Origin of the sequence: Mesorhizobium sp. B283B1A (assembly GCF_020165735.1) — a bacterium.
In the GTDB taxonomy this organism is placed as follows: domain Bacteria; phylum Pseudomonadota; class Alphaproteobacteria; order Rhizobiales; family Rhizobiaceae; genus Mesorhizobium; species Mesorhizobium opportunistum.
Genome location: NZ_JAIUIQ010000032.1, coordinates 1 through 56,300, shown reverse-complemented (window position 1 = coordinate 56,300; position 56,300 = coordinate 1). Strand labels below are relative to the sequence as shown.

General features: G+C 63.3%; 54 protein-coding genes and 1 other RNA gene (1 of these 55 running past the window's edge). 42 read left to right on the top strand and 13 right to left on the bottom strand.

Annotated features, from left to right (window positions below):
• The 3 genes from LB577_RS23875 to LB577_RS23865 form a co-directional block, all read right to left on the bottom strand.
• Positions 1-1,683, bottom strand: partial view of an extracellular solute-binding protein gene (locus tag LB577_RS23875; protein WP_224689092.1) — the 5' portion only. It extends 186 nt beyond the left edge of the window; 1,683 of the gene's 1,869 nt are visible here — the first part of the coding sequence; its start codon is at positions 1,681-1,683; its stop codon lies beyond the left edge, outside the window.
• Entirely contained in the window at positions 1,683-3,557 is a 1,875-nt protein-coding gene (locus LB577_RS23870; RefSeq protein ID WP_224689088.1) for an extracellular solute-binding protein, read from the bottom strand. Before LB577_RS23870 ends, LB577_RS23875 begins: the two co-directional genes overlap by 1 nt.
• A gap of 204 nt (positions 3,558-3,761) precedes the next feature.
• Positions 3,762-4,442, bottom strand: coding sequence for a c-type cytochrome (locus LB577_RS23865; RefSeq protein WP_224689087.1), 681 nt, complete (start codon positions 4,440-4,442; stop codon positions 3,762-3,764).
• Positions 4,443-4,635: 193 nt separating this feature from the next.
• On the opposite strand from LB577_RS23865, the gene LB577_RS23860 reads away from it, so the two are divergent.
• Both LB577_RS23860 and LB577_RS23855 read left to right on the top strand, forming a co-directional pair.
• Positions 4,636-5,364: a 3-deoxy-manno-octulosonate cytidylyltransferase gene (locus tag LB577_RS23860; protein WP_224689084.1), complete on the top strand. Its 729-nt coding sequence runs from the start codon at positions 4,636-4,638 to the stop codon at positions 5,362-5,364.
• A 63-nt stretch (positions 5,365-5,427) separates the two neighbouring features.
• Positions 5,428-6,291 carry a prephenate dehydratase gene (locus LB577_RS23855; RefSeq protein WP_224689083.1) on the top strand — a complete coding sequence of 288 codons (864 nt, stop codon included), beginning with the start codon at positions 5,428-5,430 and terminating at the stop codon, positions 6,289-6,291.
• A 1-nt stretch (position 6,292) separates the two neighbouring features.
• On the opposite strand, the gene LB577_RS23850 is transcribed toward LB577_RS23855, so the two are convergent.
• Genes LB577_RS23850 through LB577_RS23840 form a run of 3 tightly spaced genes read right to left on the bottom strand, consistent with a single transcriptional unit; the run spans position 6,293 to position 8,042 of the window.
• Positions 6,293-6,592: a Dabb family protein gene (locus tag LB577_RS23850; RefSeq protein WP_023779409.1), complete on the bottom strand. Its 300-nt coding sequence runs from the start codon at positions 6,590-6,592 to the stop codon at positions 6,293-6,295.
• 31 nt (positions 6,593-6,623) lie between these two features.
• Positions 6,624-7,568, bottom strand: coding sequence for an NAD(+) diphosphatase (gene nudC / locus LB577_RS23845; protein WP_224689080.1), 945 nt, complete (start codon positions 7,566-7,568; stop codon positions 6,624-6,626).
• Positions 7,569-7,622: 54 nt separating this feature from the next.
• Entirely contained in the window at positions 7,623-8,042 is a 420-nt protein-coding gene (locus LB577_RS23840; protein WP_013891307.1) for an HIT family protein, read from the bottom strand.
• Between the two features lie 143 nt (positions 8,043-8,185).
• Between LB577_RS23840 and ffs the strand changes: the two genes are divergently transcribed.
• From ffs to LB577_RS23775, 13 genes are all read left to right on the top strand, one after another.
• An RNA gene (ffs, locus tag LB577_RS23835) (signal recognition particle sRNA small type) lies at positions 8,186-8,282 on the top strand.
• Positions 8,283-8,387: 105 nt separating this feature from the next.
• Positions 8,388-10,181, top strand: a complete 1,794-nt coding sequence (locus tag LB577_RS23830; protein ID WP_224689077.1) for a DNA polymerase III subunit gamma/tau — start codon at positions 8,388-8,390, stop codon at positions 10,179-10,181.
• A gap of 23 nt (positions 10,182-10,204) precedes the next feature.
• Positions 10,205-10,528, top strand: coding sequence for a YbaB/EbfC family nucleoid-associated protein (locus tag LB577_RS23825; RefSeq protein WP_013891305.1), 324 nt, complete (start codon positions 10,205-10,207; stop codon positions 10,526-10,528).
• Between the two features lie 16 nt (positions 10,529-10,544).
• Positions 10,545-10,952 (top strand): hypothetical protein, encoded by a 408-nt coding sequence (locus tag LB577_RS23820; protein ID WP_224689076.1) that lies wholly within the window; start codon positions 10,545-10,547, stop codon positions 10,950-10,952.
• Positions 10,953-11,187: 235 nt separating this feature from the next.
• Positions 11,188-12,201 (top strand): cell wall hydrolase, encoded by a 1,014-nt coding sequence (locus LB577_RS23815; RefSeq protein WP_224689073.1) that lies wholly within the window; start codon positions 11,188-11,190, stop codon positions 12,199-12,201.
• Positions 12,202-12,291: 90 nt separating this feature from the next.
• The gene (gene recR / locus LB577_RS23810; RefSeq protein WP_023779414.1) at positions 12,292-12,897 is read left to right on the top strand and encodes a recombination mediator RecR; all 606 of its coding nucleotides are present in this window, start codon (positions 12,292-12,294) and stop codon (positions 12,895-12,897) included.
• A gap of 191 nt (positions 12,898-13,088) precedes the next feature.
• Positions 13,089-14,360, top strand: coding sequence for a lytic murein transglycosylase (locus tag LB577_RS23805; protein ID WP_224689069.1), 1,272 nt, complete (start codon positions 13,089-13,091; stop codon positions 14,358-14,360).
• 235 nt (positions 14,361-14,595) lie between these two features.
• Positions 14,596-16,239 (top strand): ABC transporter substrate-binding protein, encoded by a 1,644-nt coding sequence (locus tag LB577_RS23800; protein WP_224689058.1) that lies wholly within the window; start codon positions 14,596-14,598, stop codon positions 16,237-16,239.
• 18 nt (positions 16,240-16,257) lie between these two features.
• Complete coding sequence (locus tag LB577_RS23795; protein WP_224689056.1) at positions 16,258-17,325, top strand: ABC transporter permease; 1,068 nt, start codon at positions 16,258-16,260, stop codon at positions 17,323-17,325.
• Positions 17,322-18,242: a nickel transporter permease gene (nikC, locus tag LB577_RS23790; protein WP_023779418.1), complete on the top strand. Its 921-nt coding sequence runs from the start codon at positions 17,322-17,324 to the stop codon at positions 18,240-18,242. Before LB577_RS23795 ends, nikC begins: the two co-directional genes overlap by 4 nt.
• Positions 18,243-18,252: 10 nt before the next feature.
• Positions 18,253-19,098, top strand: a complete 846-nt coding sequence (locus tag LB577_RS23785; RefSeq protein WP_224689053.1) for an ABC transporter ATP-binding protein — start codon at positions 18,253-18,255, stop codon at positions 19,096-19,098.
• Positions 19,095-19,844: an ABC transporter ATP-binding protein gene (locus LB577_RS23780; RefSeq protein WP_224689052.1), complete on the top strand. Its 750-nt coding sequence runs from the start codon at positions 19,095-19,097 to the stop codon at positions 19,842-19,844. The genes LB577_RS23785 and LB577_RS23780 overlap by 4 nt, the downstream gene beginning before the upstream one ends.
• 30 nt (positions 19,845-19,874) lie before the next feature.
• A complete protein-coding gene (locus LB577_RS23775; RefSeq protein WP_224689051.1) occupies positions 19,875-20,213 on the top strand; it encodes a hypothetical protein in 339 nt (112 codons plus the stop codon).
• Between the two features lie 12 nt (positions 20,214-20,225).
• Here LB577_RS23775 and LB577_RS23770 read toward each other — a convergent pair whose 3' ends face one another.
• The 3 genes from LB577_RS23770 to LB577_RS23760 are packed head-to-tail and all read right to left on the bottom strand — an operon-like array spanning position 20,226 to position 25,536.
• Complete coding sequence (locus tag LB577_RS23770) at positions 20,226-23,324, bottom strand: efflux RND transporter permease subunit (protein ID WP_283257908.1); 3,099 nt, start codon at positions 23,322-23,324, stop codon at positions 20,226-20,228.
• Positions 23,324-24,400 (bottom strand): efflux RND transporter periplasmic adaptor subunit, encoded by a 1,077-nt coding sequence (locus LB577_RS23765; protein WP_224689047.1) that lies wholly within the window; start codon positions 24,398-24,400, stop codon positions 23,324-23,326. The genes LB577_RS23770 and LB577_RS23765 overlap by 1 nt, the downstream gene beginning before the upstream one ends.
• A complete protein-coding gene (locus LB577_RS23760) occupies positions 24,397-25,536 on the bottom strand; it encodes an efflux RND transporter periplasmic adaptor subunit (RefSeq protein ID WP_224689032.1) in 1,140 nt (379 codons plus the stop codon). The genes LB577_RS23765 and LB577_RS23760 overlap by 4 nt, the downstream gene beginning before the upstream one ends.
• A 238-nt stretch (positions 25,537-25,774) precedes the next feature.
• Here LB577_RS23760 and LB577_RS23755 point away from each other — a divergent pair, with 238 nt between their 5' ends.
• The gene (locus LB577_RS23755) at positions 25,775-27,052 is read left to right on the top strand and encodes a 4-aminobutyrate--2-oxoglutarate transaminase (protein WP_224689030.1); all 1,278 of its coding nucleotides are present in this window, start codon (positions 25,775-25,777) and stop codon (positions 27,050-27,052) included.
• 110 nt (positions 27,053-27,162) lie between these two features.
• Here LB577_RS23755 and LB577_RS23750 read toward each other — a convergent pair whose 3' ends face one another.
• From LB577_RS23750 to LB577_RS23740, 3 genes are read right to left on the bottom strand one after another with little or no spacing between them, the layout of a single operon-like run.
• Positions 27,163-27,453, bottom strand: a complete 291-nt coding sequence (locus LB577_RS23750; protein WP_263496212.1) for a type II toxin-antitoxin system RelE/ParE family toxin — start codon at positions 27,451-27,453, stop codon at positions 27,163-27,165.
• A 41-nt stretch (positions 27,454-27,494) separates the two neighbouring features.
• A complete protein-coding gene (locus LB577_RS23745; RefSeq protein WP_224689027.1) occupies positions 27,495-27,725 on the bottom strand; it encodes a type II toxin-antitoxin system ParD family antitoxin in 231 nt (76 codons plus the stop codon).
• A 37-nt stretch (positions 27,726-27,762) separates the two neighbouring features.
• The gene (locus LB577_RS23740; RefSeq protein WP_224689025.1) at positions 27,763-29,016 is read right to left on the bottom strand and encodes an NAD(P)/FAD-dependent oxidoreductase; all 1,254 of its coding nucleotides are present in this window, start codon (positions 29,014-29,016) and stop codon (positions 27,763-27,765) included.
• 447 nt (positions 29,017-29,463) lie between these two features.
• Between LB577_RS23740 and LB577_RS23735 the strand changes: the two genes are divergently transcribed.
• The 18 genes from LB577_RS23735 (at position 29,464) to trmB (ending at position 46,979) form a co-directional block, all read left to right on the top strand.
• Positions 29,464-30,753, top strand: coding sequence for an imelysin family protein (locus tag LB577_RS23735; protein WP_224689023.1), 1,290 nt, complete (start codon positions 29,464-29,466; stop codon positions 30,751-30,753).
• A gap of 110 nt (positions 30,754-30,863) precedes the next feature.
• A complete protein-coding gene (locus LB577_RS23730) occupies positions 30,864-31,175 on the top strand; it encodes a (2Fe-2S)-binding protein (protein ID WP_224689020.1) in 312 nt (103 codons plus the stop codon).
• A complete protein-coding gene (bfr, locus tag LB577_RS23725; protein ID WP_013891287.1) occupies positions 31,141-31,626 on the top strand; it encodes a bacterioferritin in 486 nt (161 codons plus the stop codon). The genes LB577_RS23730 and bfr overlap by 35 nt, the downstream gene beginning before the upstream one ends.
• Positions 31,627-31,638: 12 nt before the next feature.
• A complete protein-coding gene (locus LB577_RS23720) occupies positions 31,639-33,240 on the top strand; it encodes a di-heme oxidoredictase family protein (protein WP_224689018.1) in 1,602 nt (533 codons plus the stop codon).
• The gene (locus tag LB577_RS23715; protein ID WP_224689017.1) at positions 33,240-34,319 is read left to right on the top strand and encodes an imelysin family protein; all 1,080 of its coding nucleotides are present in this window, start codon (positions 33,240-33,242) and stop codon (positions 34,317-34,319) included. The genes LB577_RS23720 and LB577_RS23715 overlap by 1 nt, the downstream gene beginning before the upstream one ends.
• A gap of 352 nt (positions 34,320-34,671) precedes the next feature.
• Positions 34,672-35,778, top strand: coding sequence for a DUF1513 domain-containing protein (locus LB577_RS23710; RefSeq protein ID WP_224689014.1), 1,107 nt, complete (start codon positions 34,672-34,674; stop codon positions 35,776-35,778).
• Between the two features lie 93 nt (positions 35,779-35,871).
• Entirely contained in the window at positions 35,872-36,549 is a 678-nt protein-coding gene (tsaB, locus tag LB577_RS23705; RefSeq protein ID WP_224689010.1) for a tRNA (adenosine(37)-N6)-threonylcarbamoyltransferase complex dimerization subunit type 1 TsaB, read from the top strand.
• Positions 36,549-37,043: a ribosomal protein S18-alanine N-acetyltransferase gene (rimI, locus tag LB577_RS23700; RefSeq protein WP_023779435.1), complete on the top strand. Its 495-nt coding sequence runs from the start codon at positions 36,549-36,551 to the stop codon at positions 37,041-37,043. The genes tsaB and rimI overlap by 1 nt, the downstream gene beginning before the upstream one ends.
• A 21-nt stretch (positions 37,044-37,064) precedes the next feature.
• The gene (locus LB577_RS23695) at positions 37,065-37,865 is read left to right on the top strand and encodes a lysophospholipid acyltransferase family protein (RefSeq protein WP_224689008.1); all 801 of its coding nucleotides are present in this window, start codon (positions 37,065-37,067) and stop codon (positions 37,863-37,865) included.
• 75 nt (positions 37,866-37,940) lie between these two features.
• Entirely contained in the window at positions 37,941-39,362 is a 1,422-nt protein-coding gene (gene miaB / locus LB577_RS23690) for a tRNA (N6-isopentenyl adenosine(37)-C2)-methylthiotransferase MiaB (protein ID WP_224688999.1), read from the top strand.
• An 83-nt stretch (positions 39,363-39,445) separates the two neighbouring features.
• Positions 39,446-40,438 carry a PhoH family protein gene (locus tag LB577_RS23685; protein WP_023766987.1) on the top strand — a complete coding sequence of 331 codons (993 nt, stop codon included), beginning with the start codon at positions 39,446-39,448 and terminating at the stop codon, positions 40,436-40,438.
• A gap of 17 nt (positions 40,439-40,455) precedes the next feature.
• A complete protein-coding gene (ybeY, locus tag LB577_RS23680; protein ID WP_224688997.1) occupies positions 40,456-40,956 on the top strand; it encodes an rRNA maturation RNase YbeY in 501 nt (166 codons plus the stop codon).
• Between the two features lie 28 nt (positions 40,957-40,984).
• On the top strand, positions 40,985-42,079 hold the full coding sequence (locus LB577_RS23675; RefSeq protein WP_224688989.1) for a hemolysin family protein: 1,095 nt from the start codon (positions 40,985-40,987) through the stop codon (positions 42,077-42,079).
• 16 nt (positions 42,080-42,095) lie between these two features.
• Positions 42,096-42,566, top strand: coding sequence for a VOC family protein (locus tag LB577_RS23670; protein WP_224688976.1), 471 nt, complete (start codon positions 42,096-42,098; stop codon positions 42,564-42,566).
• Between the two features lie 99 nt (positions 42,567-42,665).
• Complete coding sequence (gene lnt / locus LB577_RS23665; RefSeq protein ID WP_224688967.1) at positions 42,666-44,258, top strand: apolipoprotein N-acyltransferase; 1,593 nt, start codon at positions 42,666-42,668, stop codon at positions 44,256-44,258.
• Between the two features lie 138 nt (positions 44,259-44,396).
• A complete protein-coding gene (locus tag LB577_RS23660; protein ID WP_013891274.1) occupies positions 44,397-44,816 on the top strand; it encodes a helix-turn-helix domain-containing protein in 420 nt (139 codons plus the stop codon).
• 169 nt (positions 44,817-44,985) lie between these two features.
• Entirely contained in the window at positions 44,986-46,251 is a 1,266-nt protein-coding gene (gene metK / locus LB577_RS23655) for a methionine adenosyltransferase (RefSeq protein ID WP_023766981.1), read from the top strand.
• Between the two features lie 26 nt (positions 46,252-46,277).
• Positions 46,278-46,979 carry a tRNA (guanine(46)-N(7))-methyltransferase TrmB gene (gene trmB / locus LB577_RS23650; RefSeq protein ID WP_224688964.1) on the top strand — a complete coding sequence of 234 codons (702 nt, stop codon included), beginning with the start codon at positions 46,278-46,280 and terminating at the stop codon, positions 46,977-46,979.
• A gap of 29 nt (positions 46,980-47,008) precedes the next feature.
• On the opposite strand, the gene LB577_RS23645 is transcribed toward trmB, so the two are convergent.
• Positions 47,009-47,173 (bottom strand): hypothetical protein, encoded by a 165-nt coding sequence (locus tag LB577_RS23645; RefSeq protein WP_224688962.1) that lies wholly within the window; start codon positions 47,171-47,173, stop codon positions 47,009-47,011.
• A 361-nt stretch (positions 47,174-47,534) separates the two neighbouring features.
• Here LB577_RS23645 and rimP point away from each other — a divergent pair, with 361 nt between their 5' ends.
• The 8 genes from rimP (at position 47,535) to rpsO (ending at position 56,272) form a co-directional block, all read left to right on the top strand.
• Positions 47,535-48,182 carry a ribosome maturation factor RimP gene (gene rimP, locus LB577_RS23640; RefSeq protein ID WP_224688959.1) on the top strand — a complete coding sequence of 216 codons (648 nt, stop codon included), beginning with the start codon at positions 47,535-47,537 and terminating at the stop codon, positions 48,180-48,182.
• A 48-nt stretch (positions 48,183-48,230) separates the two neighbouring features.
• Positions 48,231-49,826, top strand: coding sequence for a transcription termination factor NusA (nusA, locus tag LB577_RS23635; protein WP_013891269.1), 1,596 nt, complete (start codon positions 48,231-48,233; stop codon positions 49,824-49,826).
• A gap of 38 nt (positions 49,827-49,864) precedes the next feature.
• Positions 49,865-50,515 carry an RNA-binding protein gene (locus tag LB577_RS23630; RefSeq protein ID WP_013891268.1) on the top strand — a complete coding sequence of 217 codons (651 nt, stop codon included), beginning with the start codon at positions 49,865-49,867 and terminating at the stop codon, positions 50,513-50,515.
• Entirely contained in the window at positions 50,512-53,094 is a 2,583-nt protein-coding gene (gene infB, locus LB577_RS23625; RefSeq protein WP_224688957.1) for a translation initiation factor IF-2, read from the top strand. Before LB577_RS23630 ends, infB begins: the two co-directional genes overlap by 4 nt.
• 139 nt (positions 53,095-53,233) lie before the next feature.
• Positions 53,234-53,689, top strand: a complete 456-nt coding sequence (gene rbfA, locus LB577_RS23620; RefSeq protein ID WP_224688954.1) for a 30S ribosome-binding factor RbfA — start codon at positions 53,234-53,236, stop codon at positions 53,687-53,689.
• Complete coding sequence (gene truB, locus LB577_RS23615) at positions 53,689-54,681, top strand: tRNA pseudouridine(55) synthase TruB (protein ID WP_224688952.1); 993 nt, start codon at positions 53,689-53,691, stop codon at positions 54,679-54,681. The genes rbfA and truB overlap by 1 nt, the downstream gene beginning before the upstream one ends.
• Before the next feature lie 44 nt (positions 54,682-54,725).
• On the top strand, positions 54,726-55,820 hold the full coding sequence (gene corA / locus LB577_RS23610) for a magnesium/cobalt transporter CorA (RefSeq protein ID WP_023779450.1): 1,095 nt from the start codon (positions 54,726-54,728) through the stop codon (positions 55,818-55,820).
• Positions 55,821-55,897: 77 nt separating this feature from the next.
• A complete protein-coding gene (gene rpsO / locus LB577_RS23605; protein WP_283257907.1) occupies positions 55,898-56,272 on the top strand; it encodes a 30S ribosomal protein S15 in 375 nt (124 codons plus the stop codon).
• Positions 56,273-56,300 lie beyond the last annotated feature (28 nt).

Genomic DNA, 56,300 nt, shown 5'->3' with positions numbered 1-56,300 from the left:
CGCCACGTTCAGGTCTTCGCGGTTCTTCGCAGCCCCTACCATGTCGATCAATGCGTCGATCGCCGGGTTCGAGATGCCCGGCAGGTTACGCGATCCTGGGAGGTTGGCGGTGCGGGAATGGAAGAAGGCTTCGATGTCGTCTCGGGTCGGCGTTGCGCTGAACGAGAAGGCGGCCGACAGCAGATCGAAATCGAACGTTGCCTGTCTGGACTGGTATTGCGCCGAATCCACCAGCCGGATCGTGGCGTCGATGCCCACCGCCTTCATGTTGGCGACCCAGGGCGAATAGACCTGGACGAAGGTGTCGTCATCGACCATGAACTCGGCCGAAAGCCTGCCGCCCTTGTCGTTGACGACGAAATCGCCCGATCGTTTCCAGCCCGCCGCGTTGAGCAGCTTCACGGCCTGGCCAAGCAGCTTGCGGTCTCGGCCGGAACCGTCTGATGCAGGCTGGACTACGGCATCGCCAAAGACCTCGGCTGGAAGCTGGCCACGCAGCGGCTCCAGCAGGGCCAGTTCTTGCGGCGATGGCGGTCCTTCTGCGCGAAAGTCCGATTTCTCGAAGCAGGATTGCGAACGCTCGTACGAGCCGTAGAAGAAGTTACGCCGCGTCCACTCGAAGTCGAAGCAGAGCGCGATCGCCTGGCGCACGCGCGCATCGCGAAACTGGGCGCGTCGCTGGTTGACCGCGGTTCCCTGCATCGTCGGTCGCTTCTCGGCCGGGAATTCGTGTTTGACCACCTTGCCGGCGGTCAGTGCCGGAAAATCGTAGGCGGTCGCCCAGACGCGTGAGGTGAACTCCTCGCGATAGGTGATTTCGCCCTTCTTGAAAGCTTCGAAGCCGGCCGTCCGGTTCTGGTAGAACTCGATGCGGATGCGGTCGAAATTGTTCTGGCCGCGGTTGACGGGCAGGTCGCGGCCCCAATAGTCGGGCACGCGGTCATATTCGATCCATGCGCCGGCCGAAAAGCGCCCGACCGTGTAGGCGCCGGAGCCGAGCGGCGGATTCATCTGCGAAGAGTCGAATGGATTGGCCGTGTAGAAGGCTTTCGACAGGATCGGGAATTCCACGACGTTGAGGACGGTGCGGGCCGACTGCTTGCCGGAAAAGGTAAGTCGCAAGGCGTGGTCGTCGACGGCGGTGGCTTCGACCATGTGGGTCAGCGACAACGACAGGTCGGGGTGGCCTTTTTCCTTGTAGAGCTTGAAGGCGAAGGCCGCGTCCTGCGCAGTCAACGGCGATCCGTCATGGAAACGCGCTTCGGGGCGAAGCGAGAAGGTGAAACTGTTGCGGTCATCCGACAGCGTCACGCCGTCTGCGACCTGGCCATAAACAGCGTCGGGCTCGTCGAGGGCGCGCACCATCAGCCCGTCGAAACACATCTCCATGCGTGGTGGCGCATCGCCCTTGTCGGCGAAGGAGTTCAATGTGTTGAAAGTCTGCGTATCCTGGTTATAGCCCCAGTTGGGTGGCGAGAAATTGAAAATCCCGCCGGCCGGCGCGTCGACGTTGACATAGTCGAAATGGGTGAAATCCGCTTTGTATTTGAGGTCGCCGAAGGCGGAGAGCCCATGCAGTTTCACGCCGGTGGCAATGTCGGCGAAAGCCTTGCCCGGCAGCATCGCGGCGGCAGCGGCGGCAGTGCCAAGGGCGAGAAAATCACGGCGGGGCAGCACCGCCATCAATTCAGACCCTTGTATTTGGCAGCCAGCACAGCTTCCTTTTTGGGATCGATCCACCATGAATCGAGGTCCGGGCCCAAGTATGTCGGTTGTTTTTGCGGGATGCCGAACTTGTTCCAGTAGGCTAGCCAGGTTACGGATCGGGTGAATTGCGGGACGCAATAGAAATTCCACAACAGAACCCGGTCGAGCGCATGGGTAGCGGCGAGCAGGTCGTCGCGATCCGTCGCGAAGATAACGCGTTCAACCAGTGCGTCGACCACTGGGTCCTTGATCCCCGCGTAATTTCGCGAACCCGGCGTATCGGCTGCCTTCGAGCTCCAGTACTCGCGTTGTTCATTGCCCGGCGAGTCTGACTGCGGCAGCCGGGACGTTATGACGTCGTAGTCGAATTTGTTGGTGCGAGCGATGTACTGGCTGGTATCGACGATCCTGAATGAAGCCGTGACGCCGATCTTTCCCAGCATGTTCACAAACGGATTGACCGTTGTTTCGGCGCCCTGGTCGAAGCCCAGAATCTCGATAGTGAACGGTTCGCCGCTTTTCTCATTGGTCATCCGGCCATTCTGGATTTTCCAACCGGCCTGCGCGAAAAGATCGATTGCCTTGCGCAGGTTCTGCCGCTCCGCCTGCGGGCTATCGAAGACCGGGAGTTTGAATTCATGGGTAAACAGTTCTGCCGGCAATTTGTTTTTATATTGACTGAGAATCTCCAGTTCCTTGCCCTGCGGCAGCCCGCTTGAGGCAAGTTCACTCCCCATGAAATAGCTATTGGAGCGGGTGTTGAGGCCGAAGGATTGGGTGCGGTTCAAGGTTTCAAAATCGAAGGCGTACCCAAGCGCCTCGCGTACACGCCGATCCTGGAACTTCGCTCGTCGCGTGTTCAGCATGAAGCCTTGCATCGACGCGAGAGATGTCGCCTTGAACTCTTGCTTGATCACGTCGCCGGCTTTGAGAGACGGGAAATTGTAGCGCGTCATCCACAAACGCGCACTGTTTTCGGACTGGATGTCCTCATATCCGCCTTTGGTGAAGGCTTGCCACGCGGCATTGTCATCGAGAATGTAGGTGTAGCGCCGAGTGTCAAAATTATTGCGCCCGACATTGATGCCAAGATTGGCGGCCCAAAAGTCCGGAACCCGTCGCCAGACGACTTCCGAGCCAGGTTTGAAGCTCTCGATCTTATAGGGTCCGGAGCCGAGCGGGATTTCAAGGCTTGGCTGGGTAATATCGCGCTTCTTGCCGTTTGCATCGGTGCCTTCCCACCAATGCTTTGGCAGCACTACCACGTCCGCCATGATCAGCGGTAGTTCACGATTGCCCTTCTGGTCAAAACGAAATTCGACTTCCCGATCCGAGACGGCGACCGCCTCGGTGACATTGGCGAAATAGCGGTTGAACTGCGGGCTTTCCTTTTTCAGGAAGTTGAATGACCAGATCACATCATCGACGGTGATCGGCTGGCCATCGTGCCATCTGGCACGCGGATCGAGCCGATAGGTCGCGGACGAAAAATCAGTAGGGTACTTGTAGGCTTCTGCGATCTCTGGATGGTTGACGCTGCCCTCGTCAAGAGATTTCGCCATTAGCGATTGGTAGAGCAGCCCGCCCTGGTAGTTCAATCCTGCGGTAGGGGTGCCGCGTGCTATGAAAGGGTTGAAGCTGTCGAATGTGCCGAGGACCACGGAATTCAGAGTACCGCCCTTGGGCGCGTTCGGGTTGACGTAGTCGTAGTGCTGGAAATTGTCGCCATATTTGGATTGGCCGATCAGCGATGAGGTGGTGCGCCATTCGTCGGCCCGTGTCGTCTGCAATCCCGCCGCCAGCAGGGCTGCCGCCAGCAACGATTTGAGAAGCGTTCGGCCAACCGTCATGCACTGTCCTCTTCGCACTGCCTGCATCATCGCACTGCCCGTCTTCGTACTGCCCGTCTTCGGACGGCTTGTCCCGGACCAATCTAGATGATTTGGCGCTGGTGAAAACCGCCATGCGCGGCTTTGTCGCCGCACATGCCGTTTTCCTAACGAAAAAAGCCGGGCTGAACCCGGCTTTTTCAAGGTCGATGCGACGATATCTGGTTATTTGGCCGGAGCTGCGGGAGCCGGTGCCACGGGCGCCGCCGGCTTGGCCGGTGCGGCGCCGTCAGCGGGTTTTGCCGGAGCGGCTCCATCGGCGGGTTTGGCCGGTGCGCCGGCATCGGCGGCGGCACCAGGTGCCGGCAGCGGCTTGGGATTGTCCGACAGCGTGCGCAGATAGGCGATGACGTTGGCGCGGTCCTCGTCCTTGGGCAGGCCGGCGAAGCCCATGGCGGTGCCCTTCACGAATTTCTTCGGCGAGGTGATGAAGTGGTTGATGTTGTCGTAGGTCCACTTCTCGGTGCCGCCCTTGGAGAATTCCTTCATGCCGGCCGAATAGGCGAAGCCTTCATGTTCGGCAACCGGACGGTCGACGATGTCCCACAGATCGGGGCCGACCTTGTTGGGGCCGCCCTTTTCGCCGGAATGGCAAGCCTGGCATTTCTTGAATACGGCGGCACCTTGTTCGACATTGGCGGTCGCCAACAGGTCGGCGATCGGCTTGGCCGCGGCGGCCGGCGCTGCCGGGCCGCCTTCGGCGGGCTCGGCGGCCTCGATGGCGAAGCCGGGCTTTTCCGGCGCCGGCGAGGCAAACAGCGCATCGGACACAATGCCGACCGAGAAAACGACGAAAACGGTTCCGAGCAATCCGGCGAGCAGCTTGTTGACTTCGTTGGAATCCATACGCCCCTTGCTCCCTTTTCCGGCGGACTGATCCGTCCACTCCGTCCGTCGGTATCGAGACCCACCCTCCAGGGCCGGTCAAATCGGGCGGAAACTAGGTCTTTTGCTCGGGCGTTGCAACACCTATAAGGGCGCTTCCAGTGAGACCTTTTGCCACTTTTCCCCTCCTCTTTCCGAACGCCTTGCCATCGCGATGTCCACCTTGATCCTGATCCCGGCCCGCATGGCCTCGACCCGCCTGCCGGGCAAGCCGCTGGCCGACATCGCCGGCGCTCCGATGATCGTCCATGTCGCCCGCCGCGCCGCCGAAGCCGGCCTAGGCCGGGTGGTGGTGGCAACCGATACGCAAAGCGTGGCCGAGGCGGTGCGCGCGCACGGTTTCGAGGCGGTGATGACACGGATCGATCATGAATCGGGCTCCGATCGCATCCACGAGGCGCTGGTCGCGCTCGATCCCGGGCGCAAGGTCGAAACCATCGTCAATGTCCAGGGCGACCTGCCGACCATCGATCCCGGCATCATTGCAGCTTCGCTCAGGCCGTTCGAGGACAGGGCCGTGGATATCGCCACGCTCGGCGTCGAGATCGTTCGCGACGAGGAAAAGACCAATCCGAACGTCGTCAAGATCGTCGGCTCGCCGCTGTCGACCACCAGGCTCCGGGCACTGTATTTCACCCGCGCCACAGCACCTTGGGGCGAGGGCGCGCTCTATCACCATGTCGGCCTCTACGCCTATCGCCGTGCTGCACTCGAGCGCTTCGTCGCGCTGAAGCCATCGCCGCTCGAGCGCCGCGAACGGCTGGAGCAGTTGCGGGCGCTGGAAGCCGGCATGCGCATCGATGCCGAGATCGTCCAGTCGCTGCCGCTCGGCGTCGACACGCCGGAAGACCTCGAACGCGCCAGAACCATCCTTGTAAATTGAACTATCCTCGCAAATTCAACGACCCCCTTCGAACAGAGACATTTTTGAATCGAGACTTGGCCCATGCCTGAAAAGACCAACAGAATATCCTTCCAGGGCGAGCCGGGCGCCAATTCCGACACCGCCTGCCGCAATGTCTTCCCCTCCATGGAGCCGTTGCCGTGCCCGACCTTCGAGGATGCGTTCAACGCGGTCGAGACCGGCAAGGCCGATCTCGCCATGATCCCGATCGAGAACACCATCGCCGGGCGTGTCGCCGACATCCATCATCTGCTGCCGGAATCGAAGCTGCACATTGTCGGCGAATATTTCCTGCCCATCCATTTCCAACTGATGGTGTTGCCCGGCGTCAGGCGCGACGAGATCAAGACCGTGCACAGCCACATCCATGCGCTTGGCCAATGCCGCAAATACGTCCGCAAGAACGGCTGGAAGGCGATCGTCGCCGGTGACACCGCAGGTGCGGCCAAGATGGTCTCCGAGGTCAAGGACCGCACCATGGCCGCCTTGTCGCCGGCGCTTGCCGCGACGCTCTACGGGCTCGACATCATCGAGGAGAATGTCGAGGACACCGATTCCAACGTCACCCGCTTCGTCGTCCTGGCCAAGAACAAGCAATGGGCCGAGCGCCCGTCACCCGACGTCAAGATGATGACGACCTTCATCTTCCGCGTCCGCAACGTGCCGGCCGCGCTTTACAAGGCCATGGGCGGCTTTGCCACCAACGGCATCAACATGACCAAGCTGGAGAGCTACCAGCTCGGCGCCTTCACGGCGACGCTGTTCTACGCCGACATCGAGGGCCATCCCGACGATCCGCTGGTCAAGCTGGCGCTGGAAGAACTCCGCTTCTTCTCGCGGGAAGTGCGCATCCTGGGCGTCTACCCGGCCAGTGAGTCGCGTGAGCAGTGGAAGGTTGCGGACTGAACTACCAGCCCAGCGGCACGTAATCGATCTCGAGAAATTTCTCGACCTCCGGCACCCAGCGGTCGCGCACGAAGGCGACATGGTCGGGATGGTCGTTGTATCTCGTATAAGCGGCCTGATCGGCGAACTCCATCGAGAAGCCGAACTGATAGTCGTTCTTGAGGCTGACCTGCCGCAACTGCTCGAAATGCGTGACGCCCCGGATCGCCGTGAGGATTTTCCTGGCGTCGACGAGGAACCGCTTCTCCTCCAGCGAGTGCGGCGCATGCTTGAGCGTGAAGACCACTGTGTGACGGATCATTTGCCTCTCCTGCAATGACTTTGGGTATTCGTTATTCGCTGTCCACCCAGGCTCGGATCAGGTGGTGCGCAATGGCGCCTTTCGGTGGCGTGACCAGATTGCCGGGATGTTCCCGGGCCAGCATCAGGCGCACCTCGTCGCGGCCGAACCAGCGGCAGTCTTCCAGCTCGTTGAGGTCGGCCTGGATGTCCTCGTTGAGCGGCTCGCCGAAGCAGCCGATCATCAGCGAATAGGGAAACGGCCAGGGCTGGCTGGCATGATAGACGACGCGACCGAGCCGGATGCCGGCTTCCTCCAGCGTTTCGCGGCGCACCGCCGCTTCGATCGTCTCGCCCGGCTCGATGAAGCCGGCAAGTGCGGAATACATGCCCGGCGCGAAATGGGCGCCGCGCCCAAGCAGGCATTTCTCCCGGGTCGCCGTCAGCATGATCGCCACCGGGTCAGTGCGCGGAAAATGCTCTGTGCCGCAATTCGGGCAATGCCGCTTGTAGCCGCCGGCCCGCATTTCCGATTGCGTGCCGCATTTGCTGCAGAAGCGATGGCTGGCATGCCAGGCGAGCAGGGCGGCGCCCTGCGCCATCGCGCCGGCGGCCGCTTCGTCGATCAGCCCTTGCATGTAGACCGAGCGGTAATCGATCGCCTTGACGGTTTCGGGCAGCTGTTCGGGATCGACGCCGGCCAGCACGGCGACAACTGGCCCGTGTTCGGAAAAGCCGAGCAGCACGCCTTGGGCGAAGGCAGGCTTGAAAGGCTCGCTCTCGGCGAGCCCGAACCAGGGATCGAGGCTGCCGCCGTCCTGGAGCTTCAGATGAAGCCGGCCGCCATTCATCAGGAGCAGCCGCGTCGTCGGATCGGCAAGCGCCTTGTCGACCGAATCGTCGGCGCGGTTTTCGGATTGGCGGTCGATCGTGTTGCCGGCAAAGCCGACGAATTGGCTCGGCTCGCGCAAGGGCGCGTCAAACAGGCTGAAGCTCATAGGGACTCTGATGCTTTGGGGATGACATGTCTTGGGATGAATACAGGGGAACGCTTATAGCGCCGCCCTTATCGTTTCGGCAAACCGGCGCAGCTCGGAACGCTGGTAGGGCTCGCGCAGGCCATGGCCCCACACCGGGCCTGGCCAGCCGGCATCGCCTTCGGAACGGGCGACAATATGGATATGCAGCTGGCGCACGATGTTGCCGAGCGCGCCGGTGTTGATCTTGGTGCAGCCGGTCACCTTCTTCAGCGCTTGCGCCACCATGTTGGTCTCGAAGGTCAGCATCGCCTGGTCGAGCGGCGTCATGTCATGGATTTCCTCCGCGCCCGGCCGCTGTGGCACCAGGAGCAGCCATGGCCAGCGGCGGTCGTTCATCACCCGCAATTCGCACAGCCCAAGCCACATCAACTGTTCGCTGTCCGCCTCCAGCCGGGCATCCAGCGTGAATCCGGCCTTGAGGCCCGGCAACATCGGCGTTTCCCTTGCTTTTCTTGGTTTCCTCAAACTCATGAGGCTAGAGCGGCTGCATCGGGGCTGCAAGCGAATCTCTTGGGGATGGTCTCGATTCGCTTGCGCACTTGCATTTCGTCGCGCAATTGCCGATATGGACAGCGGGAGGTTGGTGGTGGACGATCCACTCGCCAACCGGGTCAGGTCCGGAAGGAAGCAGCCCTAACGAGCCCGGAACGGGTCATTGTTCCAGCCTCCCACCTCATCGGCCCTCCTCGCGACATTGACGACGCATTGCAGCGCGGGCGAGACTATGCGCAGGAATCGGCCGCCTTCGGGCGCAGCCTTTTGGAGCTTTACGGGCGAATGAGCGAAGCGGGAAATGAAAAGGCCGCTGCCTATCGCGTGCTGGCGCGCAAGTACCGTCCCTCGAATTTCTCCGAGCTCGTCGGCCAGGAGCCGATGGTGCGCACCCTCACCAACGCCTTTGCCACGGGCCGCATCGCCCAGGCGTGGATGCTGACAGGCGTGCGCGGTGTCGGCAAGACCACCACCGCGCGTATTCTGGCGCGGGCGCTCAATTACAAGACAGCCACGGTTGATCAGCCTTCGGTCGACCTTGCCGTGCTCGGCGAGCATTGCCAGGCGATCATGGAAGGCCGCCATGTCGACGTCATCGAGATGGATGCCGCCTCGCACACCGGCATCGACGACATCAGGGACATCATCGAACGCGTGCGTTACGCGCCGGTCTCGGCCCGCTACAAGGTCTACATCATCGACGAAGTGCACATGCTGTCGACGCAGGCCTTCAACGGCCTTTTGAAGACGCTGGAGGAACCACCTCCGCACGTGAAATTCATCTTCGCCACCACCGAAATCCGCAAGGTTCCGATCACCGTCCTGTCGCGCTGCCAGCGTTTTGACCTGAGGCGCATCGATGCCGGCGCGCTGGTTGCGCATCTCTCGTCGATTGCCGGCAAGGAAGGCATTTCGGTCGACGACGACGCGCTGGCGATGATCGCGCGCGCCGCCGAGGGGTCCGCCCGCGATTCGCTCTCCATCCTCGACCAGGCGATCGCCCATGGCGCTGGCTCCGTCAGCGCCGAGGCGGTACGGGCCATGCTGGGCCTCGCCGACCGCGCCCGCATCGTCGATCTGTTCGAACATGTGATGAAGGGCGATGTGGCGGCGGCCCTGGCCGAATTCCGCGCGCAATACGACACCGGCGCCGATCCGGCCGCGGTGCTGACCGATCTTGCCGAGTTCAACCATCTGGTCACCCGGCTGCGGTTCGTGCCGACCGCCATGGACGATGCTTCGCTGTCGCAGGACGAGCGGCAGCGCGGCGCCGACTTCGCCCGGACGCTGTCGATCAGGGTGCTGTCGCGAACCTGGCAGATGCTGCTCAAGGGCATTCCCGAGGTGCAATCCTCCAACCGGCCGGTCAGCGCCGCCGAAATGGTGCTGATCCGGCTGGCGCATGCCGCCGACCTGCCGACACTGGACGAGGCGCTGCGATCGCTCGAGGGCGCTTCATCGGTTCAAAATGGCGCATCGCGCCCGAATGGCGCGCCCGCGGGTCCGGGTAATGGTGGCGGCGCCAGCGCGGTCGCGCAGACCCGCATGCCATCCGGGCAGGGCGGCGCACAGACCATGCGGCTGGTCGAGGCCACCCCTGCGCCGGTCGCCTTCGTAGCACCTCCGCAGCCGGCACCGGAGGCTCAGCCGGTACCGCTGCAATCGCTGGCCGACATCGTTGCGCTTGCCGATGCGCAGCGCGACATCGCCTTCAAGGTGCTGGTCAAGCGCTGCATTCGCCTCGTGCGCATCGAGCCCGGCCGTATCGACGTCAGCCTGACCGACGATGCGCCCAAGATGCTGCTCAATGACCTGACGATGAAATTGCGCGCCTGGACCGGCCGCAACTGGCTCGTCTCGTTGTCGAAGGAAGAGGGCGGACAGACGCTCGCCGAAATGGAATCGACCAGGCGCGAGAACGCTTTCCTCGATGCCAAGAGCGATCCAGCCGTGGCCGCCATATTGGCGCGCTTTCCCGGTGCCAAGATCATCGACGTGCGCATTCCCGACGCGCCGGAAGCGGACGCGGACCAAGCCGAAGTGCCGGTCGAACCGCCAGCGGATGACGACGAGACCTGACAAACCAATACAAGGATCGGATCATGAAAGATCTTCTCGGCCTGATGGGCAAGGCAAAGGAAATGCAGGCCAAGTTCCAGGCCATGCAGGACGAGATTGCCACGGTCGAAGCCGCCGGCCAGTCCGGCGGCGGCTTGGTCAGCGTCACTCTGACCGGAAAATTCGAGATGAAGTCGCTGAAGATCGATCCGTCGCTGTTCAAGGAGGACGATGTCGAGGTCCTCGAGGACCTGCTGCTCGCCGCGCACAATGACGCCAGGGTCAAGGTCGAGCAGATCATGCAGGAAAAGACCAAGGCGCTGACCGCCGGCCTGCCGATTCCGCCGGGAATGAAACTGCCGTTCTAGGTCCGGCCGCAGCTCCATGACCGAAGAGCCGTCCGAAAGACTGATCGAGCAGCGTATCCGCAACAGGATCTACGAAATCCTGGAAATCCTCGCCGATTGCGATGCAGGCGTCGATCTCGTCGGCATCAAGGGTTATTTCTACTTGTTCGAGGACTTCGTCCACCGCCCGTCGATCGAGGCCGGTACGTCGGCGCTTTCCAGGGAGGAACGCGCGGTCGTGCTGGAGATCGCCGAATTCCTCGAGGCGGCCTCCGAAACAAATCCCGACTTCACCAAGGCCGAGTTCATCCACAGCGACTGGCCGGGTAGGATCGCGCCGGCGGCCAGGAACGCTCGCAGGCTCTTCCTCGCACGCGGCCTGTTTTCGGAGAAAGTCGAGGAACGCGAGCCCGGCCAGCCGGCCGCGGCGGCGGCAGGACGATAGAGCGGTTCAGGAACAGCGTGATTCGGGATTTCCCCTTCGAATTGCGGCGAAACAGAGGGATAGCGGTCATCGGTTTGTGAAATGAACGGCTCGATCTATCTGAAAAGCCAAGAAATTGTGCTAATTATGCAACAGTACCCTGCTAATAACGTTTTGGCCATCATTTTGCCCGAAAGTGTTTCATTCTTGCCGCAGCCTGGGGGCGGGCATCGAAGTGAAGTGAGAGGGTTACCTGTTGATTGTCACGCGATGGAAGGCGCCGCTGTTGCTCGGCGTCGTTACCTCTCCGCTGTTCTTGGCTGCATGCAGCCAGACCACGTCGCACGGCATGTCCGTTGCCAGCCTGACTGACGCCATCACGCCGAGTTTCCTCAGTTCGCGCGCCTACAGCCACACGCCGAAGGACAGGGAATGCCTGGAAAGGGCGATGTTCTTCGAGTCCAATCGCTCGAGTCGCGACGGCATGATCGCCGTCGGCACCGTGGTGATGAACCGGCTGCGCTCCGGCAACCACGGCAGCACCATTTGCCAGGTGGTGGGTGAGCCTGGACAGTTCGCGCCCGGCGTCATGACCAGGCCGATGAATTCGCGCGCAATGCCCGATGTCGAGGAAGCCGCCGACGCCGTGCTCAAGGGCGAGCGCAAGGCCAAGCTCAAGAACACCATGTACTTCCACACGGCGGGGCTGCGCTTCCCCTACAAGAACATGCACTACACCATGGTTGCCGGCGGCAATGCCTTCTACGAGAAGCGTGGCCGCAATTGGCAGCCGCTGCCCGATGAGCCGATGGTTGCCTCGGTGGAGACAGAAAAGCCGGCCGTTCCGGTCACGATGGTTGCCTCGGCGGAGCCGGTTCGCTCGGACAGGAAACTTGTTCGCAATGCTCAGACACAGCAGGCCCCAACGCAACAGGCCCCAATACAACAGGCCTATGCGACTGCGGCAGCCGAACCGGCGCGCCCGTTCAAGATGGCCACCGCCCCCGCCCAGCAGACCTACGTGACCGCGGCCGCCGCCCCCTCGGCGAAGTCCGCCCGCGTGGCGCCGAAGCCGGTGGAAGTTGCGATGCAGGAGCCGATGGAAGAACCGGATGCCGCCCGTTTTGGCGGGACCTTGAACAAAAAAATCATCAGTTCGGTTCAGGGCGAACCGCAAGAGGCGTCGATGGGATTCCAGTCGACACCTGAGAACACCGACGCCATAGGTGCGATGATCGTCAGCCAGGGCCGGCCGCTCGAAACCAACTGATCCGCGTCGAACGCTTCGCGTGGCAGCATGACGGACCATGCGCGGATGCGGCATGTTCCAAAACGCGCTGAAAAATCCTAGATCAAGGCGATGTCGAAACGAATCGCCGGTCCCGAGATCGAACGCCTGATCCAACTCCTGGCCAAGGTGCCGGGTCTTGGCCCCCGTTCGGCCAGGCGTGCGGCTCTCCATCTGATCAAGAAGAAGGAGCAACTCCTGTCGCCGCTCGCCGCCGCCATGGGCGAGGCCGCCGACAAGGTGCGCATCTGCTCGACCTGCGGCAATGTCGACACGTCGGACCCTTGCATGATCTGCACCGATCCGCGCCGCGACGCCACCACCTTGATCGTCGTCGAGGACGTCTCGGATCTCTGGGCGCTTGAGCGGGCGGCGGCGATGAACGTGCGTTATCACGTGCTCGGCGGCACGCTGTCGCCGCTCGACGGCATCGGCCCCGACCAGCTCAACATCCGCTCGCTGATCGACCGCGTCGCCGGCGGCGAGGTCAAGGAAATCATCCTTGCCGTCAACGCTACGGTCGAGGGCCAGACCACCGCGCATTATCTCACCGATCAATTGTCCGGTTTCGACATCAAGGTGACGCGCCTTGCGCATGGCGTGCCGGTCGGCGGTGAACTCGACTATCTCGATGAAGGCACGCTGGCGGCTGCGCTTAGGTCGCGGACGGCGTTTTGACGAAGTTACGGCAGAGGATGCGGATCATGAATGTTGCGCGTTCGAAGTTTGTTCCAAGCACCCCCCTCTGTCCTGCCGGACATCTCCCCCTCAAGGGGGGAGATTGGCCGTTTCATCGGCGGCGCTCTTCCTGCTACGTCGGCGATTGGCGAAGGCAAAGACAACAACCGATCTCCCCCCTTGAGGGGGAGATGGCCGGCAGGCCAGAGGGGGGCGCCACAGAACGCGGACTTCGCCGGTTTTGTCTGGCATTTTTCGTGGCTGCGCTTGCCTTCCTCGTCGCCCCCGCCTCGGCCGCCAAGATCGACGACCAGTTCCGCGCCTGGCTGCAGGACGACCTCTGGCCGCAAGCCAAGGCCCAAGGCATCTCGAAAAACACCTTCGACGCCGCCTTCGACGGCATCAAACCCAATCTGAAGCTGCCCGACCTTGTCATGCCAGGTGAGAAGCCGAAGACGCCGCAGAAGCAGCATCAGGCCGAATTCGGCTCGCCCGGTGCCTACTTCGCCGAGAAGACCATTGGCGCCGTCACGGCGGGCGGACGCGCGCGCGAAACCGCCAACGCCAAGACGATTGCCGCGATCGAAAAACGCTATGGCGTGCCCGGCGAAATCCTGCTGGCGATCTGGGGCCGCGAGACCGGCTTCGGCGCGGCGAAGATGCCTTACGACGCCTTTGAGGTGCTCGGCACCAAGGCGTTCATGTCGACCAAGAAGGATTTCTTCCGCACCGAGCTTTTGGCCGCGCTCGAAATCGTCGAGCGCGGGCTCGCCCCGGTCGGCGCCATGAAATCGTCCTGGGCCGGCGCACTCGGCCAGCCGCAATTCATGCCGACCTCGTTCCTGAAGCATGCTGTCGATTTTGACGGCGACGGACGCGTCGACATCTGGAACTCGACGCCGGACGTGCTGGCTTCGATCGCCAACTATCTCGTCCATTATGGCTGGGTGAAGGGCCGTGGCTGGGGTTTCGAGGTAACCGTGCCCGAGACGGTCTCCTGCTCGCTGGAAGGCCCCGACCAAGGCAAGAAGATCTCGCAATGGGCAGCGCTGGGCATCAAGCGTGTCGGCGGAAAGCCGTTTCCTGCGAGCGAGCTGAAGGCCGAGGGCTTCCTGCTCATGCCGGCCGGCCGCAGCGGGCCTGCCTTCATCGCCACGCCCAATTTCTACGTGCTGAAGGAATACAACACCAGCGACCTCTACGCGCTGTTCATCGGCCATGGCGCCGACCGCATCGCCCATGGCGACTCCAATTTTTCCGGCGGCTGGGGTCCGGTCGGCGATCTCCACCGCTCCGACATAGCCGCCCTGCAGCGGACCCTGGAAGCCAAGGGTTATGACGTCGGCAGCGCTGACGGCCTGCCCGGCTTCAAGACCCGCCGTTCGATCGGCAAATGGCAGGCCAAGAACGGACAGGCGGCGACCTGCTTTCCCGACGCCGGCCTGGTTACCGCGCTGAAATAGCGCCGAAATTGGCAGGCCTCGATTGGGCGACCAGTGCGTCGCCATGCCGCCTGCCATTCTGGTCCAATGAACCGTCGCATAAATGCGCGTTGCCCACCAACGGGCCGCCGAATATGGTGTTGACCAACTGGACAAAAACCACGACGGTAAGTGGGCAGAGGGCCATGGCCGGCCCCGAAAGAATACTGCAACCCTGAGCCGGGAACTCAGGTCAACAAAACAGGGAACAATCACCATGATGATGGAAAAGTTTGCTCTACGCTCCCGCATCTTGCTTGCGGGTGCCGCCATGTCCGCGCTGCTTCTGGCCGGCGCGCCGGCAGGTGCGGTCACGCCCGCAGATACGCTGGTCGAAGGTTTCGCGATCGACGACATCATCTCCATGGATCCGGGCGAGGCGTTCGAGCTGTCGACCGCCGAGGTCACCGGTAACACCTACGATCTGCTGGTCCGTCTCGACCTCAGCGACACCTCCAAGGTCAAGCCTGATCTCGCCGAGAGCTGGACCGTATCCGACGATGGTCTCACCTACACATTCAAGCTCAAGCCCGGCCTGAAGTTCGCCTCCGGCAACCCGATCACCGCGGCCGACGTCGCCTATTCGTTCGAGCGCGCCGTCAAGCTGGACAAGAGCCCGGCCTTCATCATCGGTCAGTTCGGCATCAGCGGCGACAACGTCACCGAAAAGGCCAAGGCGGTCGACGACACCACCTTCCAGTTCACCGTCGACAAGGCCTATGCGCCGAGCTTCGTGCTGAACTGCCTCTCGGCAACCGTCGCTTCGGTGGTCGATGCCAAGCTGGTCAAGGAACATGTCGCCGCGGCCACGCCGAGCGCCGACTACAAATGGGACAACGACTTTGGGAACGCCTGGCTGAAGACCGGCTATGCCGGTTCCGGTGCCTACAAGCTGCGTGAATGGCGCGCCAACGAAGCCGTCGTCATGGAGCGCAACGATAATTATTACGGCGAGAAGGCCAAGCTCGCCCGCGTCATCTATCGCAACATGAAGGAAAGCTCGGCCCAGCGCTTGGCGCTCGAAGCCGGCGACATCGACGTCGCCCGCAATCTCGAGCCGAACGACCTCGACGCGATCGCCAAGAACGCCGACCTCACCACCACCAGCGCGCCGAAGGGCACGGTCTATTACATCAGCCTCAACCAGAAGAACCCGAATCTGGCCAAACCAGAGGTTCGCCAGGCCTTCAAATATCTCGTCGACTACGATGCGCTGAGCTCGACCATCCTCAAGGGCATCGGCGAGATCCACCAGACCTTCCTGCCCAAGGGCGTGCTCGGCGAACTGGACGAGAACCCGTTCAAGCTCGACGTCGCCAAAGCCAAGGAGTTGCTGGCCAAGGCCGGCCTGCCCGACGGCTTCAGCGTCACCATGGACGTGCGCACCGGCCAGCCGACGACCGGCATGGCCGAATCGATCCAGCAGACTCTCGGCCAGGCCGGTATCAAGCTGGAGATCATTCCGGGCGACGGCAAGCAGACGTTGACCAAGTACCGCGCCCGCAATCATGACATCTATATCGGCAACTGGGGCCAGGACTATTTCGATCCGAACTCTAATGCCCAGACCTTCGCCTCGAATCCCGACAATTCTGATGCCGGCAAGTCACATACGCTTGCCTGGCGCAACTCTTGGGACATTCCGGACCTGACCAAGCAGACAGAGGCGGCTCTGCTGGAGAAGGATTCGGGCAAGCGCGCCGATATGTACAAGGATCTGGAGAAGAAGATCCTCGACACCAGCCCCTTCGTCATCATCCACCAGCAGCTGGAAGTGGCCGGCCTGCGCAAGAACCTCAAGGGCTTTGCCCTCGGCCCGAGCTTCGACACCAACTTCGTCGGGCCGGTTTCCAAGGAATAGCGGCCGCGGATACGCCGCATGAGTGCGGTTGAAAAGGAAGTGGCGGCGGGGCGCGGCAGCGTCCGGGCCGTCGCCATTGCATCGTCGCTCGGCCGTTTCCTGGTCATCGCGATCACGACCTATCTCGGTCTGCTCGCGGTGACCTTTTTCATCGGCCGCGTCATCCCGATCGACCCGGTGCTGGCGGTGCTCGGTGACCGGGCGCCGGCCAATGTCGTCGAACGCACGCGCCGCGAGATGGGTCTCGACCTGCCGTTGATCGAGCAGTTCTACATCTATGTGAAACACGCGTTGAGTGGCGATTTCGGCACTTCGGTACTGACCACCAATCCGGTCATGACCGACATCCGTCGCGCGCTTCCGGCAACGACTGAGCTGGCGACGCTCGGAACGTTGATCGGCGCGCTGCTTGGCGTACCGCTTGGCGTGCTGGCAGCGGTCAGGCGAGGCAGCCTCATCGACCAGATCGTACGCGTCATCGGCCTGATCGGTTATTCCGTGCCGATCTTCTGGCTCGGCTTGCTCGGGCTCGTCCTGTTCTACGCCAAGTTGCAATGGGTGGCTTTTCCGGCCCGGCTCGACGTCGTCTACGAATACACCTTCACACCGATCACCGGCTTTTATCTTCTCGATTCGGCGATGCAGGGACAGTGGGATGTCTTTTACGACGCTTTCCGGCACATCATCCTGCCGGCCTCGCTGCTCGGCTACTTTTCGCTCGCTTATATCAGTCGTATGACGCGCTCGTTCATGCTCAACGAACTCGCCCAGGAATACATCGTCGCCGCGCGTGCCAAGGGTCTGTCGGAAACCCGCATCATCTGGGGCCATGCGCTGCGCAATGCCGCCGTGCCGATGGTGACAGTGATCGCGCTCTCCTATGCCGGGCTGCTCGAAGGCTCGGTGCTGACCGAGACCGTCTTCTCCTGGCCGGGCATCGGCCTCTACATCACCAATTCACTCCAGAATGCCGACATGAACGCCGTGCTCGGCGGCACCATCGTCATCGGCTCGGTGTTCATCGCCATCAATCTCCTGTCCGACCTGCTCTACCGCGTCCTCGATCCGAGGACCAAATCCGCATGAGCGCCGACACGATCCAGAGCCGGCGCGACTGGCTGCTCAGCGAGCGGCCGGCATCGCGCATGCAGGCGAGGCTCGGCCGCGCCTATGTCGCCTGGCGGCGGTTCTCCGCCAATCGGCTGGCCTTTGTCGGCCTGCTCATCATCATCGCCTTGCTGGTTATTGCCGCCCTTGCCGGCGTGCTGGCGCCCTATTCGCCGACCTTCGGCGACCTCAAGAACGCGCGGCTGCTGGCACCGAGCGCCGAGCACTGGTTCGGAACCGACGATCTTGGCCGCGATATCCTTTCGCGCATTCTCTACGGCTCGCGCTGGACACTCTATGTGGTCATCCTGGTCGCCATCATCGCGGCGCCCATCGGTCTTCTGGTCGGCACCGTCGCCGGCTATGCCGGCGGCTGGACCGATGCCATCCTGATGCGCATCACCGACATCTTTCTCGCCTTTCCCAAGCTGGTCCTGGCACTGGCCTTCGTCGCCGCCCTTGGCCCAGGCATCGAGAACGCGGTGCTTGCCATCGCCATCACCTCCTGGCCGCCTTACGCGCGCATCGCCCGCGCTGAAACGCTCACCGTTCGCAATTCCGACTACATCAAGGCGGTGCAACTGATGGGCGCCTCGCCGTTTCGCATCGTGTTGCGCCACATCATGCCGCTCTGCATCTCCTCGCTGATCGTCAGGGTGACGCTCGACATGGCCGGCATCATCCTGACCGCCGCCGGCCTCGGCTTCCTCGGCCTCGGTGCGCAGCCGCCATTACCCGAATGGGGCACCATGATCGCGTCTGGCCGTCGCTTCATCCTTGACCAATGGTGGGTGGCCGGTGCGCCGGGCTTCGCCATTCTCATCGTCAGCCTTGGCTTCAACCTGCTCGGCGATGGCCTGCGCGACGCGCTCGATCCCCGGAGCGGCGACCAATGAGTGGTGACCAATGAGCAGGGAGACGAAGACGCTGCTTGAGGTCGACGATCTCCGCGTCACCTTTCCGACCCGCACCGGCCTGATCGAGGCGGTGCGCGGCGTCTCGTTCTCGCTTGGCCGCGAGCGCCTCGGCATCGTCGGCGAGTCGGGCTCGGGCAAGTCGCAGACCGGCCGTGCCATCATGGGACTGACACCACCCCAGGCCCGCATATCGGCCAACAAGCTGGCCTTCGACGGCATCGACCTGCTCGACATCTCGCCGCGCCAACGCCGCGCGTTGCGGGGCAACCGCATCGCCATGATCCTGCAGGATCCGAAATATTCGCTCGACCCGGTCATGAGCATCGGCCGCCAGATCGTCGAGACGCTGCGCACGCATGAGAAGGTCTCCAAGGCCGAGGCGCGCGAGCGCGCGCTGGCCATGCTGGAGGCGGTGCAGATCCGCGACCCCAAGCGGGTGTTCGACCTGCATCCGCACGAAGTGTCCGGCGGCATGGGCCAGCGCGCCATGATCGCCATGATGCTGATCGCCGGGCCGGAAATGATGATCGCCGACGAACCGACCTCGGCGCTCGACGTCACAGTGCAGCTCGATGTGCTCGGCATCCTCGACAGGTTGGTCAGCGAGCGTGGCATGGGCCTGATCTTCATCTCGCACGATCTGCGCCTAGTCTCGTCCTTCTGCGACCGCGTCATCGTCATGTATGCCGGCAAGGTGGTCGAGCAGCTCAAGGCCTCCGAACTCGGCCAGGCCCAGCATCCCTACACGCGCGGCCTGCTCAATTGCATGCCCAAGATCGGCGCCGACCGTCACCCGCTGCCGGTGCTCGACCGCAAGCCGGAGTGGGCGGCATGACATCAGCGATCGCCGTCGACGGGCTGGAAGTGATCTTCGACCGCTTTCGCGCGCTGAAGGGCGTCAGCCTCGACGTGCAGCCGGGCGAATCCTTCGGCCTTGTCGGCGAATCTGGCTCCGGTAAATCGACGCTGCTCAGGGCAATCGCCGGCCTTGCGCCGGTCGCTTCCGGCAGCCTCGCCGTCAACGGCAAGACGCTTGGCACGCGCCGCGACAAGGCTTTCTACCGCGAGGTGCAGATGGTCTTCCAGGATCCGTACGGCTCGCTGCATCCACGCCAGACCGTCGACCGCCTGCTGCAGGAGCCGCTGGCGATCCATGGCTTTTCCGACGGCGAAAAACGCATCCAGCGGGCGCTCGACGAGGTCGGTCTCGGCAACGGTTTCCGCTTCCGCTACTCGCATCAATTGTCCGGCGGCCAGCGCCAGCGCGTGGCGATCGCGCGTGCGCTGATCCTCGAACCCTCGATCCTGCTCTTAGACGAGCCGACCTCGGCGCTCGACGCCTCGGTGCAGGCTGAAGTGCTCAACCTCCTCGAAGAGGTCCGACGGCGGCGCAGGCTGACCTTCCTGATGGTCAGCCACGACCTCGCCATCATCACCCACATGTGCGAGCGGCTGATGGTGATGCAGAGCGGTGAGGCGGTGGAGAATCTGACCGCAAGCGACCTTGTCGAGCGCCATGTCACCAAGGATTATACGCGCAATCTGCTGAGGGCGAGCGAGGGGTTCGTGAGGACCGTTTGAATTCGTTCTTCGACGGTCTTGGGGGATTCCATGGAGCAATGGAGATTTGAAGACCCACCCAATGTCGCGGTGCTATCGGATCGAGGCATATTTAAAAGTGGCGATTGGATCGCATACGTTGTGCATGAAGCTGATGACGACGATAGCTACAACGATGAAGGTGGCAGCTGGCAATTCCACAACAGCGAAACTGGACCTGCTGACGAAGGCGACATTATGATCGTCAGCTTGCAAAATGTTTTGCGGAGGGATGAAAGCATCCTGGAATTGGCCGATTTGCCAAAAGGCTGGCATGCTTGGCGCAGTTCCAAATCGTCGCCGTGGCAGCGCGCCAAATCACTCCCTGTACCCTCCAACGACAACGAATGATCCGGTTACGTCCTAGGCCGGAGTCTGCACTGGTTCGCCGATATCCGGAACGGGTGGCTCATCCCGGTTTTTTGGCTCCTTGATCCGGAACCACGTCACATAGAGCGCTGGCAGGAAAAGCAACGTGATCGCCGTACCCGCGATGATGCCGCCCATCATCGCATAGGCCATCGGCCCCCAGAAGACTTCGCGCGCGATCGGGATCAGCGCCAGGCTGGCTGCCGCCGCCGTCAGCGCGATCGGCCGCATGCGGTGTTCGGTCGCCTCGATGACGGCCGCCCAGCGGTCCTTGCCCTCGCGCACAAGATCCTCGATCTGCACGATCAGGATGACCGAGTTCCGGATCAGGATGCCGATCAGCGCCAGCACGCCCAGGATGGCAACGAAGCCGAGCGGGGCGCCGCTCGGCACCAGGGCCGCCACCACGCCGATCAGCCCGAGCGGCGCCACCGCCACCACCAGGAACAGGCGCTGGAAGCTTTGCAATTGCACCATCAGGATGGTCGCCATCACGAACAGCATCAGCGGCACCACGGCGGCGATCGGACCTTGGCTTTTGGCGCTCTCCTCGACCGAACCGGCGGTTTCGACCGAATAGCCTGGCGGCAGCTTGGCGATGAAGGCATCGACGGATGGCTTGAGTTCGTTGACCACCGTGGCCGGCAGCACATCGCCGACGAGGCCGGCCCGCACGGTGATCGTCGGAATGCGATCGCGCCGCCACACGGTCGGCTGTTCGAGGTCGTAGCGGAAATTGGCCACCGCCGCGAGCGGGATGGCCTCGCCGCTGCTGGTCGGGAGCTGCATGTTCTGCAGCGTCCCGATCGAGCCGCGCTCGGCATCGCGTGAGCGCGCCACGACATTGATCAGGTAGGTGGCGTCGCGCACCTGCGTGATCGTGGCGCCGCCGACTGTGCTGTTCAGCGCGCTGGCAATGTCGGAGGAGGTGATGCCGAGCTGGCGTGCCTTGTCTTGCAGCACGTCGACCCTCAGCACGCGTTGTGGCTCGTTCCAGTCGAAGGTCGACGCGGCGAGCCTCGGATTGGCCGAGATCACGCCGGCGAATTGCTGCGCCAGCTCGCGCACCGTCTGGATGTCGGGTCCGCCGACGCGGTATTGCACCGGGCGGCCGACCGGCGGGCCGAGTTCGAGCAGCTTGACGAAGGCGTCGGTGCCGACGAACTCCTCGCGCAGCAGCTTTTCCAGCGCCGGCTTTACCCGGTTGCGCGCCTCGATGCTCTTGGTGACGATGACGGTCTGGCCGAAATAGGGGTTGGCCGGCTGCACGTCATAGGCCAGCACGAAGCGCACCGCGCCCTGGCCGATGTAGGACGAGAAATGGTCAATGTCGGGATTGCCGACCAGCGCCCGCTGCTCGAAGCGCTCCATCTGGTCGCGCGTGTCGGCAATCGACGAATTCTGTGGCAGGTTCCAGTCGACGATCAGCTCGGGCCGGTCCGACGGCGGGAAGAACTGCTGCTGCACCAGGCCGAAGCCGGCGATTGAGCCGGCAAACAACAGCACTGTGGCGACGATGGTCAGCCAGTGATGGCGCACCGAGCCGACAAGCACCCGCCGGAACAGCGAGGTGAAGCGGCCCGGCTGGTCGTGATGCTTGGTTTTCATCGTCGCCGGCAGGATGGTGACGCCAAGTAGTGGTGCAAACAGCACCGCCACGATCCATGACACCAGCAGCGAAACAGCGATGACCACGAACAGCGTGAAGGTGTATTCGCCGGCCGCGCTGTTGTTGAGGCCGATCGGGATGAAGCCGGCGACGGTCACCAGCGTGCCGGTCAGCATCGGGAAGGCGGTCGAGGTGTAGACATAGGTCGCCGCCTTGCGCAAATTGTCGCCGACCTCCAGCCGCGCCACCATCATCTCGACGGCGATCATGGCGTCGTCGACCAAGAGCCCGAGCGCGATGATCAGCGCGCCAAGCGAAATGCGCTGCAGCGAAATGCCGAGATAGGCCATGACGGTGAAGGTGATGGCCAGCACCAGCGGGATCGACAGCGCCACCACGAAGCCGGCGCGCATGCCGAGGCTGATGAACGACACCGCGAGTACTATGGCCACCGCCTCGAACAGCGCGCGGGTGAAACCGGAGACGGCCTCCTCGACGATGACCGGCTGGTCGGCGACCAGATGCACGCCGACGCCGACCGGCAAGTCGGCCAGCACCTTGTTCATCTCCTTGTGCAGCGCTTCGCCGAATTCGAGCAGATTGGCGTTGGGCTTCATGCCGATGGCGAGCCCGATGGCATCCTGGCCGTTGAAGCGGAACAGTGCTGTTGGCGGATCGGCATAGCCGCGCGTGATCGTCGCCACGTCGCTCAGCCGGAAAAAGCGGTCGTTGACGCGCAGATTGATGGCGCGAAGGCTGTCCTCGGAGGTGAACTGGCCGCCGACGCGCACGCTGATGCGCTCCGGTCCGGACTGGATGACGCCGGACGGCGTGATCGCGTTCTGCGCCTGCAGGCTCGCCACGATCGCCTGCTGGTTGAGGCCGAGTGCCGCGATCTGGCGGGTCGAGAATTCGAGATAGATCGCCTCGTCCTGCGCGCCGACCAGATCGACCTTGCCGGCATTGGGCACGGTGAGGATCTTGGTGCGGGCATCCTCGACATAGTCGCGCAGCTGGCGTGGCGTCAGCCCGTCCGACGTGAAGGCGTAAATGTTGCCGTAGACGTCGCCGAAGCGGTCATTGAAGAACGGTCCTTGCACACCTTGCGGAAACTGTGCCGCGATGTCGTTGACCATGTTGCGTACCTGAATCCAGTTCGGCACCACATCGCGCGCCTTGGTGGTGTCCTTCAGGTTGACGAAGATGACGGTCTGGCCGGCGGTGGTGACCGATCTGGTGAAGTCCAGGCTGTCGAGTTCCTCGAGTTTCTTCTCGATACGGTCGGTCACCTGCTGCACGGTTTCCTTGACCGAAGCGCCCGGCCAGTTGGCCTGGATGATCATCGTCTTGATAGTGAAGTTGGGGTCTTCTTCACGGCCGAGGTTGAGGTACGAGAACACGCCGGCCACGACGAAGACCAGCATGAAATACCAGACCATGGAGCGGTGGCTGAGCGCCCAGTCGGAGAGATTGAAGCCCTTCATCAGACGCCGCCCTCCGGAACTTTGACCTTCTGGCCCTCGCTCAGGCTGTGGACGCCGGCGGTGACCACGCGCATGCCGGCCTCAAGCCCCTCGGCGACGATGAAGGTGGCGGCACGCTTGGCGGCCACCTTGATCTCCTTCGCGCTCACGCTCGATGTTTGCGGGTCGACGATCCACACCTTGTCGGCACCGTCCTTTTCGAGCAGCGCCGACAACGGCAGTTCGATCGTCGGCGTCACCTTGGTCATGCGCGTCGCCGTCACCGTCGAGCCGAGCCGGAAGGCCTGCGGCGGATCGGTGAGCGTCAGCTTGACGCGCCGGGTGCGGGTCGAGCCCTCGGACTGCGGCGCGATCTCGCGCAGCCTGGCCTCGGTCTGGATCGTCGGCAGCGATTGCAGGATGACCTGGAACGGCGTGCCGGCCGCGAGATCGCCGGTCAATTGGTCGGGAATGTCGACCACTGCCTCGCGCAGGTCCGAGCGCGCCACGGTGACGACCGTCTGGCCCGGCGAGACCGTCTGGCCGACCTCGGCGCCGACGGCCGTGACGACGCCGTCGAAGTCCGAGAACAGCCTGGCATAGCCAAGTTGTTCCTGCGCCTTGGCAAGCGAAGCCTTGGCCCGCTCCACATTGGCCTCGGCCGCTTTCCTTGCCTGTTGGGCGGCATCGAAGACAGCCTGCGAGGCGTTGGCCGCGGCAAGCAGTTGGCGCTGGCGTTCCTCACTGGCGGCTGCATTGGCAAACTGCGCCTCGGCGTTGGAGAGTTCCGCCTTGGCCGCCTGGACAGCGAGTTCCAGCGCGGTCGGATCGAGCGTGGCGATCGTCGTGCCCTTGCTGACGATGTCGCCGACCTTGACGTCGCGCGAGACAACCCGGCCAAGCAGACGGAAAGCAAGGTCGGCGCTGACCTGCGGCTCGACCGAGCCGGCAAAGCCGAAAATCTGCGTGGTGCGCGGCTCGACCACCATCGACAGCACCGGCCGGATGATCTCCGGCGGCTTTTCATCGGATTTCGAGCAGGACGCGAGCGCGCCCAACATGAACAGGCCTAGCAGGACGGATGGCAGCCGGCTCATTGCCCCGCTCCGGATATTTCGACGGTCTGTCCAGGGCTAAGCAACTGTCCGCCCGCGGTGACGACGCTTTGGCCCTCGTTCAGTCCCTTGGCGATCGCCACCGTGCCGGAACCAAACGCCAGCACCTCGACAGGCGCCATCGTCACCGCCTTGGTCGAGGGGTCGACGATCCAGACCGCCGGCTTGCCGGCGCTGGACGTCAGCGCCTGCCAGGGCAGCAGGACAGCCTTCGCCTGTTTGGCGCTGACCGAACCGATGACGGCTGCCCCCAGCGGCATGCCGGCGGGCGTGTCGGGAATGCCGACCTTGACCCGGACTGAACCGGAGGCCGGATCCACCGCCGGCGAAATTTCGCGCACTTGGCCGGTCGCCCTGACCTGTGGATCGGACAACAATGTGATCGTCACCGCGGGCGAGGCGGGTGTCCTGGCGACTAGCGTCTCCTGCACGTTGAACACCGCGTCGCGGTCGCCGTCCTCGGCGACGGTGAAGACGGTCTGCGCCGCTTGCACCACCTGGCCGGTTTCGACCTGACGGGCGGTGATCACGCCGGCGGCTCCTGCCTTGAGCTCGGTGAAGGACAGGTTTTGCTGGGCATTGGCGAACGCGCTCCGCGCGGCATCGACGCTGCCTTGCGCCACCTTCAGCGCCTGGTCGGCCGCATCATAGTCGCGCCGGGTGGTGAAGCCCTGGGCCAGCAGTGTCTTCTGCCGCTCGAAAGCGGCGACGGACTGGGTCAGCTGCGCCTGCGCAGCATCGAGATCGGCCTGTGCCGAACGCAGGTCGGATTCCTGCTCCTGCGGGTCGATACGGGCAAGCACCGTGCCCTCGTCGACATGCTGGCCGACATCGACGAGCCGCTCGGCGACGCGGCCGCCGACCCGGAACGACAGATTATTCAGCGTGCGCGCGGCGATCACGCCGGTCAGCGAGGTTCTCGGGGCATAGTCGGCCATCGCCACCGTCTCGGTGCGCACCATGATGGGCAGTTTTTTGGCCGCCGCCTCCTGCTTTTGACAACCGGCCAGCAGCACCGCCGCAGTGCAGGCGAAGATCGTCGAAGCGGCTGGAAAAGACAAAAGGCGGGGAGCTTGGGCCGACGGCGGCGAGACGGACGATGTCGCGTTCCTGCTCATGGGCTCCCCCAGCCGCGGGGCGCTCGCTGAGCGCGGTACCTCGCGGATATCGGGAGGATAATCGATCCCCGGAAAAAGGAAACCGCTCTCGTACGCGTATCGTCCCGCTGGTTAAGGTTGGGGATCCGTCTGCCGCAGGCCCAATCGCCCGCCGGTGGTGCCGACTTGAGGAAAACATGAAATAAGGTCAGAAGACGGTATCAAACGAGAACGGGCGCCGGCCCGATGAGGGGACATCATGAAGAATTCAGCCATTTCCGAACGCAAGAACCAGTCGATCTCGCGCGGCGTCGGCATGACCACGCAAATCTATGCCGACCGTGCTGAAAACTCGGAGATCTGGGATGTCGAAGGCCGCCGCTACATCGATTTCTCCTCGGGCATCGCGGTCGTCAACACCGGCCACCGCCACCCAAGGGTGATCGAGGCGGTCAAGGCACAGCTCGACCGCTTCACCCACACCTGCCACCAGGTGGTGCCCTATGAGAGCTATGTGCGGCTGGCCGAACGGCTGAACGCAATGCTGCCCGGCAAGTTCGAGAAGAAGACCATTTTCGTCACCACGGGCGCCGAGGCGGTCGAGAACGCCATCAAGATCGCCCGCAACGCCACCGGCCGACCGGCGGTCATCGCCTTTTCCGGCGGCTTCCATGGCCGCACCTTCATGGGCATGGCGCTGACCGGCAAGGTGGTTCCCTACAAGGTCGGCTTCGGCGCCATGCCGGGCGACGTCTACCATGCGCCATTCCCGGTGCCGCTGCACGGCGTCTCCACAGCCGATTCGCTGGCCGCGCTCGACCGGCTGTTCAAGGCCGATGTCGATCCGGCCCGCGTTGCCGCCATCATCGTCGAGCCGGTGCAGGGCGAAGGCGGTTTCTACGAAGCGCCGCGCGAGTTCCTGACCGCGCTGCGCAAGCTGTGCGACCAGCACGGCATGCTGCTGATCGCCGACGAAGTGCAAACCGGCTTTGCCCGCACCGGCAAGATGTTCGCGATGGATCATCATGAGGTGGCGGCCGACATCACCACCATGGCCAAGAGCCTGGCCGGCGGCTTTCCGCTGTCGGCGGTCACCGGCCGCGCCGAGATCATGGATGCGCCCGGCCCTGGCGGCCTCGGCGGCACCTATGGCGGCAGCCCGATCGGCGTTGCCGCTGCACACGCCGTACTCGACGTGATCGAGGACGAAAAGCTGTGCGACCGCGCCAACACGCTGGGCGCGCGGCTGAAGCAGCGCCTGCAGTCGATCCGTGACGACGTTCCCGAGATCGTCGATATAAGGGGCCTCGGCTTCATGAACGCGGTCGAGTTCAACGACGTCAAGAAAGGCTTGCCGTCGGCCGAGATCGCCAACGCCATCCGATTGAAGGCGCTCGACAAGGGCTTGATCCTGCTGACCTGCGGCGTCTACGGCAACGTCATCCGCTTCCTGGCGCCGATCACCATCCAGGACGAAGTCATGAACGAAGCGCTCGACATCCTGGAAAGCTCGATCCGCGAAATCTGCGCCGCCTGAAAGCCTTTACCTCCCACTCATGGGGAGGTCGGACCGAAGGTCCGGGTGGGGGGCTTGGCGCCGCCCCCCGCTCCGCAGCGGCCCCCACAAGGTGAGGGTAAAACGTGCCATCAGGAGCTCGGATTCTGTAACCAGGCTGGAATGTCCATCTTGGCGTGCAGCACCCGCCACACATCGATATGGTCGGCCTGTTCAATGTAGAAAATCAGGTATGGGTGGCGCTTGAATTGCACGCTGCGTAGCCCAGGCAATCCAATTTCGTAGCCATACCTGAGAGAGCCCGATGCCGGATGGCTGGCCATCAATCGGTAGGCGTCTTGAAGGTCATCGACATAGCCCAACGCCACATGGGAACCAACTTCGCGCGCATAATAATCAACGGCGTCCTCGATATCCCGCAAAGCAAGGCTCCGAGGAACGATTGCCTTTGCGGCCACTTGATCTATTGGCCCTGCGCTCGTCTTCGCAGCGCTGCGAAATAGTCATCATCAATGGCAGTGCCCGGCGCGGATGACGCGCCTTCAAGGAGCAAACCGCGCAGAAGCTGACGATCCTGATCGTGGCGGATCAATTCACGCACATACTCGCTGCTTGTGCCATAGCCTCGATCGGTCACTTGCCGATCAACGAAATGCTTCAAGCTGTCAGGCAGTGAGATATTCATTGTGCTCATACCCACATTTTAAGGCGCATGGCAAAAATTGGCAAGCTTAGGCACTAGCCTTGGCCGGCTCCATGTTCTGGAAGGCTGCCAATGCCGCTTTGAGCCCCTCGGGCCCCGCGGCGATGGTGTCCGCCGTCGGCGAAAACCTGGCGCCGAGCATCTTGCGGCCAAGCATATGGTCGCCGGGGCGGTTGACCGATTCGATGCCGAGCAGCCGATCCCCGGCATAATGGTAGATCGAGAACTTGTTGTCGGGCAGGTCGCCGAGCACGACATGGCTGTCGCCGCCGGCGGTCAGCCCGACCATCTGCAGCTTCATGTCGCCAATGTCGGACCAGAACCACGGCACGGCGCAATAGGCATCGGCATGGCCGGTGATCGTGCGTGCGGCGAGCCGCGCCTGGTCGGTGGCGTTCTGCACGGATTCCAACCGCACGTCGCCGCCGGTGAACCAGTGCCGGTAGGAGGCGGCATCGCCGATGGCCAGGATTTCCGGTGCCGAACTGCGCATCTGGTGATCGACACGGATGCCGTTGGCGATGGTGAGGCCGGCGTCCTGCGCCAGTTCGACGTTCGGCACGGCGCCGATGCCGACGACGACCATGCGCGCCGGCAGCCTTTCGCCGGTCGAGGTGATCGCAGCCGCGACATGGCCGTTTTCACTTTCAAGCCTTGCAATCGACGTGCCGGTGAGGATGCGCACGCCCGTCGCTTCCAGCCTTTGGCGGACATGGCTCGCCACCACCGGTGCAACCGCTCGGCCGAGCAGCCGGTCGAGCGCTTCGACGACTGTCACGGTGCGGCCGGCCGCCCTCAACGTCGCGGCGATCTCCAGTCCGATGAACCCACCGCCGAGGATGACGACGTCGTCGCTCCTTGCACTCAATTCCCGGATCAGCCGCGCATCGGAAAGCGAGCGCAGCGACAAAACGCCGGACAAATCCGCGCCTGGCAGCGGCAGCAGGCGCGGGCGCGATCCGGTCGCCAGGACCAGACGGTCGAAGGCAATTACGCCGCCGCCGGCGATCTCCAGGCCGCGACGGCCGGCATCGATGCGCTCGATCCGGATGCCGGGCCGGTAGTCGATGGCGTTGCCGGTGTAGAAGGCTTCGCCACGCAAGGGTTGCGGCTTGGCTTCGGCGTCCTTGATGAAGGTCTTCGACAGCGGTGGCTTGTGGTAGGGCAGTTCGTTCTCGTCACCGATGAGGATCACCGGCCCGTCATAGCCGTCCTCGCGCAGGCTTGCCGCCGCTTGCACGCCTGCATGACCCGCACCGACAATGACCACGCCGTTCTTCATCGCATTCCAATCCCGGTTCGATTCTAGGATGCCTCGCCAAGTGGCAATTGTCTGACGCCGCCGCAAGAGCGTGTCTGCGGGTCGCACCCGGAATGGCGGCTGTCAATCGTGTAGCTACCGGGCGTGCTGTTCCCGGGCAAAGACGGTGAGCAAGGTCATAAAGTTGACCGTTGTAGTTTAGAATAGTTCTAAACTATTGTTTCAATTGACTTTTCCATTCGATTTTCGTTGACTTCCACCAGCGTCGAAGCTTTATGGAAACCTGCGCGCTGGCGCATCCCCTGATGTTTGGGCCTTGAACCCGTTCGATTGGAGGCATTTTTGGTGTCTTTCTTCCGCGAACCGCGCGATGACGCGGCAAGTCTTGTGCCTTATGGCATCGATGTGGCCTGGCGCGGGTTGCCGCGCGCGCCATTCATGAAATTCCCGAGAAACTGGAGAGCGATAATGACAGCACGATATGGCGGCAGGCTTGCGGCGATGGGCGCCACGGCCTTGCTGACGGCAGCGGTGTTCGTGCTGCCCGCCAAGGCGCAGACCGATGCTAAAGCGGTCATCACGACTTATTCCGACATAGCGCTCGCCAAATACGAGGATTCGCTGACCACCGCGCAAGCCCTCGACAAGGCGGTCGACGCGCTGCTCGCCAACCCGTCGGCGGATACGCTCAGGGCCGCCCGCGAGGCCTGGAAGGCGTCGCGCGTGCCTTACCAGCAGACCGAGGTCTACCGTTTCGGCAACAAGATCGTCGACGACTGGGAGGGCAAGGTGAGTTCCTGGCCGTTGGACGAAGGCCTGATCGACTATGTCGCCAAGAGCTACGGCACCGAGTCCGATGCGAATTCGCTCTATACGGCCAATGTGATCGCCAACAAGGAGATCGAGATCAACGGCAAGAAGGTCGACGCCTCGAAGCTTTCGCCGGAATTCCTCTCCGGCACGCTGCAGGAGGCTGGCGGCGTTGAAGCCAACGTCGCCACCGGCTATCACGCCATCGAGTTCCTGCTCTGGGGCCAGGACCTGCATGGCACCGGCCCGGGCGCCGGCGAGCGCCCCTATACCGACTATGATCTCAAGAACTGCACCGGCGGTAATTGCGACCGCCGTGCCGAATATCTGAAGTCCGCCAGCACCCTCCTGGTTTCGGACCTGCAGGAGATGGTCGGCAACTGGAAGGCGGATGGCGCGGCGCGCAAGGCCCTGGCCGACGGCGAGCCGAACACCGCCATCTCGACGATCTTCACCGGCATGGGCTCGCTGTCCTACGGCGAACTGGCCGGCGAGCGCATGAAGCTCGGCCTCTTGCTGCACGATCCCGAAGAGGAGCACGACTGCTTCTCCGACAACACCTACAACTCCCATCTCAACGACGCCATCGGCATCCGCGCCGCCTATCTCGCCAGCTATACCAGGCTCGATGGCACTGTCGTCTCGGGGCCTTCGGTGCACGAGATGGTGAAGGCTGCCGATCCGGCGATCGACAAGGAACTGTCTGACAAGCTCGACGTCACCGTCGCCAAGATGGAGGCGATCAAGGCTCGGGCCGAGGCTGGCGAGGCCTATGACCAGCAGATCGCCGAGGGCAACACCGAAGGCAATGCGACCGTGCAGGCTGCGATCGACGCCTTGATCGACCAGACCAAGTCGATCGAGCGCGCCGTCGGTTCCCTGAAGCTCAACGCCATCGCCTTCGAGGGCTCCGACAGCCTTGACGCACCCGACAAGGTGTTCAAGTAAGGGCCGAACTGGAGCTGGTCCGGAGCCCAATAATCGGCTTCGGAGTGGGCTCCAGAAGCGAAACAAGCCACACGGCGCGGAAGGCGCCGTCAGCCATCCGAGCACTGTAAATGCTAATCTGCCATTGCAACATCATCACCGAGAAAGAGATCGAGCAGACGATCATCGATCTGCTGGATCAGGATCCCTGGCAACTTATCGTGCCGGCAAAGGTCTACCACACGATGCAGAAGCGCGGTCGTTGTTGCGGCTGCTTCCCAAATGTGGTCGAAACGATCATTCGGGTCACCGAGAACTACCACGCCCGCTCGGAGGCGAGTGGCGTGGACATCGTTTCACACCTGGACCGCGTCAGGGGCCTGCGCGTCCAATACGGGAGCAGAATTCATGAAAGGCGAACCGCAGGTCATCGAGCGGCTTAACGAAGCTCTGTTCTTGGAACTCGGAGCGGTCAATCAGTATTGGGTGCATTTCCGCCTGCTCGAGGACTGGGGGTATGCCAAGCTGGCCAAGAAGGAGCGGGCGGAATCGATCGAGGAGATGCACCACGCCGACAAACTCGTCGCCCGCATCATCTTCCTCGAGGGCCATCCGAACCTGCAGTCCGTGGCGCCGTTGCGCATCGGGCAGAACGTCAAGGAAGTGCTCGAATCCGACCTTGCCGGCGAATATGACGCACGTACCGCCTACAAGCGCTCGCGTGAAATCTGCAACGAGGCCGGCGACTATGTGTCGATGAAGCTGTTCGAGCAATTGCTGGCCGACGAGGAGGGGCATATCGACTTCCTGGAGACGCAGCTCGATCTGCTTGCCTCGATCGGCGAGGAAAAATACGGCCAGCTCAACGCCGCATCGGCGGACGACGCGGAGTAAGGATATGCGGGAATGCGGCGCCCCTTAGAATTCTTGCGCCGCTCGCGGCGGGCCGAAAGCTCGCCGCACCTTCGGAAGACGCCAGCCGGCTCGACGGGTCGGCGCTGCGCCATTCTCGTGCTGGTGCTGACCTCGTCGGCGCTGGCCAGCGACCTTCAACCCCCCGGCCTCGCCACCACGCGCACCGACCTCGATGCGAAGGATCAGGCGCGTGTCACCGCCATCACTAGGCCGACCACGGATTTCTCCAGGCCCGAGCGGTTCGAGTTGATGCAGGGTGGCGCCGGAACCTCTGAGAAGGACGTCAACCGCGACGCCTTCTCGCAATCCTCGGCCAACATCACCTTCGAGGAAGAAGGCACCTTCAAGCTCGGCAATGCGCTGTTCCGCAAGAACTGGGTGTCGTCGCCATCCTCGACGCAGGCCTCGGACGGGCTTGGCCCGCTGTTCAACGAACGCGCTTGCCAGAATTGCCATCTGAAGGATGGCCGCGGCCGTCCGCCGCAAGGCGACCTTGGCAGCACCTCGATGTTCCTGCGCTTGGCCCGAGACGCCAGCAGCGCGGAAGAGAAGGCCGCCCTTGCCGATCACCAGGTGCTCAACTTCCCCGACCGGGTCTATGGCTCGCAATTGCAGGAGTTGGCGGTGCCCGGCCTGCGCGGCGAAGGCAGGATGCATGTCGACTATCAGGAACGTAAGGTAGAGTTGACGGATGGCACCGTGGTTTCCCTGCGCAAGCCCAGCTATTCAGTCACCGATCTCGTCTATGGGCCGCTTGATCCGCGTACGACATTGTCGCCGCGCCTGACGCCGCCGATGATCGGGCTAGGCCTGATCGAGCAGATCGCGCCGGCCGATATTCTGGCCCATGCCGATCCGCAAGACCGTGACGGCGACGGCATTTCCGGCAGGCCGAACATCGTGCGCGACGGCCAGGGCGGGGAACTAACGCTTGGCCGTTTCGGCTGGAAGGCGCAGACCGCGTCGATCCGCCAGCAGGCGGCCGATGCCTTTGCCGGCGACATCGGTATCTCGACGCCGGAAGAACCAAAACACTGGGGTGACTGCACCGCCGCGCAGGCAAAATGCCTTGCCATGCCAAACGGCGTACAGCAGCGTCTTGGTTCCGCCGAAGCGCCGCCACCGGTGATGGATCTCGTCACCTTCTATTCGCGGAACCTGGCTGTGCCGGCGCGCCGCGATCGCGACGCGCCCGATGTGCTCGCCGGCAAGAAGGTCTTCTACGACATCGGCTGCGTTTCCTGTCACACGCCGAAATTCGTCACCCGCCGTGATGCCCCTGACAAGGCGCAGGCCTTCCAGCTGATCTGGCCCTATTCCGACTTCCTGCTGCACGACATGGGGTCCGATCTTGCCGACGGACAGGCCGTGGGTGAGGCCACGGGCAACGAATGGCGCACCCCGCCGCTGTGGGGCATCGGCCTTACCTGGACCGTCAACGGCAATTCCTTCTTTCTGCATGAGGGACGCGCGCGCAGCCTGACCGAGGCGATCCTGTGGCATGGTGGCGAGGGCCAGAAGGCGCGCGACCGTTTTGCCACCGCCGACGCCGCTGAGCGCAGTGCGTTGCTCAAATTCCTGGAGTCACTTTGATGCTGAAGCGTTCCGCGCTGTTTCTCGTTCTTCCGCTGGCCTTGCTGGGCTCTTTGCCCGCATCGGCGGCGGTGAAGGCCTCCGATGTCATCCAGGGCGCGATCGACGGCTTTGTCCGCCCGGCCTATGCCGGCCTGCATGAGCACACACAAACCCTGGCGAAGGCGATGCACGAGCTGTGCGAAGCGCCTTCGCCAGGGGAACTCGACGCGGCGCGGACCGAATTTTCGGCCACGGCCTATGCCTGGTCGTCGGCCGAGATCATCGGCTTTGGGCCGATCAAGGAGAACAACCGGCTGGAGCGCATACTGTTCTGGCCGGACCGCAAGAGCATAGGCCTGAAGCAGGTGCAGGCGGCATTGTCGGCCAAGGACCCGACCGCAACGAACCCGGCACAACTGGCCGGCAAGAGCGTTGCCATGCAAGGGTTCGGCGCGCTGGAATTCGTGCTTTTCGGCGACGGCGCCGATGCGTTGGCGGGCAAGGACGATCCCTACCGCTGCGCCTACGGCGCGGCGGTAGCCGGCAATATCGAGACCATGACCAAAGACGTCAACGACGCCTGGAACAAGCCCGACGGCTTTGCCGCGCTTTGGGCCAATCCAGGGCCGCAAAACCCGCTTTACCGCGACGGCAACGAAGCCGTTACCGAATTGGTCGGCGTCTTCATCAACGAGCTGGAAATGGTTCGCGATGTCCGCCTGAAGGGGTTTCTGGGTGGCAAGCCCGAGGCCGACAAGCCGAAACAGGCGATCTACTGGCGCTCGCAAAACACCGGCAATTCGCTGGCCGGAAACCTGGACGGCATCGATCGGCTGTTCCAGGTCTCGAAGCTTGGCGACGCATTGCCTGAAGATGCGCGCTGGATGGCGGAATCGATCCACATCCAGCTCGTCAACGGCGTCGCCACCGCGAAGTCGGTCCAGGGTCCGATCGACAAGGCACTCGCCGATCCGGCGCTGCGCGGCAAACTCGAGCATTTCGCGCTGATCACCTCAAGCCTGTCGACCCTGATCGGCACAAGGCTGACCGCCGAATTCGGCCTGACCGCCGGCTTCTCGTCGCTGGATGGAGACTGAGCGTGATGTGGAAGGTGGCCGAAGCCCCCGGAACTTCGTCATCCTGGGGCGGAGCAAGGAGCGTAGCGACGCGGCGCAGACCCCAGGATCCATGCCGTGACCGCAAGGCGTTGCAATGGTTCAGAATTCTGCTCCGCTGCACCCTACGGTCAAGGTCACGGCATGGATCCTCGGGTCTCCGCGACGGAGCTTCGCTCCTGCTCCGCCCGTGGATGACGACGTTCCGGGGGCTTCAGCCAACGTCCAATGTCTGCGGTGTATCATTCCAAGAATCGGTAAACCCCGGGCGTCCGCTCCGATCCGCAAAAATTACCATGTCTTGGAACGAGCCGGTGCAGGGGCGGGCCATCTCATGAGAACCTCACTCATCGATCGCCGGGATTTTCTCCGGGCCGCGGGCATCGGCTTTGCCGCGGCGATGGCGCCGCCGGCGTGGGCCATGACGCTTGCGGCGGACGCTGTCTTCGCCACCGCCTTCGTCAAGCGTGACGGCAGTTTTGGCGCCGCCGTCCTGTCCGAGGCCGGCAAGGTTCTGCACGCGATCGACCTGCCTGATCGCGGCCATGACGTCACCTTCGACCCGATGTCGAAGCGTTCGGTTGTCTTCGCCCGCCAGCCCGGCACCTTCGCTGTCGTCTTCGATCACACCGGGCGCGACGCCCCGCTGACCATCGCCAGCATCCCTGGCCGGCATTTCTTCGGCCATGGCGTATTCTCGCCCGACGGCGCCTTGCTCTACGCCACCGAGAACGACTTCGACAACGCCGCCGGGGTCGTCGGCGTCTACGATGCGCGCGCGAAATTCAGCCGTGTCGGCGAATTCCCGACGTATGGGATGGGGCCGCATGAGCTTCTGCTGCTGGGCGACGGCAGGACGATCGCGGTTGGCAATGGCGGCATCGAGACCCATCCGGATTACGGCCGGGCGGAGCTCAACATCGCCACCATGAAGCCGTCCTATGTGCTGGTCGACCGCGTCACCGGCGATCTCATCGAAAAGCACGAACTGCCGGCGCCATTGCACCAACTGTCGATCCGCCACATGGACACCGACCAGGCCGGCACCGTCTGGTTCGGTTGCCAGTACAGGGGGCCGGGCACGGATCGTCCGCTGCTGGTCGGCCGCGCCGCGCGCGGCAAGGACTTGCAGTTGCTCGACATGCCGGGGGACGTGCTGGCCGGCTTCCGCAACTATATCGGCTCGGTCGCCACCAACCCTGGATCCGGCACCGTCGCCGTATCGTCGCCGGAAGGCAATTCGTTGGTCGTGATCGATGCTGCCAGCGGCCAAGTCCTCTCGAACAGCGCGCTGGTCGAGGTCTGCGGCGTGGCGCCGGATGGGACTGGCTTCATGGCCACCACGGGTGCGGGCGAGATCATCGAAGGCAGCGGTGCGATGCGGTCCGAGCCGGACTATGTCTGGGACAACCACATGCTGCGCATCGAACAGGTGGCATAGCTCGCCGGTCGAAGCGAAGCCGCTTAACAAATTATGCTTGCGGTGGCGCGCCTTGGCGGGCACAGGGAAATGTTTCTCGGAACCGGTTGTTTCATGAAAGTGCTTGCCATCGACTGTGCCGCCAGCCTCTGCGCCGCCTGCGTCTACGACGCGGCGGCTGGGCTGGAGCTTGGCCGCTCGGTGCTCGATCTCGGCAAAGGCCATGCCGAGCATCTGATGGCGGTCATCGCCGAGGCGCTGAAGGCGGGCGCCACCGACTATGCCGGTCTTGGCGCCATTGCCGTCTCCGTCGGTCCAGGTTCCTTCACCGGCCTGCGCGTCGGCGTCTCGACCGCGCGTGGTCTGGCGCTGGCGCTCAAGATTCCCGCGATCGGTGTGACGACGCTCGAGGCGCTGGCGGGTGAAGCAGCAGCGGCATTTCCCGGCCGCGCCGTGCTGGCGGCGCTCGATGCCGGGCGTGAAGAAATCCATGCCGCTCTCTATGATCAAATGTCAGTTTTGACTTACGGTCCGGCCGTCGCCACGCTGGCTGAGGCCACTGGAATGGCGATCGAAAGCTCTGCGGTGCTGGCCGGCACCGCGGCAGCACAGATCGCCGCATCGGCCGGTCGTGGTTTCGATATCGGGCCTCGGACGGCCACCGCCGACATCCTCACCTACGCCCGACTGGCCGCCGTCAAGGGCGCGGGCGATAGGCCGAAACCGCTTTATTTGCGCGGTGCGGACGCCAAGCCGCAGGCCGGATTCATCCTTTCGAGGCAAAAAAGTTAATGCGCATACCTTTCCTCCAGCCGCGCCGCCGGGACTATGCGCTCGAGCCGCTCAGGATCACCGACAGCCAGGCCGTCTCGCTGCTGCATCGCGAGGATTTCGTCCGCCCGTGGACCGATGGCGAGTTCGCCTCCCTGCTCGAACAGGACACCGTGTTCGGTTACGCCGCACGCGAAACCGGGCAGGGCGCCAAGCCGCCGGTTGGTTTCGTGCTGGCCCGGTTGGCCGCCGGCGAGGGCGAGATCCTGACTGTTGCGGTGGCGCGATCGCATCGTCGCCAGGGACTTGGCTGGCAGCTGATGGATGCGGTGCTGCGTGAACTGCACGCGCAACGCGCCGAAGCGCTGTTCCTCGAGGTCGACGAGACCAATGTCGCCGCGATCGCCCTCTATCGGCGGCTGGGCTTCCGCGAGGTCGGCAAGCGGCCGGACTACTACAGATCGCCCGATCGCGGACCGACCGGCGCGCTTGTCATGCGTCGCGATCTTCGCTAGCCAGAAGACCGGGGTAGGGCGATGATCAAGAAAATCAGAATTTTCCTGGCCCTGGGCCTCGTCGTCGCCGGTTCGCTGATCCTCGTGCCGTTGCAGATCCTGTCGATGAAGACCGGCTGGTGGCCGGAAACATTCATCCTCAAGATATGGCATCGGCTGATCCTCAGGGCGCTCGGCCTGCGCGTCCATGTCAACGGGACGCTGGCCGACAAACGGCCCTTGCTGGTTGCCTCGAACCACATTTCCTGGACCGACATCATGGTTCTGGGCTCTTTTGCCGATGTAAAATTCATCGCCAGGGCCGATATGGAAGGCTGGCCGCTGATCGGCATGCTGTCGAAGCTGCAGCGCACCGTCTTCATCGAGCGCGAGCGCAAGCGCTCCTCGGGCGACCAGGCGAGCGAGATCGCCAATCGCATGGCCAAGGGCGACGCCATGGTGCTGTTCGCCGAGGGCTCGACCGGTGACGGCAATGCCATCCTGCCCTTCAAGAGCACCCTGTTCGGCGCCGCCTCGATGGCGATTTCGGAGGGCTCGGCCGAGCAGGTCTTCATCCAGCCGGTGGCGATCGTCTATACCCGCCTGCACGGCGTGCCGCTCGGCCGCCGCCACCGGCCGATCTCGGCCTGGATCGGTGACGAGGATTTGATGCCGCATCTCAAGGTGCTGATGGCGGAAGGCGCACTCGATGTCGAAGTGCATTTCGGCGAGCCGATTGCGTTTTCCAAGGGTTCGAACCGCAAGGAAACGGCGAAGCTGATGGAAAGCCAGGTGCGCGATATGATGATGGCGGCACTCGCCGATCCGCGCCCGAGCCGCTAATTCCGGCCCCGTGTCTGCGGGCGCAGGGCGAGAATCGTCTGTTTTTTGTCACGGAAAGGCGTTAGAAGCCGCCAGATGGACTTGAACACGATTGAAAACGACGACATCGGCACGCTGGCTGGACAGCCGGCGGTGCACGCCGTGGCAGCGAAAAAGGTCTTCATCAAGACCTATGGCTGCCAGATGAACGTCTATGATTCACAGCGCATGACCGATGCGCTGGCCGCCGACGGCTATACCGCGACCGATGCCATCGGCGAGGCCGATCTGGTGCTGCTCAACACCTGCCATATCAGGGAAAAAGCCGCCGAAAAGGTCTATTCCGAACTCGGCCGCATCCGCGACATGAAGGCGGAGCGCGCCAGCGTCGGCCGCGAGATGTTGATCGGCGTTGCCGGCTGCGTGGCGCAGGCCGAAGGCGCCGAGATCATCCGCCGTTCGCCCGCCGTCGATCTGGTCATCGGGCCGCAGACCTATCATCGCCTGCCAGACGTGTTGGCGAGAGTGCGCGGTGGCGAGAAGATCGTCGACACCGACTATGCCATCGAGAACAAGTTCGAGCATCTGCCGCAGCCGAAGCGCGCCGAGGTCATCAAGCGCGGCGTGACCGCCTTCCTCACCGTGCAGGAAGGCTGTGACAAGTTCTGCACCTTCTGCGTCGTGCCCTACACCAGAGGCTCCGAAGTTTCGCGGCCGGTGGCGCAGATCGTGGCCGAGGCCGAGCGCCTGGCCGAGGCCGGCGTGCGCGAGGTGACGCTGCTAGGCCAGAACGTCAATGCCTGGCACGGCCAGGGCGATACCAATGGGGGCAGGACCGAGGAATGGGGCCTTGGCCGGCTGCTGCATCGGCTGGCCGAAATCCCCGGGTTGGCGCGGCTGCGTTACACCACCAGCCATCCGCGCGACATGGACGACGAACTGATCGCCGCCCACCGCGACCTGCCGTCGCTGATGCCCTATTTGCATCTACCCGTGCAGTCCGGATCGGACCGCATCCTCAAGGCGATGAACCGCAGGCACACGGCCAGGGATTATCTGACGCTGCTCGACCGCATCCGCGCTGCCCGGCCCGACATCGCGCTGTCAGGCGATTTCATCGTCGGCTTCCCTGGCGAGACGGAAGCCGATTTCGAGGCGACCATGGAACTGGTACGCCAGGTGAACTACGCCTCGGCCTTTTCGTTCAAATATTCGCCGCGTCCGGGCACGCCGGGCGCCGAGATGGCCGGTCACGTGCCGGAAACGGTCAAGGACGAGCGCCTGCAGCGTCTGCAGGCACTGCTTCTGAAGCAACAGCAGGATTTCGGCTTGAGCCTGGTTGGCTGTACTATCGACACGCTGATCGAGAAGCCCGGCCGGCAGGCCGGCCAGAAGGTTGGCCGCTCGCCCTGGCTGCAGCCGGTTATTGTTGATGAAAAGGCCGGCGAAATCGGTGACATTATCCAGGTGCGAATCACGAAGACGGGCTACAACAGCCTGTTCGCCGAATTGGCCTGAGGGTCTCGGCAGATGAGGAGAGACGGTTGAGCGCAGCAGAGCTGAAGAACCTGCCCCCGGTACCGGCATCTGGGGCTTCTGATATGGCGCACATCGTTCTGACTTTCGACAACAACAAGCTTGCCAGCGCCCTTTACGGCCAGTTCGATGAAAACCTCGCCCGGCTCGAGCAAAAGCTCGGCGTCGACATACGCTCGCGCGGCAACCAGTTGACCATCAAGGGATCCGCTTCGGCCGCCGAACAGGCACGCCGCGCCTTGGACAATCTCTACGGGATCCTCCAGAAGGGCGTCGATATCGGCCAGTCCGACGTCGATGGCGCCGTGCGCATGGCGGTCGCCGCCGACGATCAGCTCACGCTGCCGACGCTGGAGCGCAAGGGCAAGGTTTCCGCTGCCCAGATCGCCACCCGCAAGAAGACGATCTATGCCCGCTCGCTCAACCAGGACGCTTATATGCGGGCGCTGGAGCGGTCGGAACTGGTGTTCGGCATCGGTCCGGCCGGTACCGGCAAGACCTATCTGGCGGTGGCGCACGCAGCGATGCTGCTCGAACGCGGCATGGTCGAACGCATCATCTTGTCGCGGCCGGCCGTCGAGGCCGGCGAACGGCTGGGCTTCCTGCCGGGCGACATGAAGGAGAAGGTCGATCCCTATCTGCGGCCGCTCTATGACGCACTTTACGACATGATGCCGGCCGACAAGGTGGAGCGTGCGATTGCCGCCGAAGTCATTGAAATCGCGCCGCTCGCCTTCATGCGCGGCCGCACGCTGGCGCATGCCGCCGTCATCCTCGACGAGGCGCAGAACACCACGCCGATGCAGATGAAGATGTTTCTCACCCGTCTCGGCGAGAACTCGCGCATGATCGTCACCGGCGATCCCACCCAGATCGACCTGCCACCGAGCACCAAATCGGGCTTGGTCGAGGCCTTGCGTGTGCTCGACGGTGTGGCCGGAGCGGTAACCGTGCGCTTCAACGATATCGACGTCGTTCGCCATCCGCTGGTGGCGGAAATCGTCAGGGCATATGACCGCGACGCCAAGCTGGCGCGGGGCCTCGGTGCCGAGAATTGATCTGTCGATGTGGCCTCATGCCTGAGGACAGTACATCCATTGACGGGAGCCTTCCCGTCGAGATCGATATATCGATTGAAGCGGGCGACTGGCCCGCTGAGGCAAGCCTGGCGCGATTGGTCGATCGCGCTGTCGCGGCTGCTTTCGCCGAAACTGGTGCGGCAGGACATTCCGAACTCAGCATCGTTTTTTCCGACGACGCTCATATCCGCACCTTGAATGCGGACTGGCGCGGCAAGGACAAACCCACCAACGTCTTGTCTTTCCCGGCTTTTCCGCATGTGAAGGATGGTCCGCTGCCGCCGATGCTGGGCGACATCGTGCTCGCCGCCGAAACCGTGGCGCGCGAGGCGGCACTGGAAGACAAGCCCTTGGAGAACCATATCACCCATCTCGTGATCCACGGCCTGCTGCACCTCATGGGCTACGACCACGAGACCGACACCGAGGCCGAAGCGATGGAAGCCGTCGAACGCGCAGCGCTTGCAAGGCTTGCCATTCCCGATCCCTACGCGTAACTACAAAAGACCAATTGACCGGACGAAGATGAACGACAAACCAGAGACTGCCGCCCGCCCCGACGCCGGCAGTGCGCCCAAGGCTTCCGATACGTCGGAAGAGGGATCAAGTCCGAGTACCGTTACTCCTGGTGCTGCCAGCATCGGCAGCGTTGCCAGCGAAACTTCGCCTGCCGGCCCCTCCCTGTTCGAACGCGTGCTGGGTCTGTTCCGGCAACGCAACGGCACCAGCCTGCGCGAGGAAATCGCCGGCGCGCTGGCCGAGACGGCGAGTGATGTTGAGTCCTTCTCGCCTGGCGAACGCGCCATGCTCAACAACATCCTGCGCCTGCGCGAAGTGCGGGTCGAGGACGTCATGGTGCCGCGCGCCGACATCCAGGGGGTCGAGATCACGACGACGCTCGGCGACCTCCTGGGCACCTTCGAACAATCCGGCCATTCCCGCATGCCGGTCTATTCCGAGACGCTCGATGATCCGCGCGGCATGGTCCATATCCGTGATGTTCTGGCCCACATCACCAAGCTCGCGCGCGTCAAGAAGGGCCGCACCACCAGGAAGACGCCGGTCGTCACGCAGCTCGATCTTGCCCAGGTCGACCTTTCGAGCACCATCGGCGAGCTCAACCTGATCCGCCAGGTTCTGTTCGTGCCGCCATCGATGCTTGCCTCCGACCTGATGGGCCGCATGCAGACGACGCGCACGCAAATGGCGCTGGTCATTGACGAATATGGCGGCACGGACGGGCTTGTCTCGCTCGAGGACATCGTCGAAATGGTCGTCGGCGACATCGAGGACGAGCATGACGACGACGAGCCGATGATCACCCAGGCCGGTGACGGCGTGTTCGTCGTCGACGGCAAGGCCGAGATCGACGAAGTCGCCAAGATGATCGGCGAGGGTTTCGCCGCCGGCGAACATGGCGAATATGTCGACACCATCGGCGGCATGATCTTCAACACGCTCGGCCGCGTGCCGGCGCGCGGCGAGGTGGTGCAGGCCATTCCCGGTTTCGAGTTCCATGTGCTCGATGCCGATCCGCGCCGCGTCAAGCGCGTGCGCATCGTGCAGAGCCAGAAGGGCGAGCGCCGCCGGCGCGCCACGGCGCGCACCGAGCAGGCGTGAGCGTTTCGCGCGCTCGATGACGATCGACGACCCGTTCAAGCATGCGAGCCTGGGTTCCGGTGTCTTCTACAGGGATCCGCGTGCCGCGCTGGATTGGCTCGAAGCGGCTTTCGGCTTCGAGCGCAGCATGGTGGTCAGCGATGCCGAGGGCAAGCTCGTCCACGCCGAGATGCGGTTCGGCGATTGCACCATCATCGTCGATTCCGAATGGAGCGATTATGTCGCCAGCCCGGCTTCGGTCTCGGGCAAGAACACGCAGTCGGTTTATGTCAGGTTGAAGCACGGCCTGGATGGCCATTGCGAGCAGGCGCGGGTGGCCGGTGCTGTAATAGTCCAGGAGCCGGCGGACCGGTTCTACGGCGAACGCCAGTATCGGGCACGCGATCCCGAAGGCCACGTCTGGACTTTCTCGCAGACGATCCGCGTCGTGTCCCGCGAGGAGGCCGAACGGCTTGGTGGCGTGCGGATAGAAGGCTGGCACCGGTAGTCGCCTCGGTGGGAAACCGTGGCCGACCGGCCGGCGTTTGGAGCACGGACCGCGGCCTGTTAAATCTTTCTTCCTGATTCGCACGACTCGGAAGTATGCATGGTGCGCCTTGCCGGCCGGATAATTCTGCTTTGGGGTTGGCGGCGCGCGCTCGTGGCCTTTCTCGCAGGCGCCCTGGCGGTGCTTGGCCAGGCGCCATACGACTTCTTCGCCGCTTGCTTCATCTCGTTTCCGGTGCTGGTCTGGTTGCTCGACGGCGCGACCGGCGAAGCCTCCGGCAGCCTGTTCCGGCGCCTGCGGCCGGCTTTTGCCGTCGGCTGGTGGTTCGGCTTCGGCTATTTCCTTGCCGGTCTCTGGTGGATCGGTTCGGCGCTGCTGGTCGAGGCCGACAGCTTCGCCTGGGCGCTCCCCTTCGCGGTGGTCGGTATTCCTTTCGCGCTCGCCTTTTTCTATGGCTTTGCAACGGTGGTTGCCCGGCTCTTGTGGAGCAGCGACATCGGCCGCATCGCGGCACTCGCCTTCGGCTTCGCGTTGGCGGAGTGGCTGCGCGGTTTCCTGTTCACAGGTTTTCCCTGGAATGCGATCGGCTACGCGGCGATGCCCGTACCCCTTCTGATGCAGAGCGTCTCGGTGACCGGCATGATCGGCATGAACGCGCTCGCCGTGTTCCTCTTCGCGCTGCCGGCGCTGCTGGCGGCGCGCCGGCACCTGCGCCTTGGCGCGGCGCTGTTTGTCGCCCTCGCCGCCGCCCATGTCGGCTTCGGCTATGTCAGGCTCGCCGCTCCCGAAAAGCCTGCGGAGCGCAGCTTGAATGTCCGCATCGTTCAGCCGGCCGTGGACCTGTCGGAGAAGTGGGACGCCTCGGTGCGCGATCGCATCTTCGCCACCTTGCTGGGCCTGTCCGCCAAGGCGCCGGACCCCGGTCACGACAAGCCGCAGCTGATCCTGTGGCCGGAAACATCGGTGCCGTTCCTTTTCACCGAGCGCCCTGACGCGTTGACGGCGCTGGGCGACATGCTGGGCGACGGCCAGATGCTGATCGCCGGCGTCGTTCGCGAGGAAGGCGGCTCGGCCGCCGGCGCCGACAGCCGCTATTACAATTCGGTGGTGGCGATCGACGACAAGGGCGAAATCACCGATGCCGTCGACAAGGTCCATCTGGTGCCGTTTGGCGAGTACCTGCCTTTTGCCGACCTGCTCAGCCGTTTCGGCATCGAACAGCTCGTCGCCGGGCCGATGACGTTCACGGCCGGCAACGAGCGCCACGCCATCACGCTGCCGGGCGGCCTCCGTGCCCTGCCATTTATCTGTTACGAGGTGATCTTTCCCGACCTGGTGGCAGTTGACGCTACGTCAGCACAGCTTATTGTGAACGTTACCAATGATGCCTGGTTCGGCGACACGCCGGGGCCGTATCAGCATTTCAGGCAGGCTCAGATTCGCGCTGTGGAGAACGGGTTGCCCTTGTTGCGTGCCGCCAACAACGGCATCTCGGCCGTTGTCGACCAACGTGGGCGCATCGTCGATGCGCTGGCGATCGACGCGCGCGGGGCCATCGATGTGAAGGTGCCTATTGCCGAACAGGCAGTCGTTTCCGAGGGTCAGCGACGCATTAACGGAATGCTGATCATGTTGCTGTTTGCGCTGGGCGGGGCATTGTTGAACGTAAGGCAAAGGCTACGGGTGAATTGACAGTTGGCACATTAGAAACTCATACTGTACCGCCTGAAATTTCTCGAAGCCGGTGGATCATACTGTTGGGGCAGTCGCCTCCGGCTTTGTTTGGGCGAGAAAAAAATCACAAAGCCGAAAAAATTCGGCGAGGAAAAAATGACAGAAGAAAACAAGAAAAAGCCGAATCCCATAGACATCCACGTTGGAAGCCGCATCCGGCTTCGCCGCAATATGCTCGGAATGAGCCAGGAAAAGCTGGGCGAGAATCTCGGCATCACATTTCAACAAATCCAGAAGTATGAAAAGGGCACCAACCGCGTCGGCGCCAGCCGCCTGCAGGCGATTGCTTCCATACTCGGCGTGCCCGTCGCCTTCTTTTTCGAGGATGCGCCAGGCCAGGAATCCTCGGCCAACCGCGGCTTTGCCGAGGATGCGTCGATGGCTTTCGCCGTCGAATTCTGCGGCAGTCCAGAGGGACTCCAGCTCAACCGTGCCTTTGTCAAGATCGCCGACGTCAAGGTGCGCCGCAGGATCATCGACCTGGTGAAGTCGCTCGCCGCCGACGACCTCGACTGATCCGCAATGCGCTTCGAACCGGCGGCACCGCGCCGCCGGTGGCATAAAATATCGGCTCCGACATTCATGCCAGGACGGCGGCGACGCTTGACGAGCAGCGCTTTGCCCCGCTAACACGTGGCGCGCCAAAATCGGCAGCCTGCCGATCGTTTTTCAAGAGGGGACACCCGTGACGCGGCAGAACTACTTCTTTACCTCGGAATCCGTTGCCGAGGGCCATCCCGACAAAGTCTGTGACCGGATTTCCGACGAGATTGTCGATCTGGTCTACCGTGAGGCCAAGAAGACCGGCATGGACCCGTGGAAAGTCCGCGTCGCCTGCGAGACCTTGGCGACCACCAACCGCGTCGTCATCGCCGGCGAGGTGCGCGTTCCCGAGACGCTGCTGAAGAAGGACAAGGCCGGCAACGTCCTCATGGACGCGGCGGGCCACCCTGTCGTCAACCCGGCGAAGTTCAAATCCGTCGCCCGCAAGGCTATCCGCGAGATCGGCTACGAGCAGGCCGGTTTCCACTGGAAGACGGCGAAGATCGAAGTCCTGCTGCATGGCCAGTCGCCTGACATCGGCCAGGGCGTCGACAACGCCGCCGATCGCCAGGGCGAAGAGGGTGCCGGCGACCAGGGCATCATGTTCGGCTATGCCTGCCGCGAGACGCCCGACCTGATGCCGGCGCCGATCTACTACAGCCACAAGATCCTCGAACTTCTGGCCGCCGCCCGTCACCAGAACAATGGCGAGGCCGGCAAGCTCGGGCCGGACGCCAAGAGCCAGGTCACCGTCCGCTACGTCGACGGCAAGGCCGCAGAGGCAACGCAGATCGTGCTGTCGACCCAGCATCTGGATTCAAGCTGGGATTCCAAGAAGGTCCGCAAGGTCGTCGAACCCTATATCCGCGAGGCGCTTGGCGACCTCAAGATCGCCGACGACTGCATGTGGTATATCAATCCGACCGGCAAGTTCGTCATTGGCGGACCGGACGGCGATGCCGGGCTGACCGGCCGCAAGATCATTGTCGATACCTATGGCGGTGCGGCACCGCACGGCGGTGGCGCCTTCTCCGGCAAGGACACCACCAAGGTCGATCGTTCGGCGGCCTACGCGGCGCGCTATCTGGCCAAGAATGTCGTGGCGGCCAAGCTTGCCGACCGCTGCACCATCCAGCTTTCCTACGCCATCGGCGTCGCCCAGCCCTTGTCGGTCTATGTCGACCTGCACGGCACCGGCAAGGTCGACGAGGCAAAGCTCGAGGATGCGCTGCGCACCGTGATGGACCTGTCGCCATCCGGCATCCGCCGTCATCTCGATCTCAACAAGCCGATCTATGCCAAGACGTCGTCTTATGGCCATTTCGGCCGCAAGGCTGGCCGTGACGGGTCCTTCTCCTGGGAGAAGACCGATCTGGCCAAGGCGCTCAAGGATGCTGTCGCGGTCTGAGCGCCCGACAGATCCCGCGGCACCAGATGAGCCCCGAAGACAGGCCAAGCCGTGCGACCGAAGCCTTCTTCGGCCGTCGGCGCGGCAAGCCGGTCCGCCCGCAGCAGGCGGCGGCGCTTGAAAGCGGTCTCGGCACCTACCGGCTCGATCTGACGGCTGAAGCGCCGTCGGATCTGCGTACCTTGTTCGAAGCCGATGTCTCGGCGGTTCGCCTCGAGATCGGCTTTGGCGGCGGCGAACATCTTCTGCACCGCGCCATCGAGGCGCCGACAACCGGCTTTGTCGGCGTCGAGCCCTTCGTCAACGGCATGGCCAAGATGATGATGGCGGTTAGGCAGCGGCCGCTGGCCAATCTGCGCGTCTTCGATGACGATGCCACCCGGCTGCTCGACTGGCTGCCGCCGGCCTCGCTCGACGGCATCGATCTTCTCTATCCGGATCCCTGGCCGAAGAAGAAGCACTGGAAGCGGCGCTTCGTCAGCGCAATCAATCTCGACCGCTTCGCGCGCGTCCTGAAGCCGGGCTCAAAGTTCCGTTTCGCGTCCGACATCGACACTTATGTGAATTGGACGTTGCTGCATTGCCGGGCGCATGGCGCCTTCGTATGGCAGGCGGCGGATGCCGGCGACTGGAACAGCCCCTATGAGGGCTGGCCGGGTACGCGTTACGAGGCGAAGGCCATTCGCGAGGGCCGGCGGCCGGCCTATCTGACCTTTGTCAGGAAATAGGTGCCCTCACGGCGCCTCTCGTCGGATATTCAGAAACGGCCGATCCTGTTGAAGATAGCCGGATCCATGTCCAGCTTGCGCTGGTCGTCGGCACGCGGCTTGCGGCCGGCGTCCACGGCGCGCGAGGCGGCGACCGCGCTGCCGAACGTGGTAAAAAGATCGCCCAAGGCGGAAAATAGTCTGCGGTTGCCCATGATCTTGTCCTTTCGCGCGCCACAGCGCCGCGTCTGTTCGTGTCGTGGCTAACAAATAAGGGCGCCCTGCCACCTTTCGCAGGGGGTTTGCCGCATGGGCGCCATGCGCCTGGAGCAATGCTGATGCCGTCCAGGGCTTTTGCCTGCCTTGCACGGCGAGCTGTCACGGCGGGCTTGAAACACAGGCGGTGTTCGTTTATATCAGCCTCAAATTCTTGGTCGGTATGACGAAGAGTGGGTCCACCCGGTCCCGCTCTTTTTTATTACCTGCCGGGTGCATCGGCCGAAAAGTGCGAAGCGGTTTTCGGATGGTTCCGATGCGCAAATTAAAGAACATTGCGGAACGAACGACAGGCAATTGATGACTTCAATGACAAGCGAAGGTGACGACCGCATCATCCGCGAGAGCGGTATCGATGCGCGCATCGCGCTGATCATCCAGCCGGTGCTGCGCGGCATCGGCTTTCGCCTCGTGCGCGTGCATCTGTCCGGCCAGAACGGCTTGACGCTGCAGATCATGGCCGAGCGCGAGGACGGCACCATGACCGTCGAGGATTGCGAAGAGGTCAGCCGCGCGGTGTCGCCGGCGCTCGACGTCGACGATCCGATCGAGAAGGCGTATCATCTCGAAGTCTCTTCGCCCGGCATCGATCGGCCGCTGGTGCGCAAATCGGATTTCGTGACCTGGATCGGCCATCTGGTGAAGATGGAAACATCGGTCATCGTCGCCGATCGCAAGCGGTTCAAGGGCAAGATTGCCGAGGCTGGTGAGAACGATGTGCTCATCGAGCGCGACAAGGCGGCCTATGGCGAGGAGCCGACGGTGCGCGTGCCCTACGACGCCATTTCCGAGACCCGGTTGATCCTGACCGACGACCTCATCCGCGATGCGTTGTCGAAGGACAACAGGGCGCGCAAGGAAGCCAAGAAACGTCGCGGCGAGCCGGACGACGACGTGCCCGAGGGTACGGAAGCGGACGCCACGGAAGAACACGAACAGGAAAGTTGATTGAGCTGCCGGGCGTAAAGTCCGGCTGACAGGCTCGGGAGAAAAAACATGGTTGTAAGCGCCAACAGACTCGAACTCCTGCAGATTGCCGATGCGGTCGCGCGTGAAAAGTCGATCGACAAGTCGATCGTCATCGCCGCCATGGCCGATGCGATCCAGAAGGCGGCGCGCTCGCGTTACGGCCAGGAGACCAACATCCGCGCCGACATCAATCCCAACACCGGTGAGATGAAGCTGCAGCGGCTGATGGAAGTGGTCGAGAAAGTCGATGACTACGCCACGCAGATCGCCATTTCCTCGGCGCGCGAGCGCAATCCCGACGCCCAGCTTGGCGACTTCATCGCCGAACAGCTGCCGCCGATGGATTTCGGCCGCATCGCCGCCCAGTCGGCCAAGCAGGTCATCGTGCAGAAGGTGCGCGAGGCCGAGCGCGACCGCCAGTATGACGAGTACAAGGACCGCATCGGCGAGATCGTCAACGGCACCGTCAAGCGCGTCGAGTATGGCAACGTCATCGTCGATCTCGGCCGTGGCGAGGCGATCATCCGCCGCGACGAGCTGATCCCGCGCGAAAACTACAAATATGGCGACCGCGTCCGCGCCTATGTCTACGACGTGCGCCGCGAGCAGCGCGGCCCGCAGATCTTCCTGTCGCGCACCCATCCGCAGTTCATGGCCAAGCTCTTCACCATGGAAGTGCCGGAAATCTACGACGGCATCATCGAGATCAAGTCGGTCGCCCGCGACCCGGGCTCGCGCGCCAAGATCGCCGTCATCTCGCGTGACAGCTCGATCGATCCGGTCGGCGCCTGCGTCGGTATGCGCGGCAGTCGCGTCCAGGCCGTCGTCGGCGAACTGCAGGGCGAGAAGATCGACATCATTCCGTGGTCGCCTTCGGCGGCCTCCTTCATCGTTAATGCGCTGCAGCCGGCGGAAGTCGCCAAGGTCGTGCTCGACGAGGACGCGGAGCGCATCGAAGTGGTGGTTCCCGACGATCAGCTGTCGCTGGCCATCGGCCGTCGCGGCCAGAACGTGCGTCTCGCCTCGCAGCTCACCGGCTGGGACATCGACATCTTGACCGAGGCCGAGGAGTCCGAACGCCGCCAGAAGGAATTCGTCGAGCGCTCGGCGCTGTTCATGGAAGCCCTCGACGTCGACGAGATGGTCGGTCAGGTGTTGGCCTCGGAAGGCTTCACCAGCGTCGAGGAAGTCGCCTATGTCGATGCCGGCGAAATCGCCTCGATCGACGGCTTCGATGAGGACACCGCGTCGGAAATCCAGACCCGCGCCCGCGAATATCTCGAGAAGATCGAAGCCGAACATGACGACAAGCGCAAGGCGCTGGGCGTCTCGGACGAGCTGCGCGAAATTCCCGGCATCACCACCGCCATGATGGTGACGCTCGGCGAGGACGGCGTGAAGACGATCGAGGATTTCGCCGGCTATGCCGCCGACGACCTGACCGGTTGGAAGGAACGCAAGGACGGCGAGACCAAGGTGTATCCCGGCGTTCTGGCCAATCATGGCGTTTCGCGTGCCGATGCCGAGCAGATGGTGCTGAATGCCCGTCTCAAGGCCGGCTGGATCACCGAAGACGAGCTTGCAGCCGAAGAAGCACCGGCTGACGAAGCCGTTGGTGCGTGAGGTGAAACCGCATCGCACACAACCCGCCCTTGGACGAGATGAACGATCGCACCTGCATCGTCACCCGCAAGCAGGCCGAACCGGATGAATTGATCCGGTTCGTCGTCGGCCCGGATTCGGCCGTCGTTCCGGATCTCAAGAGAAATCTGCCCGGCCGCGGTTGCTGGGTGAGCGCCGACCGCCTACATATCGAGAAGGCTGCGGCGAAGAACCTCTTTGCCCGCGCCTTTAAGGCACAGGTGGTCGTGCCGCCCGATCTGGGCGGCATGGTCGACGGGCTGCTTTCCAGATCCGCTCTGGGTATGCTGGGTCTCGCCCGCAAAGCAGGCGCGATTTCTCTTGGTGCCACCAAGGTCGAGAGCGCGGTGCGCGGTGGACTGGCACTTTTCGTGCTCCACGCGACCGAGGCCTCCGACGACGGCGTACGCAAGATCAGCCAGGCGCGGCGGGCGACCGTCCATATCGGCGGCCCTTCTATTCTTGCCTACAAACTTTTCTCCGAGGCCGAGTTGAGCTTGGCATTGGGGGGTACAAATGTGATACATGCTGCCGTCCTCGCGGGAGACGCGGGTAAGGCGGTCCAGAAGCGCATGGTTGCGCTTGACCGATATCGGGGCGGTACCCCGGACGATCTGGCAATGCTTGCGGCCGTTGCTGACGAAGATGATGCTGCAGAGGATATGGAATGAGCGATACGAAATCGGGCGACGACAAGACGTTGAGCGTTACGCCGAAGAAGACCTTGACGTTGAAGCGCCCCGGCATGGAACAGGGCACCGTGCGCCAGAACTTCTCGCATGGCCGTACCAAGTCGGTCGTGGTCGAGACCAAGAAGCGCAAGTTCTCGCTGCCCGGTGACAAGCCGGAGCCGGTTGCTGCTGCCCCCGCGCCTATCTTCACGCCGAAGCCCGCGGCGGTCGTGGCCGCACCACCCGTGGTGCAGGAAGCGCCCAAGGCGCCTCCGCCTCCGCCGCCTCCGGTCGAGCGCAGCGGCATGGTGCTGAACGAACTGTCGCGCTCCGAAATGGAAGCGCGCCGCAGGGCGCTCGAAGGCTCCAAGGTCCGCGAGGTCGAGGACCGTCAGCGCGCCGCCGAGGAAGCCAAGCGCCGCGCCGAGGACGAAGAGCGCCGCAAGCGTGAGCGTGAGGAATCCGCGCGCCGTCAGGCCGAGGAAGAGGCACGCCTGCAGACGGAAGCCGAATCCCGCCGTCGTGCCGAGGAAGAGGCGCGCCGCCGCGCGCCGCTGGCAGCCGAGTTGGCAACCGCCGACGAGGAGGAAGAGGTCAAGCCGAAGCGGGCAGGTGCCGGTGCGCCGGTGCGCCGCCCGGTCACGCCCGAAGTGGCGCGTCCGGCCAAGCCGACCAAGGGCGAGGAAGACCGCCGCCGTGGCAAGCTGACGCTGAACTCCGCGCTTTCCGACGAGGATGCACGGGCCCGTTCGCTGTCGTCGATGCGCCGCCGCCAGGAAAAGTTCAAGCGCGCGATGCACAATGAGCCGCGCGAGAAAGTCATGCGCGAAGTGATCCTGCCCGAGACCATCACCATCCAGGAACTGGCGCAGCGCATGTCCGAACGTGCGGTCGATGTGGTCAAGTTCTTCATGAAGCAGGGCCAGATCCTGAAGCCGGGCGACGTCATCGACGCCGACACGGCCGAACTGGTCGCCACCGAATTCGGCCACACGGTCCGCCGCGTCGCCGAGTCCGACATCGAGGAAGGCCTGTTCAACATCGCCGATAATGCGGAGGACCTGGTCTCGCGTCCGCCGGTCGTGACCATCATGGGTCACGTCGACCACGGCAAGACCTCGCTGCTCGATGCCATCCGCAATGCCAATGTCGTCTCCGGCGAGGCCGGCGGCATCACCCAGCATATCGGCGCCTATCAGGTCGAGAAGAATGGTCAGAAGATCACCTTCATCGACACGCCCGGCCACGCCGCCTTCACGGCGATGCGCGCCCGCGGCGCCCAGGCCACCGACATCGCCATCCTGGTGGTGGCAGCCGACGACAGCGTCATGCCGCAGACGATCGAATCGATCAGCCATGCCAAGGCGGCCGGCGTTCCGATCATCGTGGCGATCAACAAGATCGACAAGCATGACGCCGATCCGCAGAAGGTTCGCTCCGAACTGCTGCGCCATGAGGTCTTCGTCGAATCCATGGGCGGTGAAGTGCTGGACGTCGAAGTGTCGGCGACCAAGGGCACCAATCTCGACAAGCTGCTCGAGGCGATCCTGCTGCAGGCCGAAATCCTCGACCTGAAGGCCAATCCGGACCGCACCGCCGAGGGCGTGGTCATCGAGGCGCAGCTCGACAAGGGCCGTGGTCCCGTCGCCACCGTGCTGGTGCAGACCGGCACCTTGATGCCGGGCGACATCCTCGTCGCCGGCAACGAATGGGGCCGGGTGCGCGCTCTGGTCAACGATCGCGGCGAGCAGATCAAGGAAGCGCCGCCGGCAATGCCGGTCGAGGTGCTCGGCCTTCAGGGCACGCCGCAGGCCGGTGACCGCTTCGCCGTGGTCAACAACGAGGCCCGCGCTCGCGAGATCACCGAGTATCGCCAGCGTCTGGCCCGTGAGAAGGCGGTCGCCAGGCATGCCGGCCAGCGCGGCTCGCTCGAACAGATGATGTCGCAGTTGCAGACAAGCGGGCTGAAGGAATTCCCGCTGGTCATCAAGGGCGACGTGCAGGGTTCGATCGAGGCGATCAACGCGGCATTGGACAAGCTCGGCACCGACGAGGTGCGTGCGCGCATCGTCCACGCCGGCGCCGGCGCCATCACCGAAAGCGATGTCTCGCTGGCGGAAACTTCGGGTGCAGCGATCATCGGCTTCAACGTCCGCGCCAACGTGCAGGCACGTGCCGCCGCCGCGGCCGCTGGCATCGAAATCCGCTACTACTCGATCATCTACAACCTCGTGGATGACGTGAAGGCGGCTCTGTCGGGCCTGCTGTCGCCGGAGCGCCGCGAAACCTTCATCGGCAATGCCGAGATCCTCGAGATCTTCGACATCACCAAGGTCGGCAAGATCGCCGGCTGCCGTGTCACCGAAGGCAAGGTCGAGCGCGGTGCGGGCGTGCGCCTGATCCGCGACAACGTCGTCATCCACGAAGGCACGCTGAAGACCCTCAAGCGCTTCAAGGACGAGGTTTCGGAAGTGCCCGGCGGCCAGGAGTGCGGCATGGCCTTCCAGAACTACGAGGACATGCGGGTCGGCGACGTCATCGAGTGCTTCCGCGTCGAGATGGTGACCCGGACGCTCTGAGTTCGAGTGGCTTGTTAATATCGGGCGGTGGTCGAAAGGCCGCCGCCCTCAAGCCTGTTGAGATTGCCTGTTGAGAATGACTGTTTGAGACATGAGGCACGGTCCTATCCCGAGCCTCACGCTTTCAGGATTGAGAAAAATGCCCCGTTCCACCACATCCGGCCCATCCCAGCGCATGCTGCGCGTCGGCGAACAGGTGCGCCATGCGCTCTCCGAAACCTTGCAGCGCGGCGACATTATCGACCCGCTGATCGAGAATTCGGTCGTTTCGGTCTCCGAAGTGCGTATGTCGCCCGATCTCAAGATCGCCACTGCCTTTGTTTCTCCGCTCGGCGCCAAGGATGCCGAGGCCGTGATCGAGGCGCTCAACAAGCATGCGAAATTTGTGCGCGGCCGTGTCTCCGGCGCGCTTCGGCAAATGAAATACATGCCGGAGTTCCGCTTCAGGCTGGACACCTCTTTCGACAATTTCGCCAGGATCAACGACCTGCTGAAATCGCCCGAAGTGGCGCGTGATCTCGACGCGGACGACGACAAGGCCCAAGAAGACAGGGCCAAAGACGACAGGGCCAAAGAAGACGGGGACAGCGAATAATGGCGCGCCGCGGCAAGAAGAAGGGCCGGCCGATCTCCGGCTGGGTGGTGCTGGACAAGCCTGTCGGCATGGGCTCGACCGAGGCCGTCTCCAAGATCAAATGGCTGTTCCAGGCCGAAAAAGCCGGCCATGCCGGCACGCTGGATCCGCTGGCGTCCGGCATGCTGCCGATCGCGCTCGGCGAAGCCACCAAGACCGTGCCCTATGTTCAGGACGGCGCCAAGGTCTATCGCTTCACCGTGGCCTGGGGGCAGGAGCGCTCGACCGACGACCTCGAAGGGCCGGTGACGAAAGAGGCTGACCAGCGGCCGTCGGAAGCCGAGGTCAGGGCGCTGCTTCCCAAATACACCGGCGTCATCATGCAGACGCCGCCGCAATTCTCGGCCATCAAGATTGCGGGCGAACGCGCCTACGACCTTGCCCGCGAGGGCGAGACGGTCGACATTCCGGCCCGCGAAATCGAGATCGGCCGTCTCGACATCGTAGAGCACGGTGCCGATCAGACCGTTTTCGAAGTCGAATGCGGCAAGGGCACCTATGTGCGCTCGCTGGCCCGCGACATGGGCCGCGATCTCGGCTGCTTCGGTCATATCAGCGAACTGCGCCGGGTCGAGGTCGAGCCGTTCACGCCGGAGGATTTCGTCACCGTCGCGGAACTCGAGGCGGCCCGTTTCGGCGCGCCGGGCGAAGACGTCGAGGGGGAAGGCAAGTCGGAAACGGCGGATGCCGTCGACGTTGTGGAAGCGCCGATCGATTTCGGGGCGATCGATGCGCTTCTGGTCGATACGTCCGCCGCGCTCGACTGTCTGCCGCAGATCGCTATCAGCGACGACGCGGCGACCAAGATCCGCCTCGGCAATCCGGTCATCATCCGTGGCCGCGACGCGCCTGTCGAAGCCGAGGAAGCTTGCGCCACCGCACGTGGCAAGCTGGTCGCCATCGGCGCCATCGAGCAAGGCATGTTCAAGCCCAAGCGGGTCTTTGCCGGGTGACGGCTGTCGTCTAATCTCGGTTTCATTCTACGCTCGAGGGGCACATGGCAAAGGCCGAGGCGGTGAAAAAGCGGACGCCGGTGAAGACGCGGCGGCCACCGGTCGGGGCCTCGCCAGGCACGCTGATCGCCGATCCGGCGGCGCGCCGTTCGGAACTGCGGCTGACGATGATCTCGCCGCAAAAGTACAAGACCATCGAAAACGCCAGCGTCGACGATATCGAGGCCAATTGCCGCAAATGGCCTGTCATCTGGCTCGACTGCACCGGCCTCGCCAACATCCAGCTGATCGAGGAGATCGGCCGCATCTTCAGTCTGCATCCGCTTGCGCTGGAGGACGTCGTCAACTCCGGCCAGCGGCCAAAGGTCGACTTCTTCGAAGATCATGCCTTCGTCGTCGTCCGCATGATCGACGATGTCACTTCGCATCGCTATGAACAGATTGGCCTCTTCGTCGGCGAGAACTTCGTCGTCACCTTCCAGGAGCGCGAGGGCGACCCGTTCGATCCCGTGCGCAAGCGCATCGAGAGTTCGGCGCCCAACCGGTTGCGGGCGCGCGGCGCCGATTATCTCGCCTATGCGCTGATCGACGCCATCGTCGACAGCTATTTCCCGCCGATCGAGGCGGCCGGCGATCTGGTCGACAGCATCGAGGACGAGATGCTGCACTCACCGCACAAGCATCAGATGCGGCAGCTGCACGAATTGCGGCGCGACGCCAATGTCCTCAAAGGCGTGCTGTGGCCGATGCGCGATGCGCTGGCAACGCTGATCCGCAACGACGTGCCCTATGTGAAGGCCGAAACCAAGGTTTTCCTCAACGATACGCTCGACCATTCGCTCCGGCTGATCGAGCTGGTCGAGACCCAGCGCGACATGCTGACCGGGCTGATCGAGATGCATCTGTCGCTGAGCCAGGCACGCACCAACGACGTCATCAGCTATCTCACCATCGTCTCGGTCATTTTCATGCCGCTCACCTTCCTGGTCGGCGTCTGGGGCATGAATTTCGATCCTGAATCCTCGCCATGGAACATGCCGGAGCTGAAGTCCTACTACGGCTATCCCGTATCGCTCCTGTTCATGGCAGTTGTGGCGGTCGGGCTGATTGCCTTCTTCAAGTGGAAGAAATGGCTTTAGCAGCGACAAAACTTGCCATTTGGGCTGGAAAAGCCGGCTTGTGAATTGGGCTGGTGTTTTCCGGGGAATTGCACTATATGCGCCGCAGCATAGCGCCACGACGCTTTGCTTGCACCGGCCCCTGCTGGACGACATCCCGGCTGAGGGCGACCCGTTTCCTCGAACAGATAAGGAAAAACACGATGTCGATTACTGCCGAACGCAAACAGGAATTGATGGGTGAATTCGCAACCGCCAAGGGCGATACCGGTTCTCCGGAAGTCCAGGTGGCCATCCTTTCCGAGCGCATCAAGAACCTGACCGATCACTTCAAGGACCACAAGAAGGATAACCATTCCCGCCGTGGTCTGCTCGCCCTCGTCTCCCAGCGCCGCAGCCTGCTTGATTATCTCAAGCGCAAGGACGACGCGCGCTACCAGACGTTGATCGAGAAGCTCGGTCTGCGCCGTTGACGAATTGACTGGCGGGGTTTCCTCGGAA

What these genes read in the sequence shown, in the direction of transcription:
- rimI (WP_023779435.1), top strand. Translation starts at nt 36,549, where the DNA reads ATGCGCATACCTTTCCTCCAGCCGCGCCGCCGGGACTATGCGCTCGAG.
- nusA (WP_013891269.1), top strand. Translation starts at nt 48,231, where the DNA reads ATGGTTGTAAGCGCCAACAGACTCGAACTCCTGCAGATTGCCGATGCG.
- LB577_RS23630 (WP_013891268.1), top strand. Translation starts at nt 49,865, where the DNA reads ATGAACGATCGCACCTGCATCGTCACCCGCAAGCAGGCCGAACCGGAT.
- LB577_RS23735 (WP_224689023.1), top strand. Translation starts at nt 29,464, where the DNA reads ATGACAGCACGATATGGCGGCAGGCTTGCGGCGATGGGCGCCACGGCC.
- trmB (WP_224688964.1), top strand. Translation starts at nt 46,278, where the DNA reads ATGAGCCCCGAAGACAGGCCAAGCCGTGCGACCGAAGCCTTCTTCGGC.
- nudC (WP_224689080.1), bottom strand. Translation starts at nt 7,568, where the DNA reads ATGAGCTTCAGCCTGTTTGACGCGCCCTTGCGCGAGCCGAGCCAATTC.
- LB577_RS23855 (WP_224689083.1), top strand. Translation starts at nt 5,428, where the DNA reads ATGCCTGAAAAGACCAACAGAATATCCTTCCAGGGCGAGCCGGGCGCC.
- LB577_RS23775 (WP_224689051.1), top strand. Translation starts at nt 19,875, where the DNA reads ATGGAGCAATGGAGATTTGAAGACCCACCCAATGTCGCGGTGCTATCG.
- LB577_RS23695 (WP_224689008.1), top strand. Translation starts at nt 37,065, where the DNA reads ATGATCAAGAAAATCAGAATTTTCCTGGCCCTGGGCCTCGTCGTCGCC.
- LB577_RS23745 (WP_224689027.1), bottom strand. Translation starts at nt 27,725, where the DNA reads ATGAGCACAATGAATATCTCACTGCCTGACAGCTTGAAGCATTTCGTT.
- tsaB (WP_224689010.1), top strand. Translation starts at nt 35,872, where the DNA reads ATGAAAGTGCTTGCCATCGACTGTGCCGCCAGCCTCTGCGCCGCCTGC.
- recR (WP_023779414.1), top strand. Translation starts at nt 12,292, where the DNA reads ATGTCGAAACGAATCGCCGGTCCCGAGATCGAACGCCTGATCCAACTC.
- rimP (WP_224688959.1), top strand. Translation starts at nt 47,535, where the DNA reads ATGACTTCAATGACAAGCGAAGGTGACGACCGCATCATCCGCGAGAGC.
- lnt (WP_224688967.1), top strand. Translation starts at nt 42,666, where the DNA reads ATGGTGCGCCTTGCCGGCCGGATAATTCTGCTTTGGGGTTGGCGGCGC.
- bfr (WP_013891287.1), top strand. Translation starts at nt 31,141, where the DNA reads ATGAAAGGCGAACCGCAGGTCATCGAGCGGCTTAACGAAGCTCTGTTC.
- ybeY (WP_224688997.1), top strand. Translation starts at nt 40,456, where the DNA reads ATGCCTGAGGACAGTACATCCATTGACGGGAGCCTTCCCGTCGAGATC.
- LB577_RS23850 (WP_023779409.1), bottom strand. Translation starts at nt 6,592, where the DNA reads ATGATCCGTCACACAGTGGTCTTCACGCTCAAGCATGCGCCGCACTCG.
- nikC (WP_023779418.1), top strand. Translation starts at nt 17,322, where the DNA reads ATGAGCGCCGACACGATCCAGAGCCGGCGCGACTGGCTGCTCAGCGAG.
- LB577_RS23755 (WP_224689030.1), top strand. Translation starts at nt 25,775, where the DNA reads ATGAAGAATTCAGCCATTTCCGAACGCAAGAACCAGTCGATCTCGCGC.
- LB577_RS23660 (WP_013891274.1), top strand. Translation starts at nt 44,397, where the DNA reads ATGACAGAAGAAAACAAGAAAAAGCCGAATCCCATAGACATCCACGTT.
- LB577_RS23740 (WP_224689025.1), bottom strand. Translation starts at nt 29,016, where the DNA reads ATGAAGAACGGCGTGGTCATTGTCGGTGCGGGTCATGCAGGCGTGCAA.
- LB577_RS23760 (WP_224689032.1), bottom strand. Translation starts at nt 25,536, where the DNA reads ATGAGCAGGAACGCGACATCGTCCGTCTCGCCGCCGTCGGCCCAAGCT.
- miaB (WP_224688999.1), top strand. Translation starts at nt 37,941, where the DNA reads ATGGACTTGAACACGATTGAAAACGACGACATCGGCACGCTGGCTGGA.
- LB577_RS23805 (WP_224689069.1), top strand. Translation starts at nt 13,089, where the DNA reads ATGGCCGGCAGGCCAGAGGGGGGCGCCACAGAACGCGGACTTCGCCGG.
- LB577_RS23795 (WP_224689056.1), top strand. Translation starts at nt 16,258, where the DNA reads ATGAGTGCGGTTGAAAAGGAAGTGGCGGCGGGGCGCGGCAGCGTCCGG.
- infB (WP_224688957.1), top strand. Translation starts at nt 50,512, where the DNA reads ATGAGCGATACGAAATCGGGCGACGACAAGACGTTGAGCGTTACGCCG.
- LB577_RS23780 (WP_224689052.1), top strand. Translation starts at nt 19,095, where the DNA reads ATGACATCAGCGATCGCCGTCGACGGGCTGGAAGTGATCTTCGACCGC.
- rbfA (WP_224688954.1), top strand. Translation starts at nt 53,234, where the DNA reads ATGCCCCGTTCCACCACATCCGGCCCATCCCAGCGCATGCTGCGCGTC.
- LB577_RS23800 (WP_224689058.1), top strand. Translation starts at nt 14,596, where the DNA reads ATGATGATGGAAAAGTTTGCTCTACGCTCCCGCATCTTGCTTGCGGGT.
- LB577_RS23770 (WP_283257908.1), bottom strand. Translation starts at nt 23,324, where the DNA reads ATGAAGGGCTTCAATCTCTCCGACTGGGCGCTCAGCCACCGCTCCATG.
- LB577_RS23710 (WP_224689014.1), top strand. Translation starts at nt 34,672, where the DNA reads ATGAGAACCTCACTCATCGATCGCCGGGATTTTCTCCGGGCCGCGGGC.
- LB577_RS23785 (WP_224689053.1), top strand. Translation starts at nt 18,253, where the DNA reads ATGAGCAGGGAGACGAAGACGCTGCTTGAGGTCGACGATCTCCGCGTC.
- LB577_RS23820 (WP_224689076.1), top strand. Translation starts at nt 10,545, where the DNA reads ATGACCGAAGAGCCGTCCGAAAGACTGATCGAGCAGCGTATCCGCAAC.
- LB577_RS23715 (WP_224689017.1), top strand. Translation starts at nt 33,240, where the DNA reads ATGCTGAAGCGTTCCGCGCTGTTTCTCGTTCTTCCGCTGGCCTTGCTG.
- LB577_RS23670 (WP_224688976.1), top strand. Translation starts at nt 42,096, where the DNA reads ATGACGATCGACGACCCGTTCAAGCATGCGAGCCTGGGTTCCGGTGTC.
- LB577_RS23675 (WP_224688989.1), top strand. Translation starts at nt 40,985, where the DNA reads ATGAACGACAAACCAGAGACTGCCGCCCGCCCCGACGCCGGCAGTGCG.
- rpsO (WP_283257907.1), top strand. Translation starts at nt 55,898, where the DNA reads ATGCGCCGCAGCATAGCGCCACGACGCTTTGCTTGCACCGGCCCCTGC.
- LB577_RS23840 (WP_013891307.1), bottom strand. Translation starts at nt 8,042, where the DNA reads ATGTTGCCGGGCCTCAAGGCCGGATTCACGCTGGATGCCCGGCTGGAG.
- LB577_RS23685 (WP_023766987.1), top strand. Translation starts at nt 39,446, where the DNA reads ATGGCGCACATCGTTCTGACTTTCGACAACAACAAGCTTGCCAGCGCC.
- LB577_RS23730 (WP_224689020.1), top strand. Translation starts at nt 30,864, where the DNA reads ATGCTAATCTGCCATTGCAACATCATCACCGAGAAAGAGATCGAGCAG.
- LB577_RS23865 (WP_224689087.1), bottom strand. Translation starts at nt 4,442, where the DNA reads ATGGATTCCAACGAAGTCAACAAGCTGCTCGCCGGATTGCTCGGAACC.
- corA (WP_023779450.1), top strand. Translation starts at nt 54,726, where the DNA reads ATGGCAAAGGCCGAGGCGGTGAAAAAGCGGACGCCGGTGAAGACGCGG.
- LB577_RS23825 (WP_013891305.1), top strand. Translation starts at nt 10,205, where the DNA reads ATGAAAGATCTTCTCGGCCTGATGGGCAAGGCAAAGGAAATGCAGGCC.
- LB577_RS23720 (WP_224689018.1), top strand. Translation starts at nt 31,639, where the DNA reads ATGCGGCGCCCCTTAGAATTCTTGCGCCGCTCGCGGCGGGCCGAAAGC.
- LB577_RS23645 (WP_224688962.1), bottom strand. Translation starts at nt 47,173, where the DNA reads ATGGGCAACCGCAGACTATTTTCCGCCTTGGGCGATCTTTTTACCACG.
- LB577_RS23765 (WP_224689047.1), bottom strand. Translation starts at nt 24,400, where the DNA reads ATGAGCCGGCTGCCATCCGTCCTGCTAGGCCTGTTCATGTTGGGCGCG.
- LB577_RS23830 (WP_224689077.1), top strand. Translation starts at nt 8,388, where the DNA reads ATGAGCGAAGCGGGAAATGAAAAGGCCGCTGCCTATCGCGTGCTGGCG.
- LB577_RS23870 (WP_224689088.1), bottom strand. Translation starts at nt 3,557, where the DNA reads ATGACGGTTGGCCGAACGCTTCTCAAATCGTTGCTGGCGGCAGCCCTG.
- truB (WP_224688952.1), top strand. Translation starts at nt 53,689, where the DNA reads ATGGCGCGCCGCGGCAAGAAGAAGGGCCGGCCGATCTCCGGCTGGGTG.
- LB577_RS23860 (WP_224689084.1), top strand. Translation starts at nt 4,636, where the DNA reads ATGTCCACCTTGATCCTGATCCCGGCCCGCATGGCCTCGACCCGCCTG.